The following is a 57,671-nucleotide window of genomic DNA, read 5'->3' on the forward strand; positions in this document are numbered from 1 at the left end:
TGAAATCGGCACTGGACTGGTATGCCCCGCCGTTGAGCCTGTATTGGAATGGCGCTTCGCCCCCCGAGGTTACGCTGGCGGTCAGGGTGAGTCCCGTAGCGCTGTCGTAGCAAAGGCTGTTGGCGGTCACATCGAGTACGGGCGCCACGGTGGGCGACAGGGAGAAGGTCTGTGTGACCTCGCACCCGCCCGCGTCCCTTACGGTGACGGTATAGGCCCCCGACGTATCGGTAAGTCCTGTGAACGATGCCGTGGGCTGTGGCCCAACGGTCGCCCCGAGGGGATCCTCGAGTTCGTACTCATAGCTTCCCCAGCCATCGGCCGCGGTCACGGTGACCGAACCGGGAACGGTACCAAGGGCGGAACAGCTCAGGTCGGTAACGTCCAGAGCGGTGATCGCCAATGCCGCTGGTGGCGCCGCGATGGTCACATCGGCGGTTGCCGTACAATTTGTTTCATTATCCGTTACGGTAATGGTATAGGTTCCTGCAGCCAAACCGGTCAATGGAACGGTTGCATTGGTTTCAGCGGTTCCTGAAAAAGTTGCGGGGCCTGCAATACTATAATCATAAGTGGTATTGAAATCACCCACATTGAAAGTAGCTGCTCCGTCTGTCAGATTAAAACAACTAATGTTATTGTCTAGTTGGCTCGTAACCGAAATCTGATTAACAGGCGCTATGGTGAAATCTTCGGTATAGAAGCATCCCTTATCATCGGTAACCCGAAAGGTATAGGTTCCGGGCGCTAGGGCATCAAAATCGGCTGTATTACCGGTCGCACTTGTTGCTGCGATCGGAGCCGGAGCAATGATGTCAAATACAAAGGGCGTATTGCCGTTGACAACCGTTGCGACCACATCCGAAGTTAGAGCGGGGCAGTTCGGCGGGGTTGACGTAAAAGTCAAATCCGTTGGTGGGTTCAAGGGATCCAGAGTGACAGCATTGGTTGTTACGAGACAGTTATTAGCGTCGCGAATGGTAATGGTGTAGGCGCCATCAGTGAGGTTGGTAAAGGTATTCGCACCAGGGGTGGTGTCGGGAACAAAGTTAATTCCATCAATACTATAGGCATAAGGAGGCGTTCCTCCGGTCACATTTTGGGCTTGTATACTACCGTTTTGGACACAAGTATAGTCCAATACGATTGCCGCCGTTCCGGTCACCGCATCGACCGGTCCTCCGATGGTAAAGGTTTCTTCAATTTCACATGAAATCGCTCCACTGGATTGCACGATATCCAAAGTATAATTACCCTGTGGTAGATTGGTGAAATTTCCCGAAGTATTTGCATCGTTGGAACCATCAGGATAGGTCAAGAGATACCCTAAACTATATCCATTATTGTTGGTGACGTTCACGGTGAACGAACCATCCTCAAGACCAAAACAACTTTCGTCCACAACGGAAGTCGTATAGGTGATGGAAAGCTCTTCAATAGTAACGGTATTTGAGGTATAGGTACAGTTGTTGTCGTCAACAACTACGAAGGTATAGTCTCCTGGCGTAAGGATATTGAAATCTACGCTCGATTGGTATTCCGCTGGCGGGATATCTTGGGCGGTAGGATAGGAGGTGACGGTTGTTCCCCCTGCATCGACGTAAGTCAATATGGCGTAGGAATAATTGGGCTGTCCGCCCGTTGGTTCCATCGTGATTATTCCGTTGCCGCAAGTAATGGGCTGTGTCAGCCTAGCCGTCAACTCAAGATCGTCATTGTCAATAACCTGGACAGATTCCACATGAATACATCCGTCATCCGTTTTCGCAATGGCAAAGTAGTTGCCCGGATTAAGGCCATTAAACGTAAAATTGTTATCGGGTTGCGCAGTTTCACTATCGACCAATGTCCCTCCAGGGTGCTGGCCAAAATAAGGGTCATTGGCGGGCGGCGGTGGAGCTGGGTTACCATCATCAAGTCGTATTTCGTATTCATAATTGGGGTCGGCATCGGTCACCTGAAAACCTATGGTTCCTCCTGCTATACAGGTCGCTGGAGTAACACTTACATCATAGGTCACGGTTCGTTCCAGTATGCCGATGGAGGGTGTACTAAAGACACATGCATTTGGCATAGGTTGTCCGGCGGCATCTACTTGTGTCATTTCGACCCGGTATCCACCATTTTCGCCAGGACCAAAATCAAAGCTGCGAACAGTACTAAAACCACCACGTAATTCAGCACCTGTAACATCATCTACTAACCGGTATACATAACCACTTACGGGATTGGTAACCGTAATATTTCCCGGGGTGTTACAAAGAATATCATTGTGGGTCTCTTGAACGTTTAAGGTGTTCTGAAATACATTGAAATAGAAACGGCTGGTACACCCATTTTGATATGTGACCTGCAAGCGATATTTTCCAGCGCTTGCGACTGTATAATTATTGCCTGCGCCCACTTGGTTCCACGTGCAGGTAAGATTTCTATTAGCGCAATCATCGCCTGCCGATGTACAGCTTGATTCATCGAGTTGTTCCCAAAGGATGGTTTGTGCATCAACAATATTGATTTGTAAGAGACGGGTATCCGCGACACCACATAGAAAGAGTTTGGGCAACTCTGCATTATCGACACTACATTGCACGATTTCACCTGCCAAATCATTGGTTGGATCCGTATCGCTATTCACAGTATTGAAGTATTCGATGACCGGATTCGGAATAAGTCCGGTGCCATAGGGTACTACCTCAATAATTTCTTGAAAACCTTTACAAGGATCCGTATCTGCTTTATCTACGATATAGGTGCCTATATTGGTTACTGTCAGTGTATCGTTTCCTGGCCCTCCACTATTTATTAGGGTATCACCTGCGTCGATTAAGCCATCTTCATTTACATCAAGGTACCAATCGTATCCGTCGAACCCATCCCCTGCATCTAAAACGACCGAAGTACCACAAAGTTCAACGGTTCTGAAAAAATCACAGGCCGCAAGATCATCCAGCAAGAAGTTGGTAGCTCCTGGAACTACAAACCCACAAGCGTCAAAATCGGTAACACTGGGATCATCGGTAACTACGGCAGAGTTTTCTACACCTTGATATGTGGAATAGGCCAAGTTTTGAATAAGGTCTGAACAAGCATTGATGAAATCAAAACAGTTTTCCGCTACTTGAACCCTCATCCGTATGGTGTATATCGGATCATCTTCATTGACTAAATCATCGGGTACCGTAAAGACCAAGGTTTTTGTAGCTGCATTGTATACAGGCTGAGCCATACCTGCGGGCAATACGAAGTCCGAAGGTATGAAGTCGGTTCTTCCATCTGGGGGAGACGTGTTTAGGGGCAATATATCCCTGATGGTATAATTTGTGGCATCGTCATTACCGATGTTTTGGAAGGATAGCACATAGTCTAGTTCTTGGCCAAGATTTACACCTAAACCCGTAATGTCGGTGCCGCCGATATCTTCTACGCGCTTTTCCAATACGATGTTCGGGGCTATAATTTCGACATCGAAGGAAGTAAAAAAAACGTCGTACTTGTCCTGTGTTGAGCTTAACCGAAGAGTTGCACTTGTTGCATCATTCGGGATGATAGAGTTAAAATTATTGCGGAGATCCACTATATCAACATCCCAGCCCAGCGTGTTGACACTGTTGGGGTTTCTAGCAGTTAGCGTGACGTCATCTATACTAAGAGTAGAATTGAAAAAATTAATCTGTGTGGAGTTATTAGGGTTAATTGTATTACCTACAGGAAAAAAAGTGCCATTGGCATTTATTTCCAAGCCATCTCCATTTATTCTGTTGTCTCCTTCGAGGGCCCCTACTCCTATTTTGGCATTTACATCAAAGGGAGCGGGCAAAGTTGTAAAGCCGCTGATAGGGATATTAACGGGCGGGGCTGCGGACGCTATACCCGCATACCCATCAAAAGTGGTAATGTATTTGCTACCCGGAAGGTTAGGGTTTTCATAAACAATGACCAAGGTCCATCCACCGGAGATACCTCCGGAAATACTACTGCCCGAACTTGCCCGTACGTTGGCTACGGTATACACACCATCAGGATTCGTTAGCCCGGTGAGAATAGCGGTGACATCTTTGTAACAGGCATAGGGGCTGTAATATCCAAAATCGGCATCGCCGTCTCCATCAAAGAGAATTTCATCGGCGGTAAGGTCTTGATAAGCCCCGCCCGGCACCTGAAATTTGATGTCATCAATAGTGCTTCTATCCGGATTTACATAGACGGCCGACCAGTATAATCCAGCGTAGCGTATCAGGGCACAACCTTCGTCCGGGACGTCCAATGTGGCACTACTTGAGCTGAACGTATTGGTATCACTATCAACGTCAATATACTGCATATTGAGGTTGTCATTGTAGTCCGAGGCACTTCCTGTAAGATCATAAGGGTCTTCCGGTTCGACTGCAGGGTAGTTGGTGGTTACTTCCTCCCACCTTCTTCTACGCCTGTTCCAGACCCAGACGGTTTCTGTATAGGCATCTTGTTGTCTATTGACGATATTGTTGGCGATAAACGTAAGTTCACCACGAATATCAGCTTCATAACGAACTTCAAAGTCATTTTTTACTTGTGAAAAGAGGGTATTTCCACATAGCAGTGCCAGAAACACAAGCAATAGGACTTTCGGCAGGTTAATTTTCATTTGGTCGGCAAGTTTGATTAAGTCAAGTCCTCAGTGTTCCACTTGGAATTTTATACACTATGTGGTATGGCATAGCGTACGCTAAAAACGAGACGGTATTACTAACAAATATTGTCCTTTAAGACGAAGGCCGGAATTTATTGTTGTATCATGGTGGGATAATGTTGTGAAAGCCTAAATTCTTAGGGTTTGACAAATTCTGGACGAGCTTATTTCATAGTGAACTCTATATGTAGAACAAGCTGAGAACCAGAGGTTTTTAAAGGGTGAAGAGGAATTTCATGAGATGAAAAATGTGCTGTGGAGACCCAAGATTGACCTTGATAGGACGATGGTAAAAAGCGTTTATCGGCCTCAATTTTAGTGATCAAAATGGCAATTTCCTAACTGAAAAAGTTCATGCCGAATTGAATGGAAAAAGTGGTTTGGCAGCCGGGTGAAACACTTTGATTTCATTATCAAAATGTATAGCGGTCAGACCTGACCGCCTCAGGCAAATTGTTAGAACGCCTGCTAACTTTCCCCGGGTTTGTTGTCGATTTGACAAATTTAGTTTCTTTTGAAAACCTAGTGAAATAGCTTCGAGTTTGTTTGGTTCAAGAGAGAGACCGTTTTAGTAGGCTCGATGAACGGATGTTAGTTTGGTAAGCATTGTGAAAAAGAAAAACGAAATAATCTAAAAGTGAGATTAATGGAAAGTAGTTAACGAAGACCAAAGACAGGTGTTGCAGTAGCGAAAAATTGAGAAGAAGGTTCAAGAAGGGAAGGACTAAAACAGTGTTGAAACTATCATAGGAATCCAAAATTACAAGCAAAGACCAAGAAGAAAGTTGGAAAACTTTGGATATTTGAGTACCACAAAAAGAGCATTGCTCATCAAAACTCAATTTTGGAAAATAGCGCGGAAAAAAGCACCTCCTACTTGCATATCCTTTTGGGGATATTTTGTCATTGGAATAACTGACTCAGGAACCGAGATTTATGCCTAGCTTACGGCAGTCGGGCATCGCGATTTGGTAAATTTGGTTTCCTACGAATATCTTTTGACCTTGCCTTTAATAGCGGACAGGTTTGCCAAAGCTTGTTTACCGCAGCGGAAGCTTTACATCCTATGGGTCGGTAGTTAACAATGCTGATTTTTAGAGATGGTAAAAGTTCTAATCCGCAGTCAAGCAATCGCCTCTGACCTCACTCTCATTATCCACATCTTATCATCGTAGGCATCGTTCAATTTCGAGTAATAGGATATCAACGCATTGTTCCAAGATTCATGTCGTTTCAGATAGACATACCTCCAGTTATTTTCGGGGTTGATGAAGTAACTCGCGCTAAGCCCGTATGAGTTTAATAATTTTACAAACCGATTGGCATTATTGGGATTGGCGAAAACATTCGCAATAATATAGTATCCTTGGCCAATACCGTCTATTTTGTAAACACGTGATTTTAGATCACTCCTAGTGATTTTATCGCGTTCAACAACTTTCGGCTCCAAGACATCGGTACTGTATTTCGATGATTTCTGCTGAAGCTTATCGACATTGCTCGCATAACGTTCATTGGTATAGCGGTTGTCAACGTTCATGATCCATAAATCATCGGTATAGGACCCGTTCATATTGCTTTTGTAGGCTGCTGCTGCTTCGCTCCAGGTATCATAGCGCTCTAGGTATACGTATTTTAGGCCGTTGTTCGGGTTGTCGATAAAGTCTGAATTAAACCCTTTTCGGTTTAGGGAAGTCATGAACTTATCCATGTACTTGCCCCCTTTATAGACGTTGGCGACTACATAATATCCATCAGTAACCCCTTCTAGGTTTTTGAATTTTCTACTTTTGATGACATCCCTGTTGGCTGCATTTATATAATCAGAAGACTGCGTATTGTCTTGAGCTGCGATGGCAGTTGTTGTATTGGAAGGGTCGGAAGATTGAATGGCACTTCTCCTTTGGGTCGGAAGTACCTTCTTCTCACGGGCACTTGCCATACTGTTAGGAACATCTTTGGTGTTTGTTTTATCTTGGACTACTGCGGTAGCGATTCTTGTCGGGCGTGAATTCACTGTGTTGACCGCGTCTTGTTGCACTGTGGATTTTTGATTTTCACGAGCCGTAGTGGCGGCAACGCTATTTTCTGGGTTTTCGGAGGTATAGTCGCTCGCGTTCGTTCTATCGGTAGCGCGGGTGTTGCTTACAACATTGTTTTGTGTATTTTTCCCGGTTTTGAATAGGTCCTCCGCTCTTTTTTCCAAATCGGGTCGTGTTCCTTTTGTTTCGTTCCGGACCATACGCATGACCATTTCAAATCGGCGCTCAAGGTCATTTTGTCGATTGGCTTCCAAAGAATCTTGACGGAACATCAATTCGGCCAATACCTCTTCGTTTTCGGCAAGTTTTCTTTTCAGTTCTTCCAACTCTTCATTGGCGGCCAATGCATCCACTTGCAATTCATTGTTTTCTGCAAGCTCATCTTCTGCTTCGAGCATCACACGATCTTCGGTCAAGTTTGGCGTAAACGAGTACGCAAAGGAAATCTCATGGGTAAGACCAAGATTGTTGAAATCCGTTCCGAAACCCTTTTCCATTGTATAACCTAATGACATTCTACGGTTGATGTTGAATCCGGCACCCGCGGATGCACCATAGAAGGTATCATAACCGCCTTGAAGCCATCCCAGTTTTGGCAGGTCAAGAATCAAACTGCCTCCTAAGGAATAGTCGTTACTTTCATCTGTAATGGATTGATTCAAGGTGTTCAGCCGTACTCTGGCAAGCGGCATCAATCGTGCGCTTTCAAGCACACCATCCGCATTTTTAAACTGATGGGTATATTGTAAGTGAGCCGAATAGGTCTTATCTGAAAATTCAGTAAGCGTCTCACTGGTCTTTAAATTGTAATCAAAAAGGTTTTCGGCAAATACACCAAAATCAAATTGCCCATATGATAAATTGAATCCGGGTTGAAACGATAGAATATTGCTGTCTTCCGTACCGTTCAATCTAAAATCGTTCGGGTCGATAACGTCGACATCATTCCTATTCAGCCCGGTACTGTAGTAGGCAAGATTTCCACCAAAAGTAAAGTTACTTTTATCACTTAGCTTGATGCCGTATGCGTAGTTGGCCAAGACCCCGATGTTCTGTACGGGTCCTAAACGTTGCGTATATAAGCTAAGACCAAGGCCACTTCGATCACCCATTCGACCACTATAACTCAAAAAGTAGGTTTGGTCGTTATCTTGAAATTGTACCGATTGGTTTCTGTGTAGAAGGTTAATGTATGATTTATCTTCACGAACAGTCGTAAAGGTTGGGTTTATCAAAAATCGATTAAACTTCAACAGGTTTTGTGGAGCAACCCGATATGGCAAAATAGGATCATCTTCTTGGGCATTGAGCACGCTGACCATGGTCAATGAAGAGAAGGCTATTAGGGACAATGCGAAGAGGTTTCTTAGTTTCATTTAAGTTGGTTGTTATCGAATAACGGTAATAGTTCCTTGTTTTAGGGTTTCGTTGGCATCTTTAATGACGTAATAAAACACCATATTTTGTTTTATGAAGGTCATTGTTGAACCGGGCCAATTGTTCTGATAATTCGTTTGATTATATAGCTCTTCACCGTTGGTATTGTAAATAGTAACGGTGACATCGTTCTTGTTGGAGTAGGAATTAGGAATCACCCATTGATCGTTAGCACCATCTCCATTGGGAGTGATTACATTGGGAACATTGAACAAATCCAAATAGCTTGCCCGAATGGTTCGTGATACCTCACAATTGTCTACGGTGGCTATGAGTAGAAAATCACCTTCTTCCGCAAAGGTCATTGTCTCGTCACTACTGACCAATGTATTTGCGCTATCGAACCATTGATATGAGGTTCCACCACTTGCCCGTACGGTTTGTGAACTACCCTCAGGGAAAATGACATCGCCATCCACATCAAAGGAGATGAGATCTGAATCCAATGGGGTAATCGCAATCTCGTTTGAAACGAGGTCACAGCCATTTCTGTCTAGTACCAAACGGTATTTTCCTGATTCTGTAACGGTGAGACCTGTATCCGAAGTATTCACGGTGGTTGCATCGCGTTCCCATCTGAACGTTTCAGCACTCAGGTCAGTAGTGGTACTAATCGTAATTGCATCGGAAGAATTACAATAGACGGTACTCGTACTGCTGATGGTCAGGGTTTCATTGGTTAACAGTTGAACGGCTAACACGTTCGAAGTTTCATTATAGGTGTTGATGGAAGCGTTGACTTGGTAATCCCCATTTTCCGAGGTATCGGTCAAACTGATATTTTGAGAGGTAGCTCCGGTAACATCCGCACCATCTTTTTGCCATTGGTACGTAAATGAAGATTCTAATTGACTAGTTACATCGATGGTACTCCCATCGTTCGTTACGGCATTTATGGTCACCACCTCTAGCACTACATCCGTATTTACACAAGAAGTATAGGTTCCATTATAATCTGCAATAATTTCAAAGGAAGCAGGAACGACTGCCACTGTATTCTCCGAGTTTCGAACTGTACCCGGGCAAGTACCTCCTGATTGGGTCACTTCTACGAAGTAGGTGCCTGCTTGGGTAATATCAAGTGTACTTCCGGTAGCACCTCCAATAGCACCTCCATTTCTAAACCATTGATAGGTTGGGGATACCGCATTGGTCGTGACACGCAATGTTTCTGGACTAGAAGGCAAAATGACAATGTTCGACGGGTTGTCGCGGGTAACTGTAAAGTTGTCCGCATTGGTAATCGTTACCGGGTTCGAGCGTTGGGTACAAATACCAGGAGCAGAAATTTCGACTTGGTAATCCCCTTCAAAACCGACGATACTGGCATCGACGATATAGCTTGTGGTGATAGCACCTGTGATGGCGTTGTTGTCTTTATACCATTGGTAACTCCAAGTAGGATCTGTGGTATCTATAGTCAATGTTTCAGTATCTCCTGCACACAAGGCCGTATTGCTTGGCGGGCTGATGCCTACACCTGGACCAGTTGATCCGATGGTCGCGGTGACAATATTTGAATCGGTATTACCAGAACCCGTACAGAGGTCGCCGTAATAAATGACCGCTTGATACATACCCGACTGGGTCACGTTCAAGGTGTGCCCTGTTTCCGAGGTCAGTTCCGTACCGCTTCGGTACCAGATGTATTGGTAGGTTTCAGGGTTTGGAATATTATCGACTTGCAGTGTAATCGATGTTGCGCTACAAACACTACCTGGGGGATTTCCATCGCCCAATTCGCTAATGTTAAGGTTTGTGGTAACATCCATGTAATACATCGGATAAGAGTTGTCGGATTCTCTCTCCATTGCCGGACTTGTACTTCGAGCCCGTATCTTGTAGCCGTCACCCCTAGCGTTAGTAGGGATGGAGAATTCCATATCGAACTCTTTGGGGTTGTTGGTATTCTGGTCATCTGCCCGGCCCAGTTCAACGGCATTGGTAAAATCGCCATTGGCATCTGAAAGCTCTAAGATGAATTCGTTGTCGGCATTTGCCGTACCCGCCCAACTGATTCTGGCGTAGTATTGGTTGAACCCTCCAACACCTGCGCAAATACCGGCATTCCATGGCGAATTACCTGCCAAATTGGGGTTATCCGCTGGTTCAGGGGGTTGAACCAAAAGCTGTGAAAAGGCTTGTGTAACAATCAAAAAGAAAGCCGTCGTGATGAAAAAGCGAGTTAGTGATGTGTGTCTCATAAGTAGTTGTAGTTTTTGGGTCACTACAGTTCTATTTTGGATTTGGGTCCTGATAAAACAATAGGCGTTCATATTAATTTGCGGGTATCGCCCATTTCCGCTCTCGTCTTACTTTAATCTATATTCAAAACAAATATGTCTTTTTAATGCCGGACGGGGAATTTAATGTTGTATCGGGAAGGGATTTTGTTGTGAAACGCCCATATTTGTATGGCGACCTTTATTTTGTAGTCCGTATTCAGGGCTTTTTTGCTACTTTTGTAGCTTCTTAAAATCACCCTATGAGCGAGTCTGAACGATCGTTGAATTTTTTGGAACACATCATCGAGGAAGACCTAAAAAACGGATTTCCGAAAGACCAGTTGCGCTTTCGTTTTCCGCCAGAACCCAATGGGTACCTCCACGTTGGCCATGCTAGTTCGATTTGCCTCAATTTTGGGTTAGGACTGCGCTATAATGCCCCGGTGAACCTCAGGTTTGACGATACCAATCCCGCTAAGGAAGAACAGGAGTACGTCGATGCGATAAAGCGAGACGTAGAATGGTTGGGATACGAATGGAGTACCGAACGGTATGCGTCCGATTACTTCCAGCAGCTCTATGATTGGGCCGTTTTCTTGATCAAGGAGGGGAAGGCCTATGTGGATAGCCAAACTTCTGAGGAAATGGCAACTCAAAAAGGGAGCCCTACCGAACCTGGAGTCGAAAGTCCATTTCGGGATCGATCTGTGGCGGAAAATTTGGCCTTGTTCGAGGGCATGAAATCGGGAGATTTCGAAGAAGGGAAACACGTGCTTCGCGCTAAAATTGATATGAGCTCTTCGAACATGCTCATGCGCGACCCGATTATGTACCGCGTGCTGCACAAGGAGCACCATAGGACAAATACCGATTGGTGTATTTATCCGATGTATGATTGGACACACGGGGAGAGCGACTATATAGAACAAGTATCCCATTCACTTTGTACATTGGAGTTCGCCATGCATCGTGAACTCTATGATTGGTTTTTGGACCAGGTGGTCAAAGATGAAAAGGTGCGTCCGAAGCAACGCGAGTTCGCACGGAGAAACTTGAGCCATACTGTGGTAAGTAAGCGAAAACTATTGCGGTTGGTAGAAGAAGGAGTAGTCAATGGATGGGACGATCCACGTATGCCGACCATATCAGGTTTGCGAAGGCGAGGGTTTACACCGGAGTCTATTCGAAATTTTGCTGACACCATAGGTATTGCCAAGAGGGAAAACCTGATTGATGTCTCACTATTGGAGTTTCAGGTTCGGGACCATCTGAACAAAGTGGCTCCGAGGGTAATGGGGGTTTTGAACCCGTTGAAAGTGGTGATAACAAACTACCCTGAGGGAGAAGAAGAATGGTTGGATGCCGAGAACAATCCTGAAGATGATTCAGCAGGTTCGAGACAGGTGCCCTTTTCAAGAGAGATCTACATTGAGAAAGAGGACTTTAGAGAAGAGGCCAATAAGAAGTTTTTTCGGTTGAAACTGGGAAAAGAGGTGCGATTGAAGAACGCCTATATCATAAAGGCCGAAAGCTGTACCAAAGACGAGAACGGAAACATCATCGAAGTGCAGTGCGCATATGACCCAAAAAGTAAAAGTGGTAGCGGTACTGAAGAAAGTCTTCGTAAGGTAAAAGGAACACTGCATTGGGTTTCGATCGAACATGCAATCGAGGCGGAAGTGCGTTTGTACGATCGTCTATTTACGGATGAAAGTCCGGATACCCATAAGGATAAAGATTTTATGGAGTTTATAAACCCTGATTCGTTACAGGTCGTTACAGGCTACCTAGAGCCTAGTTTAAAAAATGCCCAGATTGAAGATCGGGTACAATTTCAACGTTTGGGTTATTTCTGTGTAGACCCGGATACCAGTCCAGAAAAATTGGTGTTCAATCGTACCGTAGGGTTACGCGATTCCTGGGCAAAAATTCAACAAAAAAGTTGACATAGAATCTCTCTATACCAAAAATTATATCAATCGGTATTTTCTATCCGAATGCGCTTTGTTTCATAGGGTTTAAGCGCGTTTTAAAACTACAGCATGTATATAGCTGCGCTTGCTTGCGAAGCGTTGAAAAAACGCCTCTAAAAGGCCGAAAACTAAAAATCCCGCTTTGTAACACACAAAGCGGGATTTTTAACTTGAATTTCTGTTATTCCAGTTTTTTGGGTTTTGCTTTTTTCATGGCCTCACCGATTTGATTGCTCGCCGTAAAGCTCGCGACCATGTCGTTTAACATTTGGCTACCGGCCTGAGGGGAATTTGGCAATAGGATCAAATTGCTATTGGTTTCCTGTCCGATGGATTGTAGCGTGTCATAATGTTGGGTGACCACGATTAAGGCAGAGGCTTCCTGAGAATTGATGCCCACCTTATTTAAGACCTCGACCGATTCTTCCAAGCCTCGGGCAATTTCACGGCGTTGATCTGCAATACCCTGTCCTTGTAATCTCTTGCTTTCCGCCTCGGCCTTTGCTTTTTCGACGATAAGAATTCGTGCAGCATCTCCCTCGAACTGTGCGGCGATTTTTTCACGCTCCGAGGCATTGATACGGTTCATCGCCTCTTTGACCTGCGCATCAGGGTCAATGTCGGTCACTAGGGTTTTGATGATGTCATACCCATATTCCATCATGGCATCATTGAGTTCGGATTTGACCGCGATGGCGATATCGTCTTTTCGAACAAAGACATCATCCAATTTCATTTTAGGAACCTCTGCGCGTACTACGTCAAAAACGTATGAGGTAATTTGATCATGTGGGTAATCTAGCTTATAGAAGGCATCATATACCTTGTCTCTGATGACTTTGTACTGAACGGAAACTTTTAAGCGTACGAATACATCGTCAAGGGTCTTGGTCTCTATGATGACATCGAGCTGTTGAATTTTTAGACTAAGCCTTCCTGCAATTCGATCGACCATAGGAATCTTAAGATGAAGCCCTGAATGCCGAATGCTATGGAATTTACCAAAGCGTTCGATAATGACCGCGGTCTGTTGCTTGACAATAAAAAATGCCGAAATCAAAATAATGACTGCGAAAAAAATAATAGGTATAAAGAAGAAACTGCCCATGATAGTGTTTTTTAGATTTATAATTGAAGATAATAAGACTTTAGCTTATCTGTAGGATTTTACCAGCTTTTGTTACAAATGTGGCCCCGACACCGAATAAGAGGGCCAATCAAATCAAACGCCGTACTACCCCAATTCTGCAATGCCTTTTTCGATCCTTTTGATACTTTCTTCCTTCCCGATAAGTTCCAGAATGTCAAAAACATGTGGGCCTTGCAATGCACCGACCAGAAGCAAGCGAAGTGGAGCCATGACTTTGCCCAAAGATAGTTCGTTGTCGGTAATCCACTGTTTTACTCGATCTTCAAGGTTTTGACTAGAGAAATCGGTGATGTCCTCTAAAATCGATACCAATTGGTTCATAATCGAACCAGTGTCCGGTTTCCACTGTTTTCTTACCGCTTTTTCGTCATAGTGTTCAGGTGTAGTGAAGAAGTAATGCGACAGTTGCCAAAAGTCGGAAACAAAGGTTGCCCTTTCTTTGATTAGGGAAACGACCCGTTCAACAAAATCATTATCGAAGGAAAGCGCTGAGATATCTTTTTCGAGCAGTATCGGTCTGAACAAATCGGCCAGTTCATCGTTGGCCTTTTCTTTTATATAATGCTGGTTATACCATTTCGTCTTATCGGGATCAAAACGAGCGCCCGACTTATTGACCCGGTCAAGGCTAAAGCTCGAAATCAATTCTGTTAGACTGAAGATTTCTTGTTCCGTGCCCGGATTCCAACCCAGTAGTGCCAAAAAGTTAACAACGGTTTCTGAAAAATAACCTGCTTCCCTATAGCCCTGTGACTCGTTCCAGGATAAGGGAAATACCGGAAAACCCATTTTTTCCCCATCTCGCTTACTCAATTTCCCTTTTCCCACAGGCTTCATAATCAATGGCAAATGCGCGAATTCGGGTGCATTCCACTCAAATGCATTATAAAGCAACTGGTGAAGGGCCAAAGAAGGCAACCATTCCTCCCCACGAATGACATGACTGATGTTCATTAAATGATCATCCACTACATTGGCCAAGTGATAGGTAGGCATGCCATCGGCCTTGAAAAGAACCTTATCATCAAGAATATTGGTGTCGATTCGAATCGTTCCGCGAATCGTATCTTGAAGTAGTAGCGTTTCGTCTTTCGGGGATTTAAAACGTATCACATAATCTTCACCAGCATCTATTTTCTGTTGCGTCTCTTCGGCTGAAAGGGAAAGAGAGTTCACAAGTTTTAGTCTATTGTGCCAGTTATAGATGAAGGTTTTGCCCTTGGCCTCGTGATCTTTTCTATGAAAGTCGAGCCGCTCCGAAGTGTCAAAGGCATAATAGGCCTTCCCTTTTTCGACAAGAGCGTCTGCATATTGTCTATAAAGTGATTTACGCTCACTTTGGCGATAGGGGCCGACCGATCCTTCTTTTCCGGGCCCTTCATCAAAAGGGATACCGCACCAATTCAAAGCGTCAATAATATACTGTTCCGCACCTTCAACATAGCGGTTTTGATCGGTATCTTCAATCCGAAGCACAAAAACACCATCGTGCTGTTTTGCAAAAAGGTAATTGAATAAAGCGGTACGTACGCCGCCGATATGTAAAGGTCCAGTAGGACTAGGTGCAAACCGAACACGGACTTTCTGATTCATGGGTGAGATTTTAAGGTGCAAAGATAGGAAATACGTCTAGCCCAGAGGGGGCATTCTTTTTCGATTTAAACCGGGACTTCTTTCAATTGTAGTTGGAAGGCCTTTTTTGAATCGGAAGGCGTTCGAACCAGAAAAACCTCGTGATAAATACCAGGAGGCTGAAAACGAGACCGGATTAGGGTCCTAAATCTTTCAAAATCGGCAGCTTGTCTAAAAACGGCCAAGGAAAGGGTTTAACACGAATTTGATAATTAAATTTGTAAGAACCAGTATCTTGCTAATAAAATAGCGGAATTTGAATGCGTACGAAAATATAATAGCCAAGCTAGGTCAGTTTACCAAGCGGTACTATACCAAGTTATTGATTAAGGGTGTTTTGTTGTTTGTGGCATTTGGACTACTCTTTTTTATAGTGACCTTGAGCTTCGAGTACTTTCTTTGGTTGAGTTCAAGTGGAAGATTGATGCTACTTTTAAGTTTAGTGGTCATTGAACTCGTATTGGTATTTCGATATATTTTGACCCCGTTGTTCTATCTCTTCAAGCTAAAGCGGGGCATTACCAATAAGGAGGCCTCTTTGCTCATCGGGAAACATTTTCAAGATGTCGACGATAAATTGTACAATCTTTTGGATTTGGCGGAAGATAGCAATCGTTCCGAACTTTTGGCGGCTAGTATAGAACAGCGTTCCGAGTCATTGAAACCCGTTCCTTTTGGTAAAGCGATAGATTTTAAGGAGAATTTGAAGTACCTGAAGTATATTACGATTCCCCTATTGATTTTTGGATTGATTTGGATTAGCGGAAATTTAAGTGATTTCTTTGGTTCTACGAAACGCATCGTCAACTATGACTTGGCCTACGAAAAGCCGGCCCCATTTCAGTTTCGTTTACTTTCGAATGATTTGGATGTATTGAACGATAAACCGCACACTATTGATGTTGCCGTTGAGGGTGAAGTGCAGCCAGAAGTGGTTTATATTGAGGTGGATGGAAAACAACTACAGCTTCAACGGCAAAATGGTACCTATCGGTATACTTTTTCTCCTCCATTTCGATCCACCGAATTCTTTTTCCTGGCAAACGAGGTGAGGTCACAGACCTACCGCTTGACTGCGCTAGAAACACCGGCAATCGAAAATTTTGAGCTGCTGTTGGAGTATCCTGCCTATACCGAACTGAAACGTGAAGTGTTGAAAAGCACGGGAAACGCCAATTTCCCTGAAGGAACGAAAGTTACCTGGAAAATTGATGGCAAGAACGTGAAGCGGGTCGATTTGGTGACTTCAGATACCGCACGTGCCTTTGATATGGAAATGGATGTATTTCAGTTGTCAAAACGAATTTATGATGATTTGTCCTATGAAATTGCTACTTCAAATGAGAACATAAAAGATTACGAACGGTTGGCTTACAATTTTGAAGTAGTCAAAGATGCATATCCCTCTATAAAGGTGAAACAAGTATTTGATTCCCTTAACCCTAACATTTCCTTTTATGCGGGGGAAACTTCAGATGATTATCTGGTGCGCTCGATTCGATTAGTCTGTTATGCCGATGAGGACCCTCAAGAGCAACAGCGCATAACCATAGAAGAACCGAATACCAACTACAATCAATTTTATTACACTTTTCCTTCAGGACTTAACCTTGAAACGGGGAAGGCGTATAGCTTCTATTTCGAGGCCACCGACAATGACGGTATTCGCAACGGAAAATCCACTAAGAGTCAGGTATTTAGTACTGTACTGCTCAATACAGATGAACTGAAAAACAAAGCCTTGGAGTCGCAGCAGTCCATTATCAACAATATGGACAGGTCATTGGAGCGGTTCAAAGAGCAAAAAGAAACCCTCAAAGAAATCAATCAAGGTCAAAAGGAAAAGAACCAACTCAATTTCAATGATCAGAACCAGATCAAGGATTTTCTTCGCAAACAACAGCAGCAAGAAAATATGATGCAGAAGTTTAGTAAACAGCTTAAGGAAAACCTTGAAAAGGACAACAAGAATGATGAGCTTAATGAGTTGTTGCAAGAACGCTTAGAGCGACAGGAAATTGAGGCGAAAAAGAATGAGAAGTTATTGGACGAGCTGAATAAGATCGCGGATAAGATCGATAAAGAGGAATTGACAAAACGCCTGGAGGAACTAGCAAAAAAACAACAGAATAGTGAGCGTAATCTAGAACAGTTGTTGGAGCTCACTAAGAGATACTATGTAACCGAAAAGGCGGCGCAGTTGGCCAAGGATTTAGAAAAGATGGCGGAGAAGCAACAAGAACTCTCCGAAAAGAACGTGGGTGAGGAGTACGAAAAGGAGGAGCAAGAGAAGTTGAACGATGCTTTCAAGGAACTGTCCAAAGCGTTGGAAGAGCTGCGTAAGGATAATGAAGATTTGAAGAAGCCTATGAATTTGGATACGGACTCCTCGAAGGAAGATGCCGTAAAGGAAGATCAGCAGGATGCATTGGAAGATCTCAACAAGAGTCAGGAGGCTGAGCCTGCTGAGAGCGAAAAGAAGCAACAAAGCCAAAAGAGCGCAAAGAACAAACAGAAGTCTGCTGCGGAAAAAATGAAGGAAATGAGCGAGAAGCTGCAACAGTCATCTGCAGGCGGGGGCGGAGGATCCTCCATTACCGAGGATGCTGAGATGTTGCGACAAATACTAGATAATTTGGTTACATTTTCATTTAAGCAGGAGAATCTGTTCGATAACTTGGAAAGTGCAGAGTTGGATATGCCACAGTTTTCAGGGAGTATTAAAAAGCAACAAGAGTTACGAGAGTTGTTTGAACATGTTGATGATAGTTTGTTTTCGCTATCGTTGCGTCGAGCCGAGCTTTCAGAATTCGTCAATGAACAGATTACGGAGGTTTATTACAATACGGATAAGGCCCTTGAGAGTATTGCAGAAAGTCAAATCTACCAAGGAGTTTCCTATCAGAAGTATGTTTTAAATGCTGCCAATGAGCTATCTGATTTTCTAGCTAATATTTTGGATAATATGCAAGAAAGTATGCAATCTGGTGAGGGCGAAGGAGAAGGTCAAGGGTTTCAACTTCCTGATATCATTAAAAGCCAAGGCGAATTGAAGGAGAAGATGGAAGGACAGGGGCAATCCGGTCAAGGTCAACCACAACAAGGGCAAGGTAGTGAGGGCAAGTCTGGAGAAAGTGGTGAAGGAAAGGAAGGCGGAAAAGAAGGAGAAAGTGGTGAAGAGGGTAAGCAAGGGAATAGTGGTGAAGGTGAAAGAGGGAAGAACGGCGACAAGGGTGAAGGAGAAGGCGGAGAAAAGGGTAGCGGGAAAGGTAATGGAAAAGGGCAAGGTCAAGGTGAAGGAGACGGCGGTGATGGTGAGCAGGTAGGTCCTAGCGAGCAGGAACTTAAAGAGATTTACGAAATATATAAGGAACAACAGTTGATTCGACAGAAGTTGGAGGAGCAACTAGAAGAGATGATCAATTCAAGTGACCGTAAATTGGGTGAAAAACTGGCGCGACAAATGGAGGAATTTGAAAACGATTTACTGGAAAATGGAATTACGCAGAGGGGCTTGAATAAGATGAATACTATTCAATATGAGCTTTTGAAGTTAAAGGACGCTGCGATGAAGCAGGGTAAAAAGCCTGATCGGGAGAGTAACACCAATAAAAGAGAGTTTAAAAATCCGATTACAACTAAACCAGTGCAGTTACAGAATTATAGGAATGAAACCGAGGTTTTGAATCGGCAGGCCTTACCTTTGAGGCAGAATTACAAAACGAAGGTAAAAGAGTACTTCAAAAAGAATGATTGAATATCATTATACAGCGGGTTTTAGACTTGATGATGAATCCTTGTATTCCGATTGGTTAAATAGGGTAATAGTCTCTGAGAATTTCAAGCCGGGGAGTATCAGCTATATTTTTTGTGATGACGCCTACCTCTTGGATTTAAATATGAGGCATTTAAATCACGACACCCTAACTGATATTATTACCTTCGATTATTCTGAGAATGGCTGCATAGCAGGCGACATATTTATTTCCTTTGAGCGTGTTATGGACAATGCAAAGGAATACAAGGTAAGCGGGGATGAGGAGCTACACAGGGTGATGGCACACGGATTACTGCACATGATGGATTATAATGATAAGACAAAAGAGGATAGTGAAGTCATGCGCCAAAAAGAATTTGAAAAAATGAAAATGTTCCACGTGGAACAATAGAGCTAAGGAATAATGTTTGAAAAAGAATATGATGTTATAGTTGTGGGTGGTGGTCATGCAGGTGCAGAGGCTGCCGCTGCCGCTGCCAATATGGGCTCAAATACACTATTGGTGACCATGAACTTGCAGACTATTGGCCAGATGTCCTGTAACCCGGCAATGGGAGGTATCGCCAAAGGACAAATTGTTCGAGAGATCGATGCTCTTGGAGGATATAGTGGAATCGTAACTGATAAATCAGCAATTCAGTTTAAGATGCTGAACAAGTCCAAAGGACCGGCAATGTGGAGTCCGAGGGCGCAGAATGACCGTATGCGTTTTGCCGAGGAATGGAGAACGGCATTGGAGGGTACCCCAAATTGTGACTTTTATCAAGAGATGGTCAAAGGTTTGTTGGTCGAGAAAGATGCTGTTGTAGGGGTCCGGACTTCTTTGGGTATCGATATAAAGGCAAGGGCGGTGGTATTGACCAACGGAACTTTTTTAAATGGATTGATTCATATCGGGGAAAAGCAGTTCGGGGGCGGAAGGGCAGGCGAGAAGGCTGCAACCGGAATTACCGAACAGTTGACGTCTTTTGGTTTCGATAGCGGTAGAATGAAAACAGGAACGCCTCCTAGAGTTGATGGGCGATCCTTGGATTATTCCAAAATGATTCCGCAACCAGGGGATGAGCGGCCTGAGAAGTTTTCTTATTCGGAGACCTCGGTTTTGACACATCAGCGTGATTGCCATATGACCCATACGAGCGCTATTGTACATGAGTTGCTGAAGGAAGGTTTTGATCGTTCCCCTATGTTCAATGGACGTATTAAGAGTATTGGGCCTAGGTATTGTCCTTCTATTGAGGACAAAATAAATCGTTTTGCCGACAAGGATAGTCATCAGTTGTTCGTTGAGCCCGAGGGATGGAACACGGTTGAAGTATATGTAAATGGTTTTTCGACTTCGTTACCCGAAGATGTTCAGTTTAAAGCATTACGTTCAGTTGTCGGTTTTGAAAAAGTAAAGTTTTTTAGGCCTGGATACGCTATAGAGTATGACTACTTTCCACCTACCCAGTTGAAGCATACATTGGAAACCAAGCTAGTGAATAACCTTTATTTTGCAGGGCAGATAAATGGCACTACGGGTTATGAGGAGGCAGCATCTCAAGGTTTGATGGCTGGTATTAATGCCCATTTAAAAATTAATGAGGAGGAGCCTTTTATATTGATGAGAGATGAGGCGTATATCGGAGTACTTATCGATGACCTGATTACAAAAGGAACGGAAGAGCCTTATCGTATGTTTACTTCCAGAGCCGAATACAGAACCTTGTTGCGACAAGATAATGCCGACTTGAGACTGACGCCCAAGGGATATGCAATTGGTTTGGCCAACGAAGAGCGGTTGAAGCGTATGGAAGATAAGCAGAAGAAATCGGAGGCCTTTGTTAAATTTTTTAAGGATACTAGTGTCTTGCCTGAAGATATTAATCCGATTTTAGAGAGCGTTAATTCTTCTTTGGTCAAGCAATCCGATAAGATGTATAAGGCCTTTTCCAGACCGAAGGTAACTATGGAACATATGCTGAAATTGGAATCTGTTTCTGATTTCGTGCAAAAAAACGGACTAAATAGAGAGGTGTTAGAACAGACGGAGGTGCAGGTAAAGTACTCAGGGTACATCGCAAAAGAAAAAGTCAATGCCGACAAATTACACCGCTTGGAGAACATTAAAATCCCGGATAACTTTGATTATTCAAAGTTGAAATCCTTATCGTTTGAGGCGCGCGAAAAATTAGAAACCATCCGACCCGTTACCATTTCGCAGGCCTCAAGAATCAGTGGGGTTTCACCTTCCGATATAAGTGTGCTTTTGGTTTTTATGGGACGATAAGGCGCATGTTCCACGTGGAACATAGTAGAACTTCAGTAAACAATAGACAAGTTCGCGGCAACTTGTCTGACTATCTTCAGGCCTGACCGCGGTCGGGCAAGCAAGCATATAGCTCGATTCTCAGGTTATAAGAGCGAAACTTTTTGCCGCTTCGTTTTACATATAGTATGACTATTACACGGTCAGTCTGGCCTTAAAAAAGGAACGATTCTTGATATGTTAGTTCAGTTATCCGACCTTTATGAAAAGAACCATACTATATATTGGTTTTGTTTTTCTAATTCAATCTTGTATACCACTTCGTATTGCTCCGACGATTGAAGATTACAAGCTGACCAGAGGCAAAAAATTCAAACGTAGTCTCTCGAAGCGACAGATGTTCATTTTCGAAGACCCAAAAGAAGCGGGTCACTTTTATGATTATGTCAATACCAAGTTTGATCTGAATCATGAAGATGTCTATGACGATGTGCCTTTCAAAATTGACTCCTCAACGTTTTTTTTTGCGTTTTATGAGGTGAAGATTCCTGACAAAACGCTTAGTCTCGGTCCTCTAATGCTCGACTTGGTTTTAAATGCGGCACTCGATAACGAAGATCCTGAACGCTATGTTTCGAATGAGTCAAGTGATATGATACGAAGGGATAATTGGTATATCGCCATGGAGGTGTATAGTGATGCCGAAAAAGATTGTCTGCAGGAAGAATCGCTTTCAAGAGAGCTCGTTTTAAAGTATCTTCGTGCCTTGAAAAACGAATACCTGTCGACGCATAACTACAATGAAACTGTTTTTAAAAACTAAGGATTTTTCAATTTCAGGAGAGGAGTTTGAACTACACTATGACGAGCTTCTTGATATGTTGGTTACTTCACCACAACCAGAGAAACTTGATGCGTATTACAAGAGTGAGGCTTATATTTCGCATACCGATGCAGATACCACCCTTACCGATAAATTGTACCAACGGGTCAAAAAGTATAGTTTGCGCAAAAAGGTGGCTTTGATCGGTCGATATCTTAAAAAGGATAACAGTCTTTTGGATATCGGAGCCGGGACGGGAGATTTTTTGGTAGCTGCAAAAGAAGCGGGGTGGGGCATAAAAGGAGTTGAACCAAGTGTAGCGGCTAGAAAGCGTGCAGAGGACAAGGGAATTGAACTCAAGGCTGACTTAGAACTTCTGAAGCACGAGAAGTTCGGGGTCATTACCTTATGGCATGTATTGGAACATCTGCCGGATTTAGAGCTTCAGATTTCGAAAATTGTCACACACTTAGAAGAAGAGGCCACTCTGATAATAGCTGTACCTAATTTCAAATCAAAAGATGCCGAACATTACGAACATCATTGGGCCGCCTATGATGTTCCGAGACATTTGTGGCATTTTTCAAGAAATAGTATAGTGGAGTTGTTTGCCAAGCACGAACTCAAATTGATAGAAACCAGACCTATGATTTTCGATGCTTTTTACGTAGCCTTGCTTTCCGAGAAATACAAAAATGGGAATACAGGTTTTTTCACATTGTGCAAAGCGTTTGGTGTTGGGCTGTGGTCAAACTTAAGTGCCTGGCGGACTAAAGAGTATTCTTCCCTGATTTACATCTTAAAAAAGGACTGATTTTCGTTTTAAGGACATTTACGGGCATTTTGAGGACATAAAGAGGTCTTGGCCCTCGGAATTCGAATTTTCAGTCCAGAGCGAGCTTTGGATGGTCATTTTGGCATAAGATGTCTCGATTTGGATTTTCATAACCATTGATTTTCCTTATGACTCAGATATGCAACAAGAACCGTCTACGGTATGCGTACTTTTTGCGGAAAGTACTAATTCGAGGAAAATCGAAGAATAGATTGAAAAAGCTTTCCTATTTTTGCGCAACCGAAAATTTCCGCTATAAAATTGTACATCGCAATTCGGAAAAAAAATAGAACGATTATGAAAAAAATAGTATTGGCACTAGTGACATTGATTGTGTTTTCATGCCAGCAACAAAAAATTGGATATGTCGACAATGTGAAGTTGATGGATGCTTACCAAGAGAAAATCGATATCGAGGCCAAGTTCAAATCGAAGGCTGAAGTCTTGGGCAAAAAGAGGGACAGCATTACCCAAGCTTACCAAATAGAGGCACAGGCCTTTCAGTTAAAGGCTCAAAAAATGTCACAACAGAAGGCTCAGGAAGAATATGGGGTGATGCAACAACGCGCTCAGTTCATCGGGCAACAACTGCAGCAAGAAGATCAAGCTTTACAAGCATCGGGCCAAGTGGAGATGGATAGCATGGTGAGCAAAGTGAAGAAAGAGATAGAAGCTTATGGAAAGGCGAATGGATATGTCTACGTCTTAGGGGGTGGAGAAGGTGGAGCCGTTCTATACGGTACCCAGGCCAACGATCTTACAGATGAAATCGTGAAGATCTTAAATGACAAATACAAGAAATAAAGTTCCTTCGAATAGAACGTATTTCCAAGTAGTAATGCCGCAATTTCGATTGCGGCTTTTATTTATTTATAAGCTACTGAAGTAGAAAAACCAAAAATACGGCAGGGATAAAATACACTGCTATGGTGCGAGCTCCTTCATAATCCTTTGCAACCCGCTGACCGAATAGCAACATTAAAAGAGCGATACAAGACGCGATAGCACCATAAAAGGCCAATTCTTTTGTGCCAGAGGTGAGCAACTGAAAAATACCAGCTACGGAAAGTAGGCCGGCTACCATTTCTATCAAGAGCACCGTGCCCAATAACAGCGGTACCATGGTTCGTAATGGTGTCTTTTCAAAATGGCCTTTTAGCCATCCCAGATTACCTTTCCAATCGACGATTTTGTCAATTCCACTCTGCAAAAAGGTAATTGCCATAAATGCAAGGAGCAAAACTTCGGCCGGGTGTTCCAAAAGGATATTCATATGGTGAATTTAGATATTATTTGATGATCACAAATCCCTAAGCCGCCTTTCGGTGCAAAAGGCGAGTCAATTTAATGGATAGGTCGGTCAAAACGATTTTTGAGTTTCCATTGCGTTCGATATGATACATGGCTTCTTCAAGCTCTGCAACAATGTCCAAAATGTTGCTTTCATGAATAAAAGGCGCAAATTTTTCGAGTTTAAAGTTATCCACATGAATTTGCATATAGGCCAATTCATCAGCTCCAAAGTTGATCAATAGTGCCTGCCGCATCACGGAAAGACAATACTTCAAGAACTTTTTCTGTGTTTCCCGTCCCGTTTTGGCCACTTCCTCGCTCCACATAATCAAATCGTGTATGGCGGCTTTGTTACCTTTGGCCTTAAAAGCACTGCGGACCCATTGTACAAACCATTTTTCAAAAACCAAATCCTCCGAATCACGGTTCATTAGATCGATGGCCTTATTGAAGTTACCGTTGGCCTCATGTGCCAGACGTAGGGCTTCTTCACGAACCAGACCTTTTTCTACCAAAGCATTCGCAATGGTTTCCTCCGCCAACGGGGGAAAATGAAGTATCTGACATCTTGAACGAATCGTTTGCAGGATTTGTTCTTCATCTTCCGTAATCAATAAAAAGATGGTCTTTTGTGGCGGCTCTTCAATTAACTTGAGCAGTTTATTGGCTGCCGCGGTATTCATTTTTTCGGCCATCCAGATAATCATGACCTTATATCCGCCTTCATAGGATTTCAACGCTAATTTTTTGACCACGTCCATTGCCTCGTCAACGCCTATTTGACCCTGCTTTTTCTCTATGCCGATCAATCGGTACCAATCGAACAGATTTCCGTAAGGCTGTTCCTTTACAAATTGGCGCCATTCATCCATGTAATGATTACTGACCGCATGACTTCTCACCTTATCTGAATTTGAGGTGGGAAAAGCAAAATGTACATCAGGGTGTGCAAGGGAATCAAACTTCAAATTACAAGCTTGGTTGCCTCCTAGGTTTTCTCCCTTGGTATTTTCACAAACCAAATATTGAACATAGGCGAGTGCCATTGCAAGGGTGCCCGAACCTTCTGGGCCAACAAAAAGTTGTGCGTGCGCAATACGGCCCCGATCCGCACTGAGGGCCAGATGGTTTTTAATGTGGTCAAGCCCCAAAACATCCTTAAAAAGCATGCCTCAAATATAAGGTATTCCCAACTTAAAAAACGAAGCGCCCGAATGGAGTAGCGTATGTACCCGAATCCAAGGCCGACTACAGACCAAGCGGTCTGTAAAAACAGGGTTTCTACGGCAAATTACTGTAAGCATTGGGCTAAGCGAGGTGTTTGGAAGCAATGAACGTGTCGTTTCCGGCATCCCAAAATCGATAAACCGACTATTGGGTCGGAAAATGAGGTAGGCTTTTTCATAATATGGAGGGCCACACTTCACCTGAACCCCAGAAATCTTTACATTTGCGATTCCTAATAAAAAGCATCGCTATGAAGACTCTTGAAGATTTCAATTTTGAAAATAAAAAAGCGCTGATCCGTGTAGATTTCAACGTTCCTTTGGATGGTGATTTTAATGTGACGGACACGAATCGGATTGAAGCAGCGAAACCTACGATCATCAAGGTTTTGGAAGATGGAGGAAGCGCCGTCTTGATGAGTCATCTTGGAAGACCCAAAGGAGAAATAAATCCCGATTTGTCATTGGCACACATTTGCAAAACGGTTTCGGAAGTACTCGGGGTACAAGTAAAGTTCGTTTCTGATTGTACAGGTGCGGAGGCTGAAGCCGCTGTTGAAAAGATGGCTATGGGAGAGGTTTTGCTTTTGGAGAACTTACGTTTTCACTCTGAAGAGACTAGCGGAGATAAAAATTTCGCGGAAGAATTGTCAAAATTGGGCGATATTTATGTGAACGATGCTTTTGGAACGGCACATAGGGCACATGCTTCTACCACCGTGGTCGCGCAGTTTTTTCCCGGAAATAAATGTTTTGGGTATTTGTTGGCCAAGGAAATCGATGCGATCGAGAAAGTGATGCAAACGGGTGAAAAACCGGTTCTTGCTATTTTAGGTGGTGCGAAAGTCTCCTCGAAAATTACGATTATCGAAAATATTCTTGACAAGGTTGACCATTTGATTATCGGTGGGGGCATGACCTATACCTTTGTCAAGGCCAAAGGCGGAAAGGTAGGCGATTCTATTTGCGAAGACGATAAAATGGACTTGGCCTTGGAAATATTGAAAAAGGCGGACGATAAGGGAGTAACTGTTCATATCCCCGTAGACGTTATTGCGGCAGATGACTTTTCAAATGATGCGCAGACCCAAATTACAGGTTCCGATGCTATTCCGGAGGGATGGCAAGGTCTGGATGCCGGCCCTGAAACGCTAGAAAACTTTAAGAGCGTTATACTTCAGTGCAAGACCATTCTTTGGAATGGCCCTGTTGGTGTATTTGAAATGGAAAACTTCGCCAAAGGCACCATTGCCGTAGGTGACGCCATAGACGAAGCTACTCAAAATGGAGCCTTTTCCTTGGTTGGAGGAGGTGATTCGGTAGCTGCGGTCAAGCAATTCGGTTTCGAAAATAAGGTAAGTTATGTGTCAACTGGTGGTGGCGCTATGTTGGAGAGCCTTGAAGGAAAAACGTTACCAGGAATCGCTGCAATAATAGACGGGTAAGGGCGTTATCGATAAAAGGACGTTTGTGTTTTATGGCACGAAAATTTTATCCTTTCGGGAAAAAGTGCGATTTTAGTTCCCCTTCTCCTTAATTGTACACTTCTTATGAACGCAAAAATGAAGCACTACCTATCTTTTCTTTCCTTCCTAATTGTTGCAATCCCTCTATTTGCACAAGAAAAAGACAGCGTGCAGATTCAAAAAGACAGTCTGAAAATAATTCAGGCCAAAGATGTTTTGCCAGACACCACTGCCATGGACATGAAGGGGGTAGAACAAATGGAGCTTATGGAAGCGGCCCCCGGATTAAAGGATAATCCTCTAATGCTTGTAAAAAAAGGAGATAAAGGGGCGTATAATCTAAAAGACCACGAGCTCGCCGCCACTTATGACAGTCTTTGGATGAAAGAGCTCTATGAGATTGCTTCGCACTCCGATGAGATGTATCAAGAGGTTTCGGAACTCGATATCGAAAAGACTTACGAATATGATTTACCTACCGACACTTTAAAGGCACGTTTGGCCCGAATCAATGAACGAACGCCGTTCAATGTGGTGTATAACCCATCTCTAGAGAATGTGATTAAATCGTTTTTGACTCGAAAACGCGATTTAATGAATCGCATGTTGACCGTAAGTCAATTTTATTTTCCGCTATTCGAACAGGAATTGGACAATCACGATATTCCATTGGAGATGAAGTATCTGGCCATTGTAGAATCCGCTTTGAACCCAAAGGCCAGATCTCGAGTAGGCGCTACAGGCCTTTGGCAATTTATGTACGGCACAGGAAGAGAACACGGCCTTAAAGTAAGTAGTTATGTCGATGATCGGAGTGACCCTATCAAATCTACAAGGGCTGCATGTGAATACCTCAACCGAATGTACAAGGTTTTCAATGATTGGGATCTGGCCTTGGCGGCCTACAACTCTGGCCCTGGTAATGTGAACAAAGCAATTCGAAGATCTGGTGGATACAAGAACTATTGGAACTTGCGCCGTAATTTACCGCGGGAAACCGCAGGCTATGTACCCGCCTTTTTAGCTACGATGTATATTTTCGAATATGCAGAAGAGCACGGCCTTAAAGGAAAAAAAGTGGAACGCCCCTATTTTGAGACCGATACGGTGCACATCAAAAGCCTAATCACCTTTGACCAAATCTCGGAATTGATCGGTATCAGCACTGAAGACCTAGAGGTATTGAACCCCTCGTACAAGCTAAAGGTCATTCCTCATATCAAAGGAAAGAAATATTACCTGCGACTTCCTAAAAAAGCAATGGGTAAATTCGTGGCGAACGAAGCCGCTATTTACGCGCATGTAGAAAAGGAATTGAAAAGCAAGGAAAGCCCTTTACCAGCTCTGGTCAAAGCGGCAGAGGCCAATCGAATCAGGTATCGTGTGCGGAGCGGGGATTATCTGGGAAAAATCGCCGAGCGATACGGAGTTCGTGTCAGTCAGATCAAAAATTGGAATGGCCTGCGAAGTAACAATCTGAGGGTTGGCCAACGTTTGACCATATACCCTCGAGGCTCTCGCGGTATTTCGAATGTTGCCAAGAAGAGCAGCACAAAAAGTGCGGCAAGCCCAACGGTAGCAAGCAATGGAAAGGTACATACGGTGCGTAGCGGCGATTCACTTTGGACCATCTCCAGAAAATATCCGGGAATTACCATAGAAAATTTACGAAAATGGAACGGTATTAGTGGTAACAGTTTAAAACCGGGTATGAAATTGAAACTATGTGATTGCCCATCCTAAACCACAGTATACATATGAAACATTTTAAAGTATTGGCCGTGTTGGTGCTCTTTTTGGTCGTTTCCTGCAATGATGGGAAGCAACAAAAGTATCTACCTGGATCTATAGGTGCTATTAACTCGGTAACGGTCGTCATCGATAATGAGCTTTGGAAAGGAGCGGTAGGAGATAAGATAAGGGAACACTACGCATCTCCTGCAATCGGCCTCACCTGGGACGAACCGATTTTCACCTTAAATCATGTGCCTAAACAATCATTTACAGGGGCCTTGAGAAAAACCCGCTCTGTCATTTATGTGGAATTGGACACCCTCAATGAAGCCGAAATTAAAACGGACTTGTACGCCACACCCCAACGGGTCGCTGTGATTAAAGGGAAAACAGAAGAAGAACTGATTCAGAACATTGCGGAAAAGGCGCCAGGGGTTATTTCTACTTTTCAAGGGCTTGAATTGAAAGAAGCCCAAACGAGATTTTTGAAATCTCTGAATAAAGAAAAGGCCCTAACGGAAAAATTCAACGTAAAATTGAATGTTCCGTCGATTTATAAGGTTGGAAAGCAAGAAAATAATTTTGTTTGGATCGACCGTCAAATTCCGAAAGGGCATGCGAACATTATTGCGTATGCCATGCCCGCGAATAGCCTATCTAACGACTCGACGCTGGTCAGGGATATTGTTAGAATGCGTGATTCCATAGGCGCCAGATATTTGCCCGGCGAGGATGTTCCCGGCAAAGTGACCCATATGCGTACCGAACCGGCATTCTCACCTTCCGTTTTTGAAACTGAAATAGCAGGTAGAAAGGCTTACGAAGTTCGCGGTATTTGGGATGTTAAAAATGATTTTATGGCAGGCCCTTTTCTCACGTATATTATTGATGATGCCGTAAATAATAGGAAATTGGTACTTGAAGGCTTTACCTATGCTCCGGCCACCAATAAGCGTGATGACATGTTTCAATTGGAAGCGATATTAAAGACCGTTCGTTTCTTGTAAGGAAAAGGACATATTGAAACCAAAAACGCCCTCTAAAGGGCGTTTTGGCGTTTGTAACCTATACGTAGAGCTACTAAATAGCCTCGAAGCTAGCTTAATTGCCAACAAAGGCAGGATCAATAGAGATTCGAAGGAAACCAACTAGTTATCGAATCAACGCCCCCTGCCGTGTGGGCAGGCACGTTAGCTAGGTATAAATCTCGATTATAGAGTTAAAATGCAAATCCGGTAGACAATCTGAAGACGAATGCATAGAGCACTACGATCAACAGAAAAGCACAAAAGACAGAGAACACCTTAAAATACTTATTGAGTAGTTTTTGAGTCCAATCTCTAAACGCCTCCAAATAGATTTCTTGTAATAGTACTAATTTCCTCATACCTCATTATTTTAAGTTAGACAGGTACAAAGGTTTGAAATAAGTAATGGAGTCTTCAATAATTTTGGCGTAAGGCCCAGAAAACTCGCCGATAAGGTGAAATAGTGTTATTGCTCGACGAACAACATATCTTTTGAATTTAAGGCAATCTGAGGCAAGATACGGGACTTTAATACCGATTTTATTCGATATGCAAAAATGTCTAACATAGATAGGCCCAAAATAAAAAAAGCACCTTATTAAGGTGCTTTAATTGGTTAGATTGGTTATAGTTCCGTTAATCAAAGGCAAAGCCAGTGATAAGTCTAAAAACGAATGCGTAAAGTACAATCAAGAAACTGGCGAAGCAGAACCATGAGAATATTTTAAAATATGACTTTACGAATTTGTGGCCTAGGTTTCTAAAGGCCTCTAGATAGATTTCTTTGATAAGTAGTACGTTTTTCATAGTATTTGAGATTTGGGATTAAACAGTCTAACGAACGTTTCTATAATAACTGAAAATCGAGGAAATCCGTATTTCACCGACCCTTTTTGTTGTCAAGTGGTGACGTAGTGTTGTGAAACCGTGTTATTTACTTTTGTTACTAAGACAAAAGCCTGAGAAGAAAAGTCAATGAAGGCAAAAAGCCGCATTCTTTAACGAAACACGGCTTTTTCTATGAATATATGATTAATGATGAGTGTACTTACATGCCTACGATAATAAATTCGGAACGACGATTTTTGAAGTGCTCTTGTTCTGTACATCGTACAGTACCGTTGCAGCGGTTGAGCAACCGTTCTTCACCGTAACCGATGGCGCTTTGAATTCTTTCAGGGGATATCCCTTTGGAGATAATATAATCCCTAGTCGATTTGGCCCTCTTGTCAGAGAGGTATTTGTTGTATTCCGGCGCTCCTCTCGAATCGGTATGCGACTCGATTTTGATGACCATATTTTGATATTCGTTCATGACCTCGACCAATTTGTCAAGCTCATTAGAGGCATCTTTTCGGATGTATGATTTGTCAAAGTCAAAGAAAATCATTTCGGTCTTCAACTTTTTAATACCATCTTCGATAGCGATCATTTCTTGGAGCCTTTTCATTTTGAGATCAACATTCACGGTATCGTTTTCTACGGTAGTAACATTCTGAATATTTTCGAAATAGTCATCTTTCTTAACCTGCACAGTATACTTGGTATCCGCTTCAAGATCTTCGAATATAAAATTGCCTTCGTCGTCCGAAACCATTTCTTTTAACTTGATTCCATTTTCGTCTAGCAATTCGATCATGGCTTGTGGCATGATATCACCTGTGATCATTTCAGTTACGACCCCGGCGATAGCGTTTGAAATCTCAGGCACTTCTTCAACAATCAATCGCTTGAATGAATAGATATCGTCATCGCCCTTGCCTTCTGCCCTATTCGATGCAAAATACCCCTGTTGATTTTCTTCATTGACGATATAAGAGAAATCATCTAGATTGCTATTTACCGGTTGCCCTACATTTTTAACTTCTTGAAATCCCTCTTCTTCAGAGTACGAGGCCTCATAAATATCAAGTCCACCAAGACCTATATGGCCATCTGAAGAAAAATAGAGTTTGGTCTCATTGATAAATGGAAACATTTCTTTGCGCTCCGTGTTGATTTCCGGACCGAGGTTTCTTGGTTCGGAGAATGTATTTCCCTCTAGGACATCTACAACGAAAATATCAGTTTGGCCTATGGTACCTGGCATATCGGATACAAAATAAAGTTTTTTACCATCAGGACTAAGTGCTGGGTGGCCCGTAGAATACTCATCGCTATTAAAAGGTACTTCTACAGCATCCGTCCACTCATCGCCAATTTTTTGAGAAACATATATTTTAAGGTGGTTGACCCCGTTCTTGTCTCTCTTTAACTTTTTGCCATAATTGTTTCGTGTGAAGTACATGGTCGTATTATCGGGCGAAAAGGTGACAGAGGCCTCATGGTATTTGGTATTGATGTTTTTTGAAAATTTGATGGCGTCTTTTAAATCTTGTGACTCTTCATTGATTTTGGCCACATACAAATCGAGATAAGGTTGGTCATTCCATTTATACCGTCTGGTATTAAAAAATGAGGAATCTTTTGCCGAGGCGTACACCACTTGGTTTGAATCCAAAAACATTGGGGAGAACTCTGAGTATTCAGAATTGATGGCCAAATTTTTGAGTTCGTAGTTCTTTTTCGAGCTCAATATGCCGTCGAGCGTCTTTTCATTCGCCGTTAGCGCTTCGGTAGTATCAAGTGAACCTATATCACCCTTCTTCATTTTTTTATTGTACAGGCGCATAAGGCGTTTTGAGCGCGCGTATTTTCCCGTACCCTTTAAAGAATGTGCATATTTAAAAATGTTATCTGCAGACATGTCTTCGCCATAGTTTGTATACAATATGCTATACCATTCATAGGCTTTTTCCATATTGGTATTGAAGTAATGCGAGTCCGCTGCTCTTTGTATGACGTCATACGAATAGTACTTATCACCTTTTGCCAATGCTTGCTCATATAACTGAGCGGCCTCGGCGTACCACATTTTATCAAAGAAGAAATCAGCTTTTTCAATCAACTTGCTCTTTTTGGGGGTATCCTTGATTTGAATTCCCTCAGTGCGCGTTTCTTCCGATTCGTTTAGAACATCATAATTTACATCAGCCACGTCGAATGAAGTGGTCTCTCTTTCAGAGGCGGAGCTGTCAGTCGACTCTGCAATTGCCAAGCCGTTATCCATGGGGTCGCTATCCACGACCTCTAGAATCCATACATCATCAGTATATCTTCCATCGAATTCCGATAAGTAGGCATCGATAGCTTCAAGGCCAAAAGGAAAATATTGAATATAGACATAGTTTAAACCGTTCTCTGAATTAGTAATTGAATTTGCCTCAAATCCTTTACGCTTCAATTTTTTAATGACCTTCTTAAGATTCTTGCCTTCGCTATATACCCCGACAATCGCGTAGTATCCGTCAGAAACACCATCTAAGTTGTTCATCGTTCTGAAAGCAACATCGTTTTTGTTCGCGGCTTCCAAAAAGGTTTCGGTGACAGGTATGATTTGTGTAAGACCACTATTTTCATTTGTGGTATTAAAAGTGATGTCTCCGCTTGTCCCGGAAATAGAATTCCCAGGAGCGGTCTGAGCTCCCATCAAGAGAGAGGCCAGCAAAATGTAGGTTGATATTAGTCTTTTCATGTTTAGGTAATTAGAAAAACCTTTGGGGGATTTTAAAGTCTTGTTTTTTTACGAACGATCAAATAATATGAAATACTTGTTTTACACTTCTCATGCAACCTATTGTGTAGTTCATTCAAACTAAAATTATTGGAGTTGCGAGCCGTATTGGGCACTTGATGAAATTTTGATAGTGGCTTAACGTTGTAATCGCCCTGTTCGTAACCAAAGCCTACATACGGTATTTTGCGCATCAAAAGTTTCGAGGATCTCTGAGTAGCACATACAGAGCCTGAAGCTTGCGGGACAGAATGATATGCAGTTGCCATACCTAATATTAGTAATGTGTTAACGCAAAGAAAGATCTTTACGATGCATCGCATACCCACTTTGTTGTGAAACGTTCAATATATGAGGTATGCGCGGAGAATACTGTAGGCTAGGATAATTAAAGAGAAGAAATGTTAAGAAAATCGTCGGTCTTATGCTGAAGCAACATAATAAACCAATAGGTATATAGTGATGGGCAATATTTGAAACGAAAAAAGCCTTCGTCGATTAGAGAAGGCTTTTTTAGACAAAATTTTTTGATTTTTCTATTCTTTGTTTTCCTCTAGCTTTTCATCGTCCTTAGAGGCGTCTTTAAACTCTTTGATTCCACTTCCCAATCCGCGCATGAGCTCAGGAATTTTTTTACCTCCAAAAAGAAGAAGTACAACAACGACCACCAAAATTATCTGGGGTGCTCCTATGGCCAAGAAAGTATGTAGTGCAATCATAATAACGTATTTAATGGATAACAAATGTACTAAAAAAGTTGTTAGTCTTATCCGATTGAAACTATAACGACCATATTTTAATTTTATTCGACCAGAAGTGTATTTGTTTCGTATATCTTAAGGTTTAGCATTACAATTCAAAAATCCATTAAATTTAAGGGAACCGTTACAAAATTGATCGCTTACATTATCTTTGCACTCTATGGCCAAAAAGAGAAGGGAAATAAAGAAAAAGTTACTTCATAAGTACCGCTTGGTCATTCTTAATGAAAGTACGTTCGAAGAGAAAATTTCCTTTAAGTTGAGCAGACTGAACGTTTTTGTCACCGGATCGCTCTGTATCATCGGATTGATTGGGTTAACAACCCTTTTGATCGCCTTCACCCCCTTGCGAGAGTACATTCCGGGATATTCGTCTACGAGACTTAAAAAGCAGGCCACGGAGCTCACCTATCAAACAGACTCCTTGGTTAGGGTCTTGAACAATTCAAATCGCTATTTGGACAATATCAGAATGGTGCTCAAAGGAGACATCGAAAATAATGTTATCAATCGCGATTCGCTTCGTGACCAATTCAAGTTAGATCCGAATAGTGTCAACCTTACACCTATCAAACAAGATTCACTTTTACGTGCCGAGGTAGCGTTGGAAGATAAATACAACCTTTTTGAAAGAAGCGGCGTAAAGACCGATTTGGTTCTTTTCCCTCCTGTGAGCGGTACGTTGACGCAGAAATTCGATTTAAAGAAACGCCATTACGCGGTTGACGTGGTAGCGCCTCGAGAAACACCGGTCAAAGCGACAGCCAACGGAATGGTCATTTTTGCTGAATGGACGGCCGATACAGGCCATGTAATTATTCTGGAACACGAAAATGGTCTGATCAGCGTGTACAAACACAACGGTTCGTTAAATAAATCTCAGGGTGATATTGTGCGTACCGGCGAAGTGATAGCTGCCGTGGGCAATACAGGTGAACTTACCACCGGTCCACATCTTCATTTCGAGATTTGGCAAAACGGGACACCGATCAATCCACTGGATTTTATCGATTTCAAATAGAAAACATGTCATTAAAAGCCTTTGCTGCACGAATCTTTGCCAAGAGAGTGGCCAGAAAAACGGCGAAGTGGGTTGCTAACCCCATCAATACCCAGAAACAGGTTTTCAAGGAAATAGTGGAGCGGGCGGCGCAGACCAAATTCGGGAGGGACCATGAGTTTTCCGAGATAACCACCCATACCGACTTTGTTCAAAGGGTGCCGATTCGCGATTATGAAGCGTTAAAGCGCTATGTGGATGAGGTAGTCGAGGGAAAAAACGATATTCTATGGCCGGGCAAACCTTTATACTTTGCTAAAACCTCGGGTACCACCTCAGGGGCAAAGTACATTCCGATTACCAAAGAATCGATTACACATCAGGTTGAAGCTTCGCGAAACGCCATTCTCAACTATATTCATGAAACCGGCCACGCTGATTTCGTAGACGGTAAAATGATTTTCCTTCAAGGCAGCCCTGAAATGCAGGAAAAGAATGGTATTCAACTAGGCAGACTTTCAGGTATCTCGGCCCATTATGTGCCCAACTACCTACAGAAGAACAGACTACCAAGTTGGGAAACCAACTGCATCGAAGACTGGGAAACCAAGGTCAATGCCATAGTGGATGAGACCAAAGATGAGAATATGACGGTCATCGCCGGTATTCCGTCATGGGTACAGATGTATTTTGAAAAGTTGAATGCGGCAAGTGGCAGAAAAGTGGGAGACCTGTTCCAAAACTTTCAGCTATTTATTTATGGGGGAGTAAATTATGAACCATATCGCGCAACATTCGAAAGTCTTATAGGCAGAAAGGTCGATAGTATTGAGCTATTTCCGGCAAGTGAGGGATTCTTCGCCTACCAAGATTCCCAGAAGGAAAAAGGAATGCTGTTGTTGTTGAATTCGGGTATTTTCTATGAGTTTGTCAAAACCGATGAATTCTTTGAGCCAGATGCCAGACGGATTACCATTGAGGCAGTCGAACTGCACGTCAACTATGTAATGATCATCTCTACGAATGCAGGTTTATGGGCCTATAACTTAGGAGATACCGTTCAGTTTATTTCTTTGAACCCCTTTAAAATTGTGGTTTCAGGTCGTATCAAACACTTCATTTCGGCTTTCGGAGAGCATGTCATTGCAAAAGAGGTCGAAGAAGCCATGCGAGATGCTATTGCCCAGACCGATGCCCAAGTGAACGAATTTACCGTAGCGCCACAAATTGTGCCTCCAGCAAATGAATTGCCTTATCATGAATGGCTGATCGAATTTGAAAAAGCGCCAACCGATATGCAGACCTTTGTACGGATATTGGACACTACGCTGCAAAAACAGAACAGCTATTACTTTGATTTGATAGAAGGTAACGTGCTTCAGCATCTAAAAGTCACTCCTATTCGAAAAGACGGTTTTAAGGGGTATATGCAATCCATAGGAAAGCTCGGAGGTCAAAACAAAATTCAACGCTTGTCCAACGACCGAAAGCTCGCGGATGGCTTGTTGGCATTCAAAGCGTAACGGGAATTATTTGGCCAAAGTACTCTTTTTGGTATCGAAAACCCACTTATCGGCATACATGCCATATACCAATCCGATTTCGTTTTCTTGAACGTACTTTTCGTCCTTTCCCGGGTCGAAATTCACATTGTAGACGTATACACGAATTCCTTGTTTCTTTAGTTCCAGCATGAACTCTACATGATTTTTGATGATTCTTCGCGACAAAGCGACATGCTTCACATTGTTGATTTGGAGATAATCTATTTTATCACCTTTAAGGCCCAAAAGTGGTTCTTGTGATATCATTACCCCGATTCCATTTTTAGAGGCCTCCTCTATGGCCATAAGGCTAAATAGTTCCATTAGAAGGCGATCTTTATCTACAAAAGCATTGGCAAAGGCCACTGGATCGTTGAGTTTGTCGGTCACCAAAATCGCGTCAGGGTGATTGGCAAACCAATCGTTAATTCCCTTCATGTCCAGTGTCGTGTAATCCCCATAGATTTTGTGTTTCTTGAATTCGGATAGACTGGGTGGTAACGTGCCCTGATAGTCTGTAAATCGTGCCCACATTTTCCAGTCGTGAGCTGCAACCAGATGCCCATCGGAGGTAGTGATGATGTCAAGCTCGAAGAGGCGAAACCCCTTGTTATAGTTCGCATCCAAAGCTTGTTTTGAATTGGTCGATTTCACTCCATCTATTTCGCCGCCTGCATGGGCGATATAGCGATCATTATTTGGGGTAAATTCATATTTGATTCTGGGAAAATAGATGTGGTTATCTGAAATGGTATCGGGAATATCTATGTTCATCGATAGCCGTAAATCGTCTATACTTTCTAGTAGGGCTCCCTGAAGGTTGTGGGCAATGTACGCTTGCCGGCTCTTGATTTCGCTTAGCTGGTCAAATCCCATTTTTTGCAATTCCCCTAGCTCGGAGACTAAGCTTTTGGCAGCGGAATCATGGGCGAGTAGGGCATAGCGAGCGTTGTTTTTTTGCATTTTCCATAAGACTTCGACCATTGCTTTCGACTGCTTGGGGTCGGCATGGGTGTCAAAGGTTTTGAACTCGTATTTCGTCGCGCTTAAGAAGTGTATTAGGGTAAGACCGCGTTCCAAATGCTCTGTTTGGTCGCCGACAGCGAACAGACTTCTCTTTTTGGCATTAAAGCCATTGCTTTCCAGCAACAGGGCCGTGTTGGGAGCTTCCCCTTTCACTGTTGAATCCGAATAGATGCTAGCGCGGGCGTTAAAACCCACGACCAATAGGAACAGGCCTATTGAAAATCGGGTCAGGAATTGGAGCTTTTTCTTCATCATTTTTATTCTTGAATCAAGATGTTACCTTGAGGTAAGGCAAACTCTAGCTGTTGATACACAACGTCTTTGCTTTCGTGATATTGTGGTAAAGGGCCCCTATACGTGGGTTTGTTTTAAAATTATGTGCCTGGTAGGAGAGCTGAACATGATTTCAGGAAATGGGAAGCAAACCCTTTCGAACCGCCAAAGCTGATTTTTATTTGTAATTTTGCTCGAAATTCTTCAATGAGCAAAAACACGACAACCACCCGAGCTCAAGAATCGACCAACGCTATCGAGCGTTTGTATATTACGATGCGGCATTTGTTTAACCGGGGGTTCTACAAACCTACGGGCGTATCTGGCGAATCGTTGAAAAATGCGCTGTTACAACTTCGGCCTGAGATCTATGGAACCATTGCGGAAGAAAAAACAGAACTAAACGGACTTGTTTATGTTCTCGAGCGTTTGCCACAAGGTATTGAACAATGCAAGTACATCAACCTCACTTCCGACGAAGGGTATGGCAAATCACACATCGATCCGATCGTACCGCCTAAGCGACGAAGAAACTGTTATCGAATCGATGAGGAACAAATGAATATTGAGATTACCCGTGGACGCTCCGATATTTACGACATCCTGACCCATTTGACCTTTCTTTTTATAGAATCGCAAAAAATCTGCGAGCGTGTGCTGATAGAAGAAACCCAAAAAACGATTCGAGACTGGCAGAAGTTGGAGGCCGCCGTGAACGCTAAAGAGCTTTCTCAGGCAAATCGTGAAACCACTTTGATCCATACAGCGAATATTCTGGGCCGTAGTTTCGAGGAAACCATGGTTTATTATGAGAAATTTGCGACCGCTGAGAATCCCGAACGTTTTCTGGAAATCATCTATTGGTTGGGGAAACTGGCCATCGAAGAAGAATTGACCGATGAAAAAAGAGTCATCACCTTTAGCACATTGCTAAGAGAACGCTTAGGGCATCATATTCATGGAGACCGTTGGGCCAATACGATCAAGAAGGTTTTTAAGGATCGGGGCTTGCTAAATAGGCCGATTCATATCGTAAGTGCGAATATGCACAGTGTGATGAATTCCCTCTTTGCCAGAAAGGCACTGAAAAAGCAGTTTCCAAAGGGCGAAGCGCTCAAGATTTATGAAGCTTTGAGTGCATCCGGCAGTTCCGATTTGCGCAATAAGGTGGAGACCATGGCCAAAAAGAACGGTATGATTTCCATCGACGATGTCTCGGGTACGAATATCGATGTTCAAATATTCGATTTAGCCAAGTTGGGCGACGATGCCTGTTGCTATGAATTTTCGAAGGAGATAATCGAAGTACAAAAACCTGTTATCTTTGTGATGGACTATGCTTTTGGCGAGCAGGCATACGAAAGTATCGATGAATTATTGAAACCTTATGATGACCAGAAAAATGGGGCGGTCTATTTGAACATTGCTTCTATTTCGATTATGGGAAAGGCGGGTATTTTAGAAGGTGGAAAGGGAGATTTGATGATACCCTCGGCGCATATTTTTGAAGGTACGGCAGACAACTACCCTTTTGAGAACGAATTATGTGCGGCTGATTTTGAAGGGCACGGGCTAAAGGTCTTCGAAGGAACCATGGTTACCGTATTGGGGACGTCTTTGCAGAACAAGGACATTTTGAAATTCTTTCATCAGTCCACGTGGAATGTAATCGGCCTGGAAATGGAAGGCGTACATTATCAGAAGGCGATTCAATCGGCTTCGAAAATTAGAAAAAGTATCGGTGAAGATGTAAAAGTCAGATATGCCTACTACGCTTCGGACAACCCCCTGGAAACGGGGAGCACGCTAGCTTCGGGAGGCCTTGGCACTACAGGTGTTAAACCGACTTATTTGATAACCGACAAAATTCTAACCCAAATATTCAATTCATAACAAATGGCTGATCAGACACCACAAAAAAGTCCAAACGCTTCAGACGAAATAGACTTGGGGCAACTCTTGGAACTGATTAACAAAGGAATCAAAAGCTTCGGTAATTTCTTTTTGAGGATTTTCATTTATCTGCGAAGAAATGCCTTGAAATTACTAGGTCTGATACTGCTTGGTATCGGTATTAGCTTTGGGTTAAATCAAATCATCTCAAAAAAGTATAAGGCTGATATCATTGTCAGACCCAATTTTGAGAGTAAGAATTATTTGTACGATGTAGTAGAGGAACTGGCAGCGAATCTGGGGTCAAGGAATAAAAGTTTCTTCCAAGAAATGGGAATCGCAGTGGAGGATTTGGAAGGCTTCAGAATAGAAGTGAAAGCTATTGAGGAAGAAGAGGGAAAAACCGAAGAAGTGGCCCTAAATGAAATGAAGTATTTAGAATTGCTCAAAAATTTTAAAGACGAGAGTTTTGTAATTGATATTTTGCGTACCGAACTTTCAGAGAAGAGCGTGTTAAACCACAAAATCACTTTTACCTTCAAAGACCCCACAAAAGGACCTGGCGTGATTGAAAAGTTAATACAATACATAAACACCAATACATATTTTAATGAATTGAAGACGGTTTATGCAGAGAACGCCAAATTGCGAATCGAGAAAAACACCCTTCTTATTAAACAGATAGATGAATTGGTTGATAATTACTCGAAGGCATTATTGACCGAAAAACAAAAATCGGGTACGGGAGTAGTATATATGGAAAAGGAAAATACGTTGAATGTACCTTCCTTATTGAGTCTAAAGGATAGGCTGTTGAAGGAAATCGAAACGAAACGATTGGAAGTCGCACAACAAACAGGGGTTTTGAGTATTTTGAATTTTGGAAAAACACAGCAGGTAACGAAGTCTTTTTTTAATCAGCCCCACTTTCTTATCCCAACGCTGTTAGTGATCGGTTTTATTCTGCTCTCCTTCTTTAGGTATTTGGATGGCAAGGCAAAGGAAATAGAATAAACATGTATGAAAGCAAATAAAAGAACCCTTTTAGTAACTGGTGGAGCCGGGTTCATCGGTAGTAATTTCATACCGTATTTTTTGGAGAACAACCCTCACGATTATATCGTGAATCTTGATAAACTTACTTATGCCGGTAATCTCGCCAATTTATCGGATTTAATGGATAATGAGCGCTACGACTTGGTGGAAGGTGATATTTGTGATGCCCAGCTCGTGGCCCGTATTTTTCGGGAATATAGTATTAATGGTGTCATTCATTTTGCTGCAGAATCGCATGTAGATAATTCTATTGCCAGCCCAGACACCTTTATTAAAACGAATATTGAGGGAACGTTTACACTACTCGAAGCGGCTAGGACAAATTGGTTGGAATGTCCGAACCAGGTAAAAGCCGGGTTTGAGCATGCTCGATTTCATCACATTTCGACGGATGAGGTCTATGGCAGCCTAGGATTGGAAGGTTTCTTTACCGAAGACACCGCCTATGCACCGAACAGCCCTTATAGTGCTTCAAAAGCCTCATCGGACTTTCTGGTACGGAGCTATTTTCATACTTATGGGCTGAATGTGGTGACCAGCAATTGCTCCAATAACTATGGCCCAAAACAGCACGACGAAAAATTGATCCCAACCATTATACGAAAGGCGTTGAATGGTGAGGCGATTCCAATTTATGGCGACGGTACCAACGTTCGCGATTGGCTTTTTGTATTGGATCATTGTCAAGGGATCGAACGGGTTTTCAAATCAGGACAGGCCGGTGAAACTTATGTAATTGGCGGCAATAATGAACACAACAATCTGTATATAGCGGAGCGTATTTGCGACCTGCTCGATACAGAGTATCCAAAGAGCGAGGGAAGCTACCGTGACCAGATCAGTTTTGTGAAGGACAGGCCGGGCCATGACTACCGTTACGCCATAGATGCCACCAAGGTAAAAACGGAATTGAGCTGGACGCCTCAAGAAAATTTTGATTCAGGGCTTCGGAAGACCATCGCCTGGTATTCAACAAAATACCAAAAAGTATAAAAATGAAGGGAATCATATTGGCAGGAGGGTCGGGCACGCGTTTACATCCCATAACACTGGCGGTTAGCAAGCAATTGATGCCGGTGTACGATAAACCGATGATCTACTATCCAATGGCCACATTGATGTCGGCCGGCATCCGGGAAATTCTACTGATCACCACGCCACAAGACGCGGCCTTGTTTCAAAAATTATTAGGTAATGGTTCCCAACTCGGGTGTCAGTTTCAATATGCGGTTCAAGAGCATCCGAACGGATTAGCTGAGGCCTTCATCATTGGCGAAGATTTTATTGGCCAAGACAAGGTGGCTTTAATCTTAGGGGATAACATTTTCTATGGCTCGGGACTTGCCAAATTGCTACAGACCAATAATGACCCCAATGGAGGGATTATCTATGGCTATCATGTACAGGATCCGGAACGCTACGGCGTTGTGGAATTCGACTCATCTGGGAAAGCCATTTCCATTGAAGAAAAACCCGAGCAGCCCAAATCGAACTATGCAGTACCCGGAATTTACTTTTACGATAATGAGGTAGTCGACATCGCAAAAAACATACAGCCCAGCAAAAGGGGCGAACTGGAGATTACCGATGTGAACAAGGCATATCTGGAAAGAGGCAGACTACAGGTCAGTATTTTGGATCGCGGCACGGCTTGGTTAGACACGGGTACTTTTGGATCGTTGATGCAGGCGTCGCAATTGGTGGAAGTGATTCAAGAGCGTCAGGGCCTAAAGGTAGGTGCGATTGAAGAGGTTGCCTATACTATGGGTTATATTGATAAAGAACAGCTGCATGCGCTGGCCAAGCCACTTTTGAAAAGTGGGTATGGCAACTATTTAATGTTATTAAAGTAAAACGTCCGTGATTGTAACCGAAACACCCTTAAAGGGATGCTTTACCATAGAACCTAAACTATTCAAAGACGAAAGAGGAGTGTTCTTCGAGTCTTTTCAAAAGGAAAAGTTGGAAAAGAAATTGGGGCAGCCTTTGCACTTTGTGCAAGACAATCAATCCATTTCAAAAAAAGGGGTATTGCGAGGTTTGCATTTTCAAGAGGGCCCCTATGCCCAAGCAAAATTGGTACAGGTGATCCAGGGGACCATCTTGGATGTTATTGTTGATTTACGAAAAGAGAGCGACACTTTTGGGCAACACATTAAGATTAAACTTTCCGATAGTCGTAAAAAATCCATATTTATACCAAAAGGTATGGCGCATGGGTTTGTCGTATTGAGCGAAGAGGCTATTTTTGCGTACAAGTGCGATACTTACTACCACCAGCCTTCGGAAAGGGGTATTGCTTTTAATGACACTACGTTGAATATCGATTGGGAATTTCCTGCAGAACACCTTATTCTCTCCGAAAAGGATGCACAGCTTCCTTCTTTTAATGCGCTATATCGATGAAGCGCGTATTGGTCACAGGAGGAGATGGCCAACTCGGCCAATGTCTGCGAAAAATTTCGAGTGACTACAAGGATCTGCAATTTGAATTTCATAGTTCCAAAACACTTGATATCACCAATTCTGAAAATGTCTCGTCGATTTTTTCAAAAGGGAACTTTGCCTATTGTATCAATTGTGCTGCCTATACCAACGTGGAACAAGCCGAAAAAACACCGGAACCTGCTTTTGCGATAAACGCCGAAGGTGTCCGAATTTTGTCGGAACAATGTCGCGACCATCAGGTCACCTTACTCCATGTTTCCACGGACTATGTTTTTGATGGCACCAAGAAAACTGGCTATTTCCCTGATGATGAAACGAACCCCATCAATGTTTATGGAAAATCAAAACTTGGGGGAGAGCTGCATGTTCAGGAGCTATTGGAGCGTTATGTTATCGTTAGAACCTCGTGGCTCTATTCAGAATATGGAAACAATTTCTATAAGACCATCTTGCGCAAGGCAAAAGCTAGAGAGGATTTAGAAATTACCGAAGAGCAAACAGGTTGCCCCACCAATGCGAATCATTTGGCTAAATACCTATTGGGGTTGATAGCGAAAGGAAATCCGGACTATGGCGTTCATCATTTCACCGATGGAGAGGCCATGACCTGGTACGGTTTTGCCAAACGGATTTTAAGGGAAAACAATCTGGAAAACAAAGTGAAACTTGAGAAGGGCCGGAATTATCGTACTTTAGCTAAGCGGCCGAAGAATAGCATTCTCTTACGGTAAAGACGTTGATTAGTTTTGGTTTAGCACTAAACTTTATGAACCATAAATAATTCGAAATCAAATTTTTAACAAACATCTGGCGTAAACTTTCAAACTCAGAATTTTCAAGAAATGTTTCGTCCCAGATCTTGGGGACAGGAATTGCACAGGCATTGCCCGTTTTAGCGATGCCTTTGTTAACCCGGTTGTTCACAGAAGAGGATTTTGCATTGTATACTTCTTTTTTTGCAGTGGCCAGTATATTTGCCGTTGCGGTTGGGGGAAAGTATCAATTGGCCATTGTACTTCCTAAGTCTGAGGAAAATGCCCAAAAGGTCTTTACCCTTAGTATTTATTTGACACTCGCATATGCTTTGGCCATAGCAGTAGTTCTACCACTTTTTCATAGGTTTTTTCCGGAGAATTTACGGAGTGTATTGTACTACGTGCCTTTGTATGTTTTGTTTTTCGGCGGTTGGAGCGCATACATCAACGCATCCATTCGGCACAAAACGTTTACGACCAATGCCATCGCTAAAGTACTTCAGTCTATCGGCTATATCATCGCGGCGATAGGCTTAGGGCTCTCAAAGGTATTGGCTTTCGGGCTTGTCATTGCAAAAATCACCGGAACAATGGTGTCATGGGTGTTTCTTTCGAGGAAATCCCCTATTTCCTTTAAACCAATACCATTGCGAACATTGAAAGAGATGGCCAAAACCTATATCGACTATCCTAAATATGGCATTTGGCCTTCATTTTTAAGTACCATTTCATTACAAGCGCTAGTCTTGATATTGACCAAGTTCTACACCCTAGATGACTTGGGGCATTATGGACTCACTTTTATGGTTTTGAGTGCACCTTTGACGCTTATAGGAAACTCTTATAAAGACGTATTCTTCCAAAAAATGGCCTCGTTGATGAATGACCAACGGTATAAAGAAGCGATTGTTTTTTTTGAGAGATCGGCCATAGTGCTTTTCGTGGTAGGAATTCCAATTTGTCTTGTGTTGTATTTTTTTGGGGAGCCCCTGTTCGCTTTTGTTTTTGGGGAGAAATGGGAAAGATCGGGCACGTTCGCGTCCATTTTAGCTTTGGCCTTTGTGGCTCGCTTGGTCATAAGTCCGCTCTCATCGACCTTCAATGCGACCAATACTCTTCGTATCGCCTCCAAATGGCAGTTGCTTTATTTCGTTACCACCTTCATCACTCTTTTATATTCTGCAATGATTATGAAATTGGCCGTAGAAAGCCTGTTTTTTGTGTACGTAATTCACGAGATAGTTCTTTATGGATTTTATTTTATCATCCAATATCGGACTGTCAAGACATATTCTAAGACTTAGGAAAGTATCTTCACCGGCAATGGAGCAGAGCATGTAGAGGATATTGACTACGGACAACAGGTTTTACGATATTGGAAGTATCGTTGGCCATGATTTCATTTAAAAGAGGGCTAAGCAAAGATATTCGGTTGAATAAAGCAAGCCTTGATAAGGCTAAGAATTGTCGTACTTTTGCGGCACAATGAACGAACGGTATACAGATTTCCTCTTTTGAAAAGTAATTATGCGAAGAAAGCATTTTATATTTGGTCTGAGCTGCATTCTTTTTTTAAGCCTTAGCTGTTTTCAACTTAATTCGTGTAAGGGGAATGGAGAGAAAGAAGTGTTCGAGAATCCTCATATCTTTGCCGAAAAGGACGATTTTGATCTTCTTAGATATAAGGTAAAAGAAGACCATTTTAAAAAAAATGGCTTCAAGCCCAAATTTGTAACAGTAACTTTGATGGGCGTGAAAGAAGGAGAATATGAACTGAAAATGGCATTTGATGCTGTGAATTTGAAATCAGAAGAGCATTCGGAAAATTATGTAGTGTTCTCTCTATACCCGAAAGATGAAGATTTGGAGATGCTTCATTCCGAAAGGCAAAAATATGGGTTTGAGTCGTATACCGTGAAAATAAAAAGAAACAAGGAGGGAATACTAACTGCTTCTCGACAGATCAAAACGAAACTAAAACATGCTAGGGCAATCACTATAGCTATTGTAAGCTACAAGAACAAAGAAAAAAGTATGGAGGTTGTACTACGCGATATAAATCTATTACATAAAAAGCATGGCAATGAACTTTGAAATGAAAAATAAATCGTTATTGATAACCGGTGGAACAGGCTCCTTGGGCAATGCACTCACGGAACACATTTTAAATAGATTTCCCGATATCAGAAGGTTGATTATTTTTTCTAGAGATGAGCAAAAGCAGTTTCAAATGGCTCAAAAATATCCTATTGAAAAATACCCTCAGATTAGGTTTTTTATTGGAGACGTAAGAGACCGAGACCGCCTGATCAGAGCTTTTAAGGGAGTTGACTACGTTATACATGCAGCAGCCATGAAGCATGTTCATTTAGCTGAGTATAATCCCGAAGAATGCATAAAAACCAACATTGGAGGTGCTCAAAATGTAGTGGATGCCTGTTTCGAGACCAATGTTGAACGTGTGGTTGCGCTATCTACGGATAAGGCCTGCGCTCCTATCAATTTGTATGGGGCAACAAAACTTACCTCCGATAAACTATTTGTGGCGGCCAATAATATAAAAGGGAACAACCCTATTCGATTTTCCGTTGTTCGATATGGAAATGTGATGGGGTCCAATGGATCCGTGATACCTTTTTTCATCAACAAAAAAAAGGAAGGGATCTTACCGATAACGGATCCTAAAATGACCCGTTTCAATATTTCATTAAAAGGCGGAGTTGATATGGTTATGCATGCATTGGAGCACGCCTGGGGAGGAGAACTATTTGTCCCCAAAATTCCTTCATATCGAATTGCGGACGTGGCGGAAGCCATAGGTCCTGATTGTGATAAACCGGTAGTAGGAATACGACCGGGAGAAAAGATCCATGAAGAGATGATTACACCATCCGATTCTTTCTATACCTATGACCTTGGTAAGTATTATACGATACTCCCGGCCACCCATCAATGGAAGCTAACTGATTTCATTGAAGAATTCGGAGCAGAAAAGGTTTCAGAGGGCTTCAGCTATAATTCCGGCGAAAATACGGAATGGGAAACCGTTGAGAGCTTAAGGCAACTTATTATGGAACATGTAGATTCAAACTTTTTAGTATGACCAGAAACCCCATACCTTACGGGCGACAGCACATTACCCAAGATGATATTGATGCCGTTGTAGAAACGCTACAGGCCGATTATTTGACCCAAGGCCCTAAAATCAAAGAATTTGAGGAGGCATTCGCGTCATATGTAGGAAGCAAATATGCGGTCGCCGTTGCCAATGGAACAGCGGCTTTGCATTTGTGTGCCCTCGCCTTGAACGTGAAACCAGGAGACAAGGTCATTACGTCGCCCATAACCTTTGCGGCCTCAGCGAATTGTGTCCGATATTGTGGAGGTGAGGTACATTTTGTCGACATCGATCCCAAGACCTACCTGATTGATATCAATGAAGTAAGAAAGCTCTTGGAATCTTCGCCCCAAGGCACCTTTAAGGGCATTATTCCAGTTGATTTTGCGGGCCGAAGTGTTGATATGGAACAATTTAGGGGCCTGGCGGAAGCCTATGACCTTTGGATAATTGAAGATTCATGTCATGCGCCTGGAGGTTATTTCGTTGATAAAGAGGGTGAAAGACAATTTTGTGGTAATGGTAGTTTTGCTGATTTATCCATATTTTCTTTCCACCCGGTAAAACATATCGCAGCGGGTGAAGGAGGAATGATCACGACCAATAGCGAAAAACTCTATCGTGATGCCATGATGCTGCGAACCCATGGCATTACAAAAGACAAGAATGCTTTTCGGAATGACTTGACCATGGCAAACGGTACTGAGGGGAATACCGATTATCCAGCATGGTATATGGAAATGCAAGACCTCGGTTTTAATTATAGGTTGACCGATTTTCAATCCGCATTGGGCCACGAACAATTGAAAAGAGCTCCTGAAGGTATAAAGAGAAGAAGGCAGATTGCGAGAACATATGAAGAATGTTTCAAAAGCAAGGGCTTTATTAAAGGTCAGTCTGGTGTTGTAGAGGGCCATGCTTATCACTTGTATGTGATTGAAGTAGAAGACCGTTTGGGTCTTTATAACTACCTAAGGAGTCAGAAAATATTTGCTCAGATACACTATATACCGTGTCATCTGATGCCTTACTACAAGGCTCAAGGGTGGAAGGAAGGCGATTTGCCGAACGCGGAAACGTATTACAGAAAGTGCATTAGTTTGCCGATGTACCCAACTTTGACAGAAGAGGAGCAAAATTTTGTAATCGGCCAAGTAGTGTCATACTATGAAGGCACTTGAGAAAATAGGAATCGGTACTGTTCAATTCGGAATGAAATACGGTATTTCGAACACAACGAATAAAACCGACGAAAACGAGGTGGGCAAGATTTTGAAGTATGCCTCTGAGAATGGAATGACTACCATCGATACCGCATCGGCCTATGGTGATGCGGAAACCGTATTGGGAAGATTCGATTTATCTCAATTCAGGGTAATTACCAAATTTATGCCGCCTGAGGGCACAGAGTCTATCGGCGATGAACTGGAGAAAAGCCTAGACCGGCTGAATTTGAATAGAATTGAAGGCTATTTGGCCCATAGGCCTGGGTTTCTAATTGAAAACAGGCCGTTGTGGAAGGTGTTGCAAAAATTAAAGGCCAATGGGAAGATCAATAAAATTGGTTTTTCACTGAATCATCCGGCAGAGGTGCGACAATTTTTGGAAATGGATATGGTTCCTGATTTAGTACAGGTACCTTATAACTACTTAGATACCAGATTCAGAACCGAAATGATGGCATTGAAAGAAAGAAAGTGTGAAATTCATACGCGTTCAACCTTTCTTCAAGGCCTATTTTTTATGGACCCTAAATCATTGCCCGTACATTTTAATCCGGTGAAAAAGATTTTAACGGACCTTCAAGAAAAACACAAAGAGAATTTGTCTGGAGCCTTGTTGAAATATGTCCTGGAGCAAGACATTGTGGATACCGTTATTATGGGAGTTGAAAATCGCGAACAGCTACAACAAAATATCGAGGGCATTTTGAAGGCCTGTACAATGGATTCGATTGATGTCCAACTAGGGGAGAATATAGTATCTCCGTCATTATGGCCGGCTAACTAAAGAATCATGATATGGTGAAAACATTTGATTTAACAGGAAAGACGATACTTATCACGGGGGGGTATGGTTTCTTAGGTTCCGCGATTGTTGAAAGCTTGCTTTTTCACGGGGCAAATGTCTACGTTCTGGGAAGGAACGAGGTCAAGTTCACCAAGAGCTTTTCAAGTGACGGCAAATCAAAACAGCCTCAGTTTTTGGTTTGTGATGTTGCAAGTTCGAATAGTATAAAGATGGCTATTGAAGCCGCTTTCAATGCAGAAAAACAAATCGATGTTCTCATCAATAATGCGTTTTACAGCAAGGGTAATTCTCCAGAAAAAATGACAGATGAGGATTGGCAATTTGGAATAGACGGGTCGCTCAACAGTGTTTTTAGATGTATTCGGGAAATTATACCCTACTTCAAAAAACAAAAAGGTGGAAAAATCATTAATGTTTCATCGATGTATGGAGTGGTGGCGCCCCAATTCGAAGTATATGATGAGCATCCTGATTTTTTAAACCCACCACATTATGGGGCTGCAAAGGCGGGGATATTGCAGCTAACAAGATATTATGCAAGTTATTTAGGACAGTTGGGCATTACGGTAAATGCCGTTACGCCCGGGGCTTTCCCCTCAGATAACGTAAAAGAAAATATATCATTTGTAAATGCCTTGGCAGATAAGACATGTCTGAAAAGAGTGGGTGTGCCCGAAGAATTAGCAGGCACTTTTGTTTTTTTATCAGCAGACGTTTCAAATTACATAACCGGACAAAATTTAATTGTTGATGGAGGGTGGACCGCAAAATAACTCTGTAGCCTGTATCGTGCAGGCGAGAATGTCTTCTAATCGTTTGCCCGGAAAGACCTTAATGCCCATTCCGATCGCGAGCGATAAATCGCTACTATTATGGATTGTCGAAGAAGTGAGAAAGTCCAAGTTTCAACCGAATATATACATTGCCACCTCTTTAAGTAACGAAAACGACGTACTTGAAGCGTTTTGTGCAAGGCACAATGTACATTGTTTTAGAGGAGATGAAGATGATGTATTAAGCAGATTTGGTGCAATCGTAAAGAAGAGTAAACCAGCTACGGTTGTCAGGTTAACTGCCGACAACCCGTTGATTGACGTAGAAGCACTGGATGAAACTATTGCATATCATCTTGAACAAAAAAATGATTACACGAAAACAGAGGGCCTTCCTTTGGGAATGAATTTCGAAGTAGTTTCCTCGCAAGCCATTCTAAAGTCTGATTCTGAGGAACTTTCAAAATCGGAACGAGAACATGTAACCCTATTTATTCGGAATAATAAAGGCTTCAAGAAAGAAACGTACCAATTTGCTACCGAGGGTGATTTGAAAGAGCTGCGACTTACGGTAGATTATCCATCTGATTTTTTATTGGTGTCGACCTTACTTGGCTTTGCACTCCAAAATGAGACCCTAAGGGGGTTGCCGCTTGTTCAGAAGATATATAGGAAACATCCATGGCTTTTCGGCGCAAACGCAATGAACGTTCAAAAAAGACAGTTCTTTTCTTTGGCTGAAGAGTTAAAAGTAGCTTCGGAAACTTTAAAAAATCTAGAATATCATAAGGCAGCATCCATTTTAGAAGCGCATGAAGAAAAAGATACTATTTAGAGCCGATGGAAACCAGTTCATAGGGTTAGGTCATTTATACCGTCTTTTTGCCGTGATAGAAATGTTGAAAGGCAATTACGAATTCGTTTTGGCCACTAAATCTTCATCCACCACTGTAATAGTCCCTAATGACTATGAACTATTTTTGATTCCGGATGAGATTGATATCCCATCCGAGCCGAATTGGTTAGGGCATAATTTCAAGGCCTCGGAGTATATCGTTGTCGCTGATGGTTATCAATTTGATTCGCGCTATCAAGAGCAAATCAAAAGGAATAAATACCAATTAGTATATATCGATGATCTAGCGCAAGAGCATATGTTTGCCGATATTGTCATCAACCATGCACCGCTTTTGGATATCAGCTCCTATACTGCGGAAGAATATACCCGATATGGCTTAGGCACTAAATATGCTTTACTGCGCCCTGCTTTTTTGGAAAGCGCCAGAAGAGAAAGGGCGGTATCCAATACTGACACGGCTTTCGTGTGTTTTGGAGGTGCCGATATGTTAAACCTATCTGCGAAAGTTACCAAAGGTCTTTTAGCGACTTCTTTTACCAATACAATACACATAGTTTTAGGGGAAGCGTACAAACACAATGAGATATTCGATCTAGTGCGTCACCCCGGTAAAAAGGTCCACATTCATCGCAATTTATCAGAAGTCGAATTGATAAACGTGATGTCTTCCTGTAATTTTGCAATCGTTCCGACCAGCACTATCTTTTATGAACTGTGCTGTGTAAAGATGCCAATTTTAGCAGGATATTTCGTCGAAAACCAAAAACTGATTTACGAGGCCATGGCGAAAGAAGAGGTGATTTTAGAGGGCGGTGATTTTGCACAATATTCCGTGTCTGATTTCGAAAAGGTATTTCGTCATAAATTGGGCGCAATCGACCCCAAAGCGTATACTGCAAAACAACATGTGATTTTCGATGGTAATAGCGGTAAACGCGTTTTAGGATTGATCAATGGGCTAAATGTTTCGTTTAGAGTCGCTGAGGAAAGTGATTTGCAACGTACCTTTGAGTGGTCAAGTGATGCAGAGGTAAGAAAAAATTCATTTCATTCGGAGACGATTACAATTGAAAGCCACACAACTTGGTTTCTAAACAAGATTGTTCAGTCGAGTACGCTTTTTTTGATAGTTTTGGTGAACGGTTGTCCTGCGGGGGTGGTTCGGTATGAGAATAGTGCGGAAGCAACGGTGGTTGGTATACTCATATCCGCAAAATTTAGAGGTCAAAATCTTGCCTCCCCTATTTTAAGAAAATCTGCGGATATTTGTTTTGAGAAGTTCGAAAGTCCAATTTTGGCGTATATTAAAAAGGAAAATATAGCCTCTTCACGATCATTTGAAAAGGCTGGGTACGCTTTTATTGAGGAAAAAGAAATACAAGGTCATGAGAGCGGTGTCTATAAATTAGAGCAAGAAAAATGAAATTTAAAAACTGTTTTATTATAGCTGAACTCTCGGCGAATCACGGAGGGAAGTTGAGTGTGGCCCAAGAGACCGTTAGAGCGGCAAAAAGGGCAGGTGCCGATGCAATTAAGTTGCAAACATACACAGCTGATACAATTACCTTGGATGTAAGAACGGACGATTTTAAAATTAACCAAGGAACCGCTTGGGACGGTCAATACTTCTATGACCTTTATAAGGATGCGGCCTTACCTTGGGAATGGCATCAGACCTTGTTCGATACAGCAAAGGAAGAGGGGCTGATTTGTTTTTCATCTCCATTTGACAAGACGGCGGTCGACTTTTTGGAAGAATTGAATACCCCCATATACAAAATAGCATCATTTGAAATTACCGACATTCCACTAATAGAATATGCAGCCTCTAAAGGCAAGCCTATGATCATCTCAACTGGTATTGCCACGACGGATGACATCAAGTTGGCTATTGAAGCCTGTAAGAGAATGGGGAACCATGATATTACGATTTTAAAATGTACCTCTGCTTACCCAGCTGCACCTGAAGATGCCAATCTAAATACCATACCTGACATTGCCCGAAGATTTGAGGTCACTTCAGGCCTTTCCGATCATACGATGGGTATCGAGGCAGCAGTCGTTGCGGTCTCCTTAGGCGCAAAAGTAATCGAAAAGCACTTTATTTTAGATAAGGCCATTGGTGGTGCCGATGCCCATTTTTCACTAGATGAGGGCGAATTCAAACAAATGGTCGATGCCGTTCGACTAGCCGAAAAAATGATGGGTCAAGTGAATTATGAAATGACCGAGAAGAAAAAGAAAAGCCGAGAGTTTTCTAGATCGTTATATGTTGTGGAAGATGTAGAGGCCGGCGACCAAATCACAACTAAAAACGTACGATCGATACGCCCGGGGTATGGTATGCATCCGAAGTATTATGGGGAAGTATTGGGTAAAACTTTTCGCAACGCGGTAGTGAAAGGGACACCGCTACAAAATGAAGTAATCGAATAAAAACTGATGGCAGTCGCGTCAAGCATAAAGATTTCCAAAGAGAAAGCTACTTTTATCATTCACGCGGCTATCTTGATCATTGCTGGCTTAAGTACTATTTTAAGGCCTTCAATAGAAAGTAATATCACCTTATTTAGAGTGGTGCTCCCTTTCTTATTTTTAGGCTTTTTTGTAGTAAATACAAAAAAAGCAATTACGCTTTCCGTGGTCATCATAGTTTTTCTTATCTATTCGTTGATGGTCTCCCTTGCAGGAAAGTATCATGCTTTTAGTGTGGTTTTTAACCTCTACTACATAACGGTGTTTTTCTTTTACTTCTATTGTGAAGAAGTTGTACGAAGCTGTAAGCCGGAAAGCATCCACCGCCTGCTCGTCTATATTTACAAAACGATTATCGTTTTAGCCTATATCCAACTTTTTTTCGGAGGTGTTTATTTCAATACCCAAGACAGACTTCCTGCGGTAAATATCTTTTTTTGGAATGAAAACGAGCTGTCGGCCGTTATCGCCATTTTCACTCCCTTGTTTTTCTTGAAAAGCAAGAGTAATTTCAAGTATTTTTGGCTTGCTGCTGCCATTTACATGATCCTTTACAACGATGCCAAACTTGCACTATTATCGTTGATCGTTTTTTTTGGAGGTTATCTGATTATCAAGTTCAAAGTTTTTAAAATACGGTATATAGGGTTCATATTTTTAGGGGCCTTAGGCCTTATTCTCCTGTTTTTCCTTCGAGAGTATAGTATACAGGGAAAATATACCATAGAGTATTTTTTGTCTAGACTGGCTAATGGTGTTTGGACTCAGCAGCCTTTGGAACATATTGGCACGTTCAATTCAAGATCCAATGCCATTATATTGGGTGTGAGAGATTTGTTGGATTCTTATTTCTTAGGTATCGGCCCGGGTAATTCGCTACTTATGATCAAAGAGATTGTCGTGCCAGGTACCGAAAGATATTCGGCCTTGAGCATGCATAATTTCACCTTACAGATAATAACCGAAATGGGTATTTTCGGAATTGGGATCATTGGCTTTTTCATTTTAAAAGTGAACCAAGCGGCAAAAAGGAGTTACTACCCCGTAAATTTGGTCTTCCTCTTTTTTATCAGTAGTTTGATTTCGATTACCTTATTATCCGGTGCGTGGTCGAATTACTTTTATTTATTCATTCTTTTTTATGCGGTCGACTTTTTTGGTAAAAATGTATAAAGCTCAAAACTAATTTACTTTTGGAGTCTATAAAACGATACTTACTGGCGGCTTTGTTTTTTTCTATTCCCCTATATCCCAAGCTGACAACCTTATGTATTATGGGCTATGCCCTATTTACTTTAGTAGGTTTCAAGAAGAAAAATTTGTCCCGTTTGTGGGACCGAAAGACGCTCCTCCTCCTTGCAATACTCTATGTGCTATTCATCATAGGTCTTAGTTATACTATAGATGTGCAAACCGGGGTGTCCAAAATTCAAACGCAAGCCTCTTTTTTTGTAATCCCATTTTTTTTTATTGATAGTTTCCACGGTAAAGAGGATAGGAGTTATTTTTTTCAATGGTTTAATTGGGGTTTATTGGTTACCGTACTCATTTGTTTTTTAAACGCTTTCGGACGCGTGTTCAGTAATACCGGGCTGTATGTTGTTGATGCGTTTTCCAAGAAGCACAATATCTTTCTATATCAAGAATTCTCGGGTGTTTTAGACCTGCATCCCACCTATTTCTCTTTGTACCTTGGGCTGGCCATATTTTATTTGCTTTTCGCTTTTCGGGTCGAATCGAAATACAAGCCTGCACTAAGGTGGACCATGATCGTGATTTTCTTTATCGCTTTGTTTCTAACATCAAGTAAAGCCGGCATCTTTTCGTTCATGCTCATATCTTTTGCATATCAGTTGTATCGAACGATAAAGATGAAGAAGAAGTCAGATAAACTCATTTTTCCGATTTTGATTTTAGGGTTTGTACTTATGTTCATGGCCAACCCTTTGATTTCCAAAAGAACCTTTCAAGCATTCAAGTCAACTCAAAATTTCATAGTAGACGAGGGACAGAGCAATGAGTCAACGAGTAAGAGGTTCAGTTTGTGGCATGTGTCTGTGAAAAGCATTGAAGAAAAAATGTTTTTGGGGTATGGTACAGGTAGTGTAAACAAAGTTTTGAATAATTCGTGCATCGAGTTTTTCAGCTTTTCGGTATGTGAGGGAATTAGAAATAACAACACGCACAATCAATATTTAAATTTAGCTTTATCAAATGGTTTACCGGTACTCATTCTCTTTGTGGCAGCTTTGCTTTTAGCACTTTTCAAGGCTGTTTCGAACAGGGATGCACTTTATGTTCTGTTCACGCTTTTTTTTGCACTAAATTTTTTTTTCGAAAGCCTTTTGGAGCGGGAAAGAGGCGTAGTTTTCTTTATGGTTTTTATGGTTTTATTGCACACGACTTCAGACATCGATACTGATCCCAAAAAGAGATATGAAGAATAGTAAGGAGGTCAGTCTAAGCGATATCGAGAAGAAGTATGATGTTGAAAAAATAACATTGAACGGTGAGTGCATTTGGCCCGTTCTTCGCTTTAAGTTAAATGAGGAGCTGCGTACGTTTAGCGGTCTGAAATCGAGGACATTCAAACTTGATGCTAGCATATTACCAAAGTTGATAAAGACCCTTTTCTATGGCTTCCATGAATTATTTAGAATAAAGTCTTATGATTACTGGGTGTTTTCGTCGTCCGACAGGAGAAAGTCACTAAAAGACGTATACGTAGATAGGGTTATAGAGCCATTTTCAACGCAGTTCGAAAATACCTTGATGATAGAAAACCCCTATCCATTAGGGTTTCATTATAAAAAAAGTGAAATCCCCAAGTGTAATATCGTAAGTCGGACCCCCTTCTTCCTAGCTATTAGGATAATCAAGTTTTTTTTAAGAGAGAAGCTAGAAATCCGAAATGAAAAAGTGCTGGCCAAAATACTGCAAGACACAGGGGTGAATATAAACTATCTTGCTATTTTGAAGAATCATCAGGCCCAATATCGACTGATGAAATTGATGCTGAGGTTAAAGGTTCCTAAATTGGCCTGTTTCGTCTACGCGGCTTCTTCCATGGGGTTCATTAAGGCCTTAAAGGAAGCCGGAGTACCTGTAGTTGAGGTCCAACACGGTATCATAAATGCTATGCACCATGCCTATAACTACCCAAAGGATTTTGGTGAAAATTTGACCCCTGATTATTTACTGACGTATGGTGACAATGAATTGAAGGTTTTTGACGAAAACAATTTTTTCATAAGCGACCAAAGAGCCGTCATACCAGCGGGCTATTATTATATGGACGCCATTAGCCAAATTCCATTACGTAGTGCTGTTGAAGCCAAACTACGCCAGAAGTATAAGAAAATAGTTGTCTTTAGCCTGCAAGATCCTTTTGAGGAATTCACATTCCCCTTTATAAAGGAAGTGGCATTGCAAGACCCCTCGGTCTATTACCTTTTAGTTCCAAGAAATGTGAATAAATCCTATCAAGACCTTACCTTAGAGGAAAACATGGGCATGTGTAAAGATTTGAATGTTTACGAGTGTTTACAAATGGCTGATTTTCATGCGACAATCAATTCTACATGTGCGATTGAGTCGCTCTTTTTTGGGGTACCTAATGTTTTGTTCGACTATGAAGAGTGGGCCTCTGATTATTATCAGGATATTCTCAATGACGCCAAGCATACGAAATTCGTAAAATCATCCCAGGAGTTTGTTGAAGTGATTCATTCAAGTCCGTTTTATCCTAAAGCCAAAATAATTGAGGAGTCTCGCCTTTTCATAAAAAGAAATTTTTCCGAGAATATGAAGTATGCGGTAAACCACAAGATATTAGGGTCACTTAATGAACAATAAGAGCCTCCTTAAGAATATTTCGTTCTTCACGTTTTTCAACGTGATCAATTCGGCAATACCTTTTTTATTGTTACCGATTTTAACTACTTATCTCAGCCCTGCCGATTATGGCATGGTCGATATTTTCTATAATATCTCTTTAGTTGCCTCACCTTTGATCGGGCTAAGCATCGTACAATCAATAAGTCGGTATTATTTTGACGAAATCGACTTATCGAAATTTATAACTACGGTTTTCACTTTTTTGTTGGGTTTTGGGTCGATTGTCATACTGGTAATTTTGGGCATTGCCCTAGTCATCGATGGACTTGTCAGTAATTTGGGGTTTCCACCTTTACTAATTGTAGTCGCTTTGATTTATACGCTGTTCTCGCAAGTAGCTGAAATAGTATTGGTCTATTGGCGGGTATCGTACCAAACCGCAAAATTCGGAATATTTAGAATAACAAAAACCGCGGCTGATTTGGGTTTATCTATAGTATGTATTGTTGGCTTGGGAATGGGTTGGACAGGTAGAATACTTCCACAGGTTTCCATCGCCTTGATCTTTGGAATCATAGCCGCGATAATCTTATCTAAAAAAGGACTTCTACTTAGACTTAAAGTTGACAAAGCCTATAAAAAAGAGG

42 protein-coding genes and 1 pseudogene (1 of these 43 running past the window's edge) are annotated in these 57,671 nt (G+C 42.2%); 31 read left to right on the plus strand and 12 right to left on the minus strand.

The features are described from left to right. The 3 genes and pseudogenes from ACKWCA_RS05305 to ACKWCA_RS05315 form a co-directional block, all read right to left on the minus strand. Window positions 1-4,624, minus strand: a pseudogene (locus ACKWCA_RS05305) (T9SS type B sorting domain-containing protein); the annotation flags it as partial. A gap of 1,168 nt (window positions 4,625-5,792) precedes the next feature. Beyond that, window positions 5,793-8,087 (minus strand): PorP/SprF family type IX secretion system membrane protein, encoded by a 2,295-nt coding sequence (locus ACKWCA_RS05310; protein ID WP_413977124.1) that lies wholly within the window; start codon window positions 8,085-8,087, stop codon window positions 5,793-5,795. 12 nt (window positions 8,088-8,099) lie between these two features. Continuing rightward, window positions 8,100-10,352 (minus strand): T9SS type B sorting domain-containing protein, encoded by a 2,253-nt coding sequence (locus tag ACKWCA_RS05315; RefSeq protein WP_413977125.1) that lies wholly within the window; start codon window positions 10,350-10,352, stop codon window positions 8,100-8,102. A gap of 281 nt (window positions 10,353-10,633) precedes the next feature. On the opposite strand from ACKWCA_RS05315, the gene ACKWCA_RS05320 reads away from it, so the two are divergent. Continuing rightward, the gene (locus ACKWCA_RS05320; RefSeq protein ID WP_413977126.1) at window positions 10,634-12,319 is read left to right on the plus strand and encodes a glutamine--tRNA ligase/YqeY domain fusion protein; all 1,686 of its coding nucleotides are present in this window, start codon (window positions 10,634-10,636) and stop codon (window positions 12,317-12,319) included. Window positions 12,320-12,527: 208 nt separating this feature from the next. On the opposite strand, the gene ACKWCA_RS05325 is transcribed toward ACKWCA_RS05320, so the two are convergent. Continuing rightward, window positions 12,528-13,454: an SPFH domain-containing protein gene (locus ACKWCA_RS05325; RefSeq protein ID WP_413977127.1), complete on the minus strand. Its 927-nt coding sequence runs from the start codon at window positions 13,452-13,454 to the stop codon at window positions 12,528-12,530. Window positions 13,455-13,580: 126 nt separating this feature from the next. Then, the gene (gene gltX, locus ACKWCA_RS05330; RefSeq protein ID WP_413977128.1) at window positions 13,581-15,089 is read right to left on the minus strand and encodes a glutamate--tRNA ligase; all 1,509 of its coding nucleotides are present in this window, start codon (window positions 15,087-15,089) and stop codon (window positions 13,581-13,583) included. A gap of 295 nt (window positions 15,090-15,384) precedes the next feature. Here gltX and ACKWCA_RS05335 point away from each other — a divergent pair, with 295 nt between their 5' ends. From ACKWCA_RS05335 to ACKWCA_RS05360, 6 genes are all read left to right on the plus strand, one after another. Then, window positions 15,385-18,885 carry a hypothetical protein gene (locus ACKWCA_RS05335; protein ID WP_413977129.1) on the plus strand — a complete coding sequence of 1,167 codons (3,501 nt, stop codon included), beginning with the start codon at window positions 15,385-15,387 and terminating at the stop codon, window positions 18,883-18,885. After that, the gene (ybeY, locus tag ACKWCA_RS05340; RefSeq protein WP_413977130.1) at window positions 18,878-19,297 is read left to right on the plus strand and encodes an rRNA maturation RNase YbeY; all 420 of its coding nucleotides are present in this window, start codon (window positions 18,878-18,880) and stop codon (window positions 19,295-19,297) included. Before ACKWCA_RS05335 ends, ybeY begins: the two co-directional genes overlap by 8 nt. A gap of 12 nt (window positions 19,298-19,309) precedes the next feature. After that, window positions 19,310-21,178 carry a tRNA uridine-5-carboxymethylaminomethyl(34) synthesis enzyme MnmG gene (gene mnmG / locus ACKWCA_RS05345; RefSeq protein ID WP_413977131.1) on the plus strand — a complete coding sequence of 623 codons (1,869 nt, stop codon included), beginning with the start codon at window positions 19,310-19,312 and terminating at the stop codon, window positions 21,176-21,178. 241 nt (window positions 21,179-21,419) lie between these two features. Beyond that, on the plus strand, window positions 21,420-21,980 hold the full coding sequence (locus ACKWCA_RS05350; RefSeq protein WP_413977132.1) for a hypothetical protein: 561 nt from the start codon (window positions 21,420-21,422) through the stop codon (window positions 21,978-21,980). After that, window positions 21,958-22,794 (plus strand): class I SAM-dependent methyltransferase, encoded by an 837-nt coding sequence (locus tag ACKWCA_RS05355; protein WP_413977133.1) that lies wholly within the window; start codon window positions 21,958-21,960, stop codon window positions 22,792-22,794. The genes ACKWCA_RS05350 and ACKWCA_RS05355 overlap by 23 nt, the downstream gene beginning before the upstream one ends. 318 nt (window positions 22,795-23,112) lie before the next feature. Then, window positions 23,113-23,619, plus strand: coding sequence for an OmpH/Skp family outer membrane protein (locus ACKWCA_RS05360; protein WP_413977134.1), 507 nt, complete (start codon window positions 23,113-23,115; stop codon window positions 23,617-23,619). A gap of 73 nt (window positions 23,620-23,692) precedes the next feature. Here ACKWCA_RS05360 and ACKWCA_RS05365 read toward each other — a convergent pair whose 3' ends face one another. Beyond that, the gene (locus ACKWCA_RS05365; RefSeq protein WP_413977135.1) at window positions 23,693-24,088 is read right to left on the minus strand and encodes a DoxX family protein; all 396 of its coding nucleotides are present in this window, start codon (window positions 24,086-24,088) and stop codon (window positions 23,693-23,695) included. A gap of 37 nt (window positions 24,089-24,125) precedes the next feature. Continuing rightward, window positions 24,126-25,277, minus strand: a complete 1,152-nt coding sequence (gene holB / locus ACKWCA_RS05370) for a DNA polymerase III subunit delta' (RefSeq protein ID WP_413977136.1) — start codon at window positions 25,275-25,277, stop codon at window positions 24,126-24,128. 308 nt (window positions 25,278-25,585) lie between these two features. Between holB and ACKWCA_RS05375 the strand changes: the two genes are divergently transcribed. The 3 genes from ACKWCA_RS05375 to ACKWCA_RS05385 all read left to right on the plus strand — a co-directional run bounded on the left by ACKWCA_RS05375 (window position 25,586) and on the right by ACKWCA_RS05385 (window position 29,541). Next, entirely contained in the window at window positions 25,586-26,779 is a 1,194-nt protein-coding gene (locus ACKWCA_RS05375) for a phosphoglycerate kinase (RefSeq protein WP_413977137.1), read from the plus strand. Between the two features lie 105 nt (window positions 26,780-26,884). Further along, entirely contained in the window at window positions 26,885-28,543 is a 1,659-nt protein-coding gene (locus tag ACKWCA_RS05380; RefSeq protein WP_413977138.1) for a LysM peptidoglycan-binding domain-containing protein, read from the plus strand. A gap of 14 nt (window positions 28,544-28,557) precedes the next feature. After that, entirely contained in the window at window positions 28,558-29,541 is a 984-nt protein-coding gene (locus ACKWCA_RS05385; RefSeq protein ID WP_413977139.1) for a DUF4837 family protein, read from the plus strand. A gap of 212 nt (window positions 29,542-29,753) precedes the next feature. Here ACKWCA_RS05385 and ACKWCA_RS05390 read toward each other — a convergent pair whose 3' ends face one another. The 4 genes from ACKWCA_RS05390 to ACKWCA_RS05405 all read right to left on the minus strand — a co-directional run bounded on the left by ACKWCA_RS05390 (window position 29,754) and on the right by ACKWCA_RS05405 (window position 33,894). After that, a complete protein-coding gene (locus tag ACKWCA_RS05390) occupies window positions 29,754-29,921 on the minus strand; it encodes a DUF6747 family protein (protein WP_413977140.1) in 168 nt (55 codons plus the stop codon). A gap of 277 nt (window positions 29,922-30,198) precedes the next feature. Next, the gene (locus ACKWCA_RS05395) at window positions 30,199-30,369 is read right to left on the minus strand and encodes a DUF6747 family protein (RefSeq protein WP_413977141.1); all 171 of its coding nucleotides are present in this window, start codon (window positions 30,367-30,369) and stop codon (window positions 30,199-30,201) included. 241 nt (window positions 30,370-30,610) lie between these two features. Continuing rightward, the gene (locus tag ACKWCA_RS05400) at window positions 30,611-33,136 is read right to left on the minus strand and encodes an OmpA family protein (protein WP_413977142.1); all 2,526 of its coding nucleotides are present in this window, start codon (window positions 33,134-33,136) and stop codon (window positions 30,611-30,613) included. Between the two features lie 575 nt (window positions 33,137-33,711). Then, window positions 33,712-33,894 carry a twin-arginine translocase TatA/TatE family subunit gene (locus ACKWCA_RS05405; RefSeq protein WP_413977143.1) on the minus strand — a complete coding sequence of 61 codons (183 nt, stop codon included), beginning with the start codon at window positions 33,892-33,894 and terminating at the stop codon, window positions 33,712-33,714. A 202-nt stretch (window positions 33,895-34,096) separates the two neighbouring features. Here ACKWCA_RS05405 and ACKWCA_RS05410 point away from each other — a divergent pair, with 202 nt between their 5' ends. Both ACKWCA_RS05410 and ACKWCA_RS05415 read left to right on the plus strand, forming a co-directional pair. Beyond that, window positions 34,097-34,957: a M23 family metallopeptidase gene (locus tag ACKWCA_RS05410; RefSeq protein WP_413977144.1), complete on the plus strand. Its 861-nt coding sequence runs from the start codon at window positions 34,097-34,099 to the stop codon at window positions 34,955-34,957. Between the two features lie 5 nt (window positions 34,958-34,962). After that, window positions 34,963-36,459, plus strand: a complete 1,497-nt coding sequence (locus ACKWCA_RS05415; RefSeq protein ID WP_413977145.1) for a GH3 family acyl-acid amido synthetase — start codon at window positions 34,963-34,965, stop codon at window positions 36,457-36,459. 6 nt (window positions 36,460-36,465) lie between these two features. Here ACKWCA_RS05415 and ACKWCA_RS05420 read toward each other — a convergent pair whose 3' ends face one another. Beyond that, window positions 36,466-37,761 (minus strand): PI-PLC domain-containing protein, encoded by a 1,296-nt coding sequence (locus ACKWCA_RS05420; protein ID WP_413977146.1) that lies wholly within the window; start codon window positions 37,759-37,761, stop codon window positions 36,466-36,468. A gap of 225 nt (window positions 37,762-37,986) precedes the next feature. Between ACKWCA_RS05420 and ACKWCA_RS05425 the strand changes: the two genes are divergently transcribed. From ACKWCA_RS05425 to ACKWCA_RS05515, 19 genes are all read left to right on the plus strand, one after another. Continuing rightward, window positions 37,987-39,672 (plus strand): DUF6909 family protein, encoded by a 1,686-nt coding sequence (locus ACKWCA_RS05425; protein WP_413977147.1) that lies wholly within the window; start codon window positions 37,987-37,989, stop codon window positions 39,670-39,672. Window positions 39,673-39,675: 3 nt separating this feature from the next. Then, complete coding sequence (locus ACKWCA_RS05430; protein WP_413977148.1) at window positions 39,676-40,686, plus strand: hypothetical protein; 1,011 nt, start codon at window positions 39,676-39,678, stop codon at window positions 40,684-40,686. Between the two features lie 6 nt (window positions 40,687-40,692). Next, the gene (gene rfbB / locus ACKWCA_RS05435) at window positions 40,693-41,721 is read left to right on the plus strand and encodes a dTDP-glucose 4,6-dehydratase (protein ID WP_413977149.1); all 1,029 of its coding nucleotides are present in this window, start codon (window positions 40,693-40,695) and stop codon (window positions 41,719-41,721) included. A 2-nt stretch (window positions 41,722-41,723) separates the two neighbouring features. Beyond that, window positions 41,724-42,581 carry a glucose-1-phosphate thymidylyltransferase RfbA gene (gene rfbA, locus ACKWCA_RS05440; protein WP_413977150.1) on the plus strand — a complete coding sequence of 286 codons (858 nt, stop codon included), beginning with the start codon at window positions 41,724-41,726 and terminating at the stop codon, window positions 42,579-42,581. 7 nt (window positions 42,582-42,588) lie between these two features. Beyond that, window positions 42,589-43,134 (plus strand): dTDP-4-dehydrorhamnose 3,5-epimerase, encoded by a 546-nt coding sequence (gene rfbC / locus ACKWCA_RS05445; protein WP_413977151.1) that lies wholly within the window; start codon window positions 42,589-42,591, stop codon window positions 43,132-43,134. Continuing rightward, window positions 43,131-43,907 (plus strand): dTDP-4-dehydrorhamnose reductase, encoded by a 777-nt coding sequence (gene rfbD, locus ACKWCA_RS05450; protein ID WP_413977152.1) that lies wholly within the window; start codon window positions 43,131-43,133, stop codon window positions 43,905-43,907. The genes rfbC and rfbD overlap by 4 nt, the downstream gene beginning before the upstream one ends. 74 nt (window positions 43,908-43,981) lie before the next feature. Further along, window positions 43,982-45,235, plus strand: coding sequence for an oligosaccharide flippase family protein (locus ACKWCA_RS05455; RefSeq protein WP_413978024.1), 1,254 nt, complete (start codon window positions 43,982-43,984; stop codon window positions 45,233-45,235). Between the two features lie 223 nt (window positions 45,236-45,458). After that, on the plus strand, window positions 45,459-46,025 hold the full coding sequence (locus tag ACKWCA_RS05460; RefSeq protein WP_413977153.1) for a hypothetical protein: 567 nt from the start codon (window positions 45,459-45,461) through the stop codon (window positions 46,023-46,025). Beyond that, the gene (gene pseB, locus ACKWCA_RS05465; protein WP_413977154.1) at window positions 46,015-47,034 is read left to right on the plus strand and encodes a UDP-N-acetylglucosamine 4,6-dehydratase (inverting); all 1,020 of its coding nucleotides are present in this window, start codon (window positions 46,015-46,017) and stop codon (window positions 47,032-47,034) included. Before ACKWCA_RS05460 ends, pseB begins: the two co-directional genes overlap by 11 nt. After that, window positions 47,031-48,230 (plus strand): UDP-4-amino-4,6-dideoxy-N-acetyl-beta-L-altrosamine transaminase, encoded by a 1,200-nt coding sequence (gene pseC / locus ACKWCA_RS05470; RefSeq protein WP_413977155.1) that lies wholly within the window; start codon window positions 47,031-47,033, stop codon window positions 48,228-48,230. Before pseB ends, pseC begins: the two co-directional genes overlap by 4 nt. After that, entirely contained in the window at window positions 48,217-49,059 is an 843-nt protein-coding gene (locus tag ACKWCA_RS05475; protein ID WP_413977156.1) for an aldo/keto reductase, read from the plus strand. Before pseC ends, ACKWCA_RS05475 begins: the two co-directional genes overlap by 14 nt. An 11-nt stretch (window positions 49,060-49,070) precedes the next feature. After that, window positions 49,071-49,853 carry an SDR family oxidoreductase gene (locus ACKWCA_RS05480; RefSeq protein ID WP_413977157.1) on the plus strand — a complete coding sequence of 261 codons (783 nt, stop codon included), beginning with the start codon at window positions 49,071-49,073 and terminating at the stop codon, window positions 49,851-49,853. Further along, on the plus strand, window positions 49,831-50,688 hold the full coding sequence (locus ACKWCA_RS05485; RefSeq protein ID WP_413977158.1) for a cytidylyltransferase domain-containing protein: 858 nt from the start codon (window positions 49,831-49,833) through the stop codon (window positions 50,686-50,688). Before ACKWCA_RS05480 ends, ACKWCA_RS05485 begins: the two co-directional genes overlap by 23 nt. Further along, the gene (gene pseG / locus ACKWCA_RS05490; RefSeq protein ID WP_413977159.1) at window positions 50,666-52,135 is read left to right on the plus strand and encodes a UDP-2,4-diacetamido-2,4,6-trideoxy-beta-L-altropyranose hydrolase; all 1,470 of its coding nucleotides are present in this window, start codon (window positions 50,666-50,668) and stop codon (window positions 52,133-52,135) included. The genes ACKWCA_RS05485 and pseG overlap by 23 nt, the downstream gene beginning before the upstream one ends. Continuing rightward, window positions 52,132-53,148 carry a pseudaminic acid synthase gene (gene pseI / locus ACKWCA_RS05495; protein ID WP_413977160.1) on the plus strand — a complete coding sequence of 339 codons (1,017 nt, stop codon included), beginning with the start codon at window positions 52,132-52,134 and terminating at the stop codon, window positions 53,146-53,148. Before pseG ends, pseI begins: the two co-directional genes overlap by 4 nt. A gap of 6 nt (window positions 53,149-53,154) precedes the next feature. Further along, complete coding sequence (locus tag ACKWCA_RS05500) at window positions 53,155-54,360, plus strand: hypothetical protein (protein ID WP_413977161.1); 1,206 nt, start codon at window positions 53,155-53,157, stop codon at window positions 54,358-54,360. A gap of 20 nt (window positions 54,361-54,380) precedes the next feature. Further along, window positions 54,381-55,634 (plus strand): O-antigen ligase family protein, encoded by a 1,254-nt coding sequence (locus ACKWCA_RS05505; RefSeq protein WP_413977162.1) that lies wholly within the window; start codon window positions 54,381-54,383, stop codon window positions 55,632-55,634. After that, on the plus strand, window positions 55,624-57,042 hold the full coding sequence (locus ACKWCA_RS05510) for a hypothetical protein (RefSeq protein WP_413977163.1): 1,419 nt from the start codon (window positions 55,624-55,626) through the stop codon (window positions 57,040-57,042). Before ACKWCA_RS05505 ends, ACKWCA_RS05510 begins: the two co-directional genes overlap by 11 nt. Next, on the plus strand, window positions 57,032-57,671 hold the 5' portion of the coding sequence (locus tag ACKWCA_RS05515; protein WP_413977164.1) for a lipopolysaccharide biosynthesis protein. The gene runs 626 nt beyond the window's last position; the window shows 640 of its 1,266 coding nt (coding positions 1-640); it begins with the start codon at window positions 57,032-57,034; its stop codon lies beyond the right edge, outside the window. The genes ACKWCA_RS05510 and ACKWCA_RS05515 overlap by 11 nt, the downstream gene beginning before the upstream one ends.

This window comes from Maribacter corallii, assembly GCF_047345415.1.
Classification (GTDB): Bacteria; Bacteroidota; Bacteroidia; order Flavobacteriales; family Flavobacteriaceae; genus Maribacter_C.

Excerpts from the sequence above, each read along its gene's own strand:
- rfbB (WP_413977149.1), top strand. The coding sequence starts at position 40,693 with ATGAAAGCAAATAAAAGAACCCTTTTAGTAACTGGTGGAGCCGGGTTC.
- ACKWCA_RS05425 (WP_413977147.1), top strand. The coding sequence starts at position 37,987 with ATGAGCAAAAACACGACAACCACCCGAGCTCAAGAATCGACCAACGCT.
- pseC (WP_413977155.1), top strand. The coding sequence starts at position 47,031 with ATGACCAGAAACCCCATACCTTACGGGCGACAGCACATTACCCAAGAT.
- ACKWCA_RS05430 (WP_413977148.1), top strand. The coding sequence starts at position 39,676 with ATGGCTGATCAGACACCACAAAAAAGTCCAAACGCTTCAGACGAAATA.
- ACKWCA_RS05460 (WP_413977153.1), top strand. The coding sequence starts at position 45,459 with ATGCGAAGAAAGCATTTTATATTTGGTCTGAGCTGCATTCTTTTTTTA.
- ACKWCA_RS05380 (WP_413977138.1), top strand. The coding sequence starts at position 26,885 with ATGAACGCAAAAATGAAGCACTACCTATCTTTTCTTTCCTTCCTAATT.
- ybeY (WP_413977130.1), top strand. The coding sequence starts at position 18,878 with ATGATTGAATATCATTATACAGCGGGTTTTAGACTTGATGATGAATCC.
- ACKWCA_RS05360 (WP_413977134.1), top strand. The coding sequence starts at position 23,113 with ATGAAAAAAATAGTATTGGCACTAGTGACATTGATTGTGTTTTCATGC.
- ACKWCA_RS05410 (WP_413977144.1), top strand. The coding sequence starts at position 34,097 with ATGGCCAAAAAGAGAAGGGAAATAAAGAAAAAGTTACTTCATAAGTAC.
- ACKWCA_RS05320 (WP_413977126.1), top strand. The coding sequence starts at position 10,634 with ATGAGCGAGTCTGAACGATCGTTGAATTTTTTGGAACACATCATCGAG.
- ACKWCA_RS05510 (WP_413977163.1), top strand. The coding sequence starts at position 55,624 with ATGAAGAATAGTAAGGAGGTCAGTCTAAGCGATATCGAGAAGAAGTAT.
- ACKWCA_RS05475 (WP_413977156.1), top strand. The coding sequence starts at position 48,217 with ATGAAGGCACTTGAGAAAATAGGAATCGGTACTGTTCAATTCGGAATG.
- ACKWCA_RS05385 (WP_413977139.1), top strand. The coding sequence starts at position 28,558 with ATGAAACATTTTAAAGTATTGGCCGTGTTGGTGCTCTTTTTGGTCGTT.
- ACKWCA_RS05325 (WP_413977127.1), bottom strand. The coding sequence starts at position 13,454 with ATGGGCAGTTTCTTCTTTATACCTATTATTTTTTTCGCAGTCATTATT.
- ACKWCA_RS05500 (WP_413977161.1), top strand. The coding sequence starts at position 53,155 with ATGGCAGTCGCGTCAAGCATAAAGATTTCCAAAGAGAAAGCTACTTTT.
- ACKWCA_RS05390 (WP_413977140.1), bottom strand. The coding sequence starts at position 29,921 with ATGAGGAAATTAGTACTATTACAAGAAATCTATTTGGAGGCGTTTAGA.
- ACKWCA_RS05415 (WP_413977145.1), top strand. The coding sequence starts at position 34,963 with ATGTCATTAAAAGCCTTTGCTGCACGAATCTTTGCCAAGAGAGTGGCC.
- ACKWCA_RS05420 (WP_413977146.1), bottom strand. The coding sequence starts at position 37,761 with ATGATGAAGAAAAAGCTCCAATTCCTGACCCGATTTTCAATAGGCCTG.
- ACKWCA_RS05405 (WP_413977143.1), bottom strand. The coding sequence starts at position 33,894 with ATGATTGCACTACATACTTTCTTGGCCATAGGAGCACCCCAGATAATT.
- pseB (WP_413977154.1), top strand. The coding sequence starts at position 46,015 with ATGAACTTTGAAATGAAAAATAAATCGTTATTGATAACCGGTGGAACA.
- ACKWCA_RS05310 (WP_413977124.1), bottom strand. The coding sequence starts at position 8,087 with ATGAAACTAAGAAACCTCTTCGCATTGTCCCTAATAGCCTTCTCTTCA.
- ACKWCA_RS05350 (WP_413977132.1), top strand. The coding sequence starts at position 21,420 with ATGAAAAGAACCATACTATATATTGGTTTTGTTTTTCTAATTCAATCT.
- ACKWCA_RS05480 (WP_413977157.1), top strand. The coding sequence starts at position 49,071 with ATGGTGAAAACATTTGATTTAACAGGAAAGACGATACTTATCACGGGG.
- ACKWCA_RS05355 (WP_413977133.1), top strand. The coding sequence starts at position 21,958 with ATGAAACTGTTTTTAAAAACTAAGGATTTTTCAATTTCAGGAGAGGAG.
- pseG (WP_413977159.1), top strand. The coding sequence starts at position 50,666 with ATGAAGAAAAAGATACTATTTAGAGCCGATGGAAACCAGTTCATAGGG.
- mnmG (WP_413977131.1), top strand. The coding sequence starts at position 19,310 with ATGTTTGAAAAAGAATATGATGTTATAGTTGTGGGTGGTGGTCATGCA.
- gltX (WP_413977128.1), bottom strand. The coding sequence starts at position 15,089 with ATGAATCAGAAAGTCCGTGTTCGGTTTGCACCTAGTCCTACTGGACCT.
- rfbD (WP_413977152.1), top strand. The coding sequence starts at position 43,131 with ATGAAGCGCGTATTGGTCACAGGAGGAGATGGCCAACTCGGCCAATGT.
- ACKWCA_RS05375 (WP_413977137.1), top strand. The coding sequence starts at position 25,586 with ATGAAGACTCTTGAAGATTTCAATTTTGAAAATAAAAAAGCGCTGATC.
- pseI (WP_413977160.1), top strand. The coding sequence starts at position 52,132 with ATGAAATTTAAAAACTGTTTTATTATAGCTGAACTCTCGGCGAATCAC.
- ACKWCA_RS05315 (WP_413977125.1), bottom strand. The coding sequence starts at position 10,352 with ATGAGACACACATCACTAACTCGCTTTTTCATCACGACGGCTTTCTTT.
- ACKWCA_RS05400 (WP_413977142.1), bottom strand. The coding sequence starts at position 33,136 with ATGAAAAGACTAATATCAACCTACATTTTGCTGGCCTCTCTCTTGATG.
- holB (WP_413977136.1), bottom strand. The coding sequence starts at position 25,277 with ATGCTTTTTAAGGATGTTTTGGGGCTTGACCACATTAAAAACCATCTG.
- ACKWCA_RS05395 (WP_413977141.1), bottom strand. The coding sequence starts at position 30,369 with ATGAAAAACGTACTACTTATCAAAGAAATCTATCTAGAGGCCTTTAGA.
- rfbA (WP_413977150.1), top strand. The coding sequence starts at position 41,724 with ATGAAGGGAATCATATTGGCAGGAGGGTCGGGCACGCGTTTACATCCC.
- ACKWCA_RS05365 (WP_413977135.1), bottom strand. The coding sequence starts at position 24,088 with ATGAATATCCTTTTGGAACACCCGGCCGAAGTTTTGCTCCTTGCATTT.
- ACKWCA_RS05485 (WP_413977158.1), top strand. The coding sequence starts at position 49,831 with ATGGAGGGTGGACCGCAAAATAACTCTGTAGCCTGTATCGTGCAGGCG.